The 57,671-nt window shown below is 41.1% G+C and carries 49 protein-coding genes (2 of these 49 cut by a window edge); 15 read left to right on the forward strand and 34 right to left on the reverse strand.

What is annotated here, in order from left to right:
• From JEY82_RS11910 to JEY82_RS11920, 3 genes are all read right to left on the reverse strand, one after another.
• Nucleotides 1-242, reverse strand: the 5' portion of a protein-coding gene (locus tag JEY82_RS11910; protein ID WP_304085701.1) for a sensor histidine kinase. It extends 1,384 nt beyond the left edge of the window; 242 of the gene's 1,626 nt are visible here — the first part of the coding sequence; the start codon lies at nucleotides 240-242; its stop codon lies off the left edge, out of view.
• A gap of 279 nt (nucleotides 243-521) precedes the next feature.
• Nucleotides 522-1,541: a class I SAM-dependent methyltransferase gene (locus tag JEY82_RS11915; RefSeq protein WP_304085703.1), complete on the reverse strand. Its 1,020-nt coding sequence runs from the start codon at nucleotides 1,539-1,541 to the stop codon at nucleotides 522-524.
• A gap of 49 nt (nucleotides 1,542-1,590) precedes the next feature.
• A complete protein-coding gene (locus JEY82_RS11920; RefSeq protein ID WP_304085705.1) occupies nucleotides 1,591-2,049 on the reverse strand; it encodes a MarR family winged helix-turn-helix transcriptional regulator in 459 nt (152 codons plus the stop codon).
• A 90-nt stretch (nucleotides 2,050-2,139) separates the two neighbouring features.
• Here JEY82_RS11920 and JEY82_RS11925 point away from each other — a divergent pair, with 90 nt between their 5' ends.
• Together JEY82_RS11925 and JEY82_RS11930 are read left to right on the forward strand one after the other, a co-directional pair.
• Nucleotides 2,140-3,441, forward strand: a complete 1,302-nt coding sequence (locus JEY82_RS11925; protein WP_304085707.1) for an alpha/beta hydrolase — start codon at nucleotides 2,140-2,142, stop codon at nucleotides 3,439-3,441.
• Nucleotides 3,438-4,247 (forward strand): VacJ family lipoprotein, encoded by an 810-nt coding sequence (locus JEY82_RS11930; protein ID WP_304085709.1) that lies wholly within the window; start codon nucleotides 3,438-3,440, stop codon nucleotides 4,245-4,247. The genes JEY82_RS11925 and JEY82_RS11930 overlap by 4 nt, the downstream gene beginning before the upstream one ends.
• 92 nt (nucleotides 4,248-4,339) lie before the next feature.
• On the opposite strand, the gene JEY82_RS11935 is transcribed toward JEY82_RS11930, so the two are convergent.
• From JEY82_RS11935 to JEY82_RS11985, 11 genes are all read right to left on the reverse strand, one after another.
• The gene (locus JEY82_RS11935) at nucleotides 4,340-5,272 is read right to left on the reverse strand and encodes a multidrug resistance efflux transporter family protein (RefSeq protein WP_304085711.1); all 933 of its coding nucleotides are present in this window, start codon (nucleotides 5,270-5,272) and stop codon (nucleotides 4,340-4,342) included.
• Nucleotides 5,273-5,437: 165 nt separating this feature from the next.
• Nucleotides 5,438-6,583, reverse strand: coding sequence for an amidohydrolase (locus JEY82_RS11940; protein ID WP_304085713.1), 1,146 nt, complete (start codon nucleotides 6,581-6,583; stop codon nucleotides 5,438-5,440).
• Nucleotides 6,584-7,042, reverse strand: coding sequence for a hypothetical protein (locus tag JEY82_RS11945; RefSeq protein ID WP_304085715.1), 459 nt, complete (start codon nucleotides 7,040-7,042; stop codon nucleotides 6,584-6,586).
• A complete protein-coding gene (locus JEY82_RS11950; RefSeq protein WP_304085717.1) occupies nucleotides 7,042-7,842 on the reverse strand; it encodes a DUF3100 domain-containing protein in 801 nt (266 codons plus the stop codon). The genes JEY82_RS11945 and JEY82_RS11950 overlap by 1 nt, the downstream gene beginning before the upstream one ends.
• 191 nt (nucleotides 7,843-8,033) lie before the next feature.
• Entirely contained in the window at nucleotides 8,034-9,317 is a 1,284-nt protein-coding gene (locus tag JEY82_RS11955; RefSeq protein WP_304085719.1) for a hypothetical protein, read from the reverse strand.
• Between the two features lie 231 nt (nucleotides 9,318-9,548).
• Nucleotides 9,549-10,373: a glycosyltransferase family A protein gene (locus JEY82_RS11960; RefSeq protein WP_304085721.1), complete on the reverse strand. Its 825-nt coding sequence runs from the start codon at nucleotides 10,371-10,373 to the stop codon at nucleotides 9,549-9,551.
• 226 nt (nucleotides 10,374-10,599) lie between these two features.
• Entirely contained in the window at nucleotides 10,600-11,574 is a 975-nt protein-coding gene (gene msrB / locus JEY82_RS11965) for a peptide-methionine (R)-S-oxide reductase MsrB (protein WP_304085845.1), read from the reverse strand.
• A 192-nt stretch (nucleotides 11,575-11,766) separates the two neighbouring features.
• Nucleotides 11,767-13,794, reverse strand: a complete 2,028-nt coding sequence (locus tag JEY82_RS11970; protein ID WP_304085722.1) for a sensor domain-containing diguanylate cyclase — start codon at nucleotides 13,792-13,794, stop codon at nucleotides 11,767-11,769.
• 131 nt (nucleotides 13,795-13,925) lie between these two features.
• Complete coding sequence (locus JEY82_RS11975; RefSeq protein ID WP_304085723.1) at nucleotides 13,926-14,180, reverse strand: hypothetical protein; 255 nt, start codon at nucleotides 14,178-14,180, stop codon at nucleotides 13,926-13,928.
• Nucleotides 14,181-14,379: 199 nt separating this feature from the next.
• Nucleotides 14,380-14,844, reverse strand: coding sequence for an EVE domain-containing protein (locus JEY82_RS11980; RefSeq protein WP_304085724.1), 465 nt, complete (start codon nucleotides 14,842-14,844; stop codon nucleotides 14,380-14,382).
• A gap of 54 nt (nucleotides 14,845-14,898) precedes the next feature.
• Nucleotides 14,899-15,603 (reverse strand): M15 family metallopeptidase, encoded by a 705-nt coding sequence (locus tag JEY82_RS11985; protein ID WP_304085726.1) that lies wholly within the window; start codon nucleotides 15,601-15,603, stop codon nucleotides 14,899-14,901.
• A 122-nt stretch (nucleotides 15,604-15,725) separates the two neighbouring features.
• Between JEY82_RS11985 and JEY82_RS11990 the strand changes: the two genes are divergently transcribed.
• Both JEY82_RS11990 and hpnA read left to right on the forward strand, forming a co-directional pair.
• On the forward strand, nucleotides 15,726-18,665 hold the full coding sequence (locus tag JEY82_RS11990; RefSeq protein ID WP_304085728.1) for a PAS domain S-box protein: 2,940 nt from the start codon (nucleotides 15,726-15,728) through the stop codon (nucleotides 18,663-18,665).
• Between the two features lie 247 nt (nucleotides 18,666-18,912).
• Entirely contained in the window at nucleotides 18,913-19,905 is a 993-nt protein-coding gene (hpnA, locus tag JEY82_RS11995; RefSeq protein ID WP_304085730.1) for a hopanoid-associated sugar epimerase, read from the forward strand.
• 8 nt (nucleotides 19,906-19,913) lie between these two features.
• Here hpnA and JEY82_RS12000 read toward each other — a convergent pair whose 3' ends face one another.
• Nucleotides 19,914-20,282, reverse strand: a complete 369-nt coding sequence (locus JEY82_RS12000; protein WP_304085732.1) for a response regulator — start codon at nucleotides 20,280-20,282, stop codon at nucleotides 19,914-19,916.
• A gap of 72 nt (nucleotides 20,283-20,354) precedes the next feature.
• On the reverse strand, nucleotides 20,355-20,777 hold the full coding sequence (locus JEY82_RS12005) for an STAS domain-containing protein (RefSeq protein WP_304085734.1): 423 nt from the start codon (nucleotides 20,775-20,777) through the stop codon (nucleotides 20,355-20,357).
• Nucleotides 20,778-21,016: 239 nt separating this feature from the next.
• Between JEY82_RS12005 and JEY82_RS12010 the strand changes: the two genes are divergently transcribed.
• Together JEY82_RS12010 and JEY82_RS12015 are read left to right on the forward strand one after the other, a co-directional pair.
• Nucleotides 21,017-21,316: a putative quinol monooxygenase gene (locus JEY82_RS12010; RefSeq protein ID WP_304085735.1), complete on the forward strand. Its 300-nt coding sequence runs from the start codon at nucleotides 21,017-21,019 to the stop codon at nucleotides 21,314-21,316.
• Between the two features lie 47 nt (nucleotides 21,317-21,363).
• A complete protein-coding gene (locus JEY82_RS12015) occupies nucleotides 21,364-21,993 on the forward strand; it encodes a BON domain-containing protein (RefSeq protein ID WP_304085736.1) in 630 nt (209 codons plus the stop codon).
• Between the two features lie 76 nt (nucleotides 21,994-22,069).
• On the opposite strand, the gene JEY82_RS12020 is transcribed toward JEY82_RS12015, so the two are convergent.
• Nucleotides 22,070-22,972 carry a mechanosensitive ion channel family protein gene (locus JEY82_RS12020; RefSeq protein WP_304085738.1) on the reverse strand — a complete coding sequence of 301 codons (903 nt, stop codon included), beginning with the start codon at nucleotides 22,970-22,972 and terminating at the stop codon, nucleotides 22,070-22,072.
• A gap of 220 nt (nucleotides 22,973-23,192) precedes the next feature.
• Here JEY82_RS12020 and JEY82_RS12025 point away from each other — a divergent pair, with 220 nt between their 5' ends.
• Nucleotides 23,193-26,153 carry a PAS domain S-box protein gene (locus JEY82_RS12025; RefSeq protein ID WP_304085739.1) on the forward strand — a complete coding sequence of 987 codons (2,961 nt, stop codon included), beginning with the start codon at nucleotides 23,193-23,195 and terminating at the stop codon, nucleotides 26,151-26,153.
• A 17-nt stretch (nucleotides 26,154-26,170) separates the two neighbouring features.
• Here the strand turns inward: JEY82_RS12025 and JEY82_RS12030 are convergent, their stop codons facing one another.
• From JEY82_RS12030 to JEY82_RS12050, 5 genes are all read right to left on the reverse strand, one after another.
• The gene (locus JEY82_RS12030) at nucleotides 26,171-27,187 is read right to left on the reverse strand and encodes an HD domain-containing phosphohydrolase (protein ID WP_304085741.1); all 1,017 of its coding nucleotides are present in this window, start codon (nucleotides 27,185-27,187) and stop codon (nucleotides 26,171-26,173) included.
• A 9-nt stretch (nucleotides 27,188-27,196) separates the two neighbouring features.
• Nucleotides 27,197-28,336: an HD domain-containing phosphohydrolase gene (locus JEY82_RS12035; protein ID WP_304085743.1), complete on the reverse strand. Its 1,140-nt coding sequence runs from the start codon at nucleotides 28,334-28,336 to the stop codon at nucleotides 27,197-27,199.
• A 9-nt stretch (nucleotides 28,337-28,345) separates the two neighbouring features.
• The gene (locus tag JEY82_RS12040) at nucleotides 28,346-29,203 is read right to left on the reverse strand and encodes an HDOD domain-containing protein (RefSeq protein WP_304085745.1); all 858 of its coding nucleotides are present in this window, start codon (nucleotides 29,201-29,203) and stop codon (nucleotides 28,346-28,348) included.
• A gap of 101 nt (nucleotides 29,204-29,304) precedes the next feature.
• Nucleotides 29,305-29,598, reverse strand: a complete 294-nt coding sequence (locus JEY82_RS12045) for a response regulator (protein WP_304085746.1) — start codon at nucleotides 29,596-29,598, stop codon at nucleotides 29,305-29,307.
• Entirely contained in the window at nucleotides 29,585-33,409 is a 3,825-nt protein-coding gene (locus JEY82_RS12050) for a PAS domain S-box protein (RefSeq protein WP_304085747.1), read from the reverse strand. Before JEY82_RS12050 ends, JEY82_RS12045 begins: the two co-directional genes overlap by 14 nt.
• A gap of 302 nt (nucleotides 33,410-33,711) precedes the next feature.
• On the opposite strand from JEY82_RS12050, the gene JEY82_RS12055 reads away from it, so the two are divergent.
• Complete coding sequence (locus JEY82_RS12055; protein WP_304085748.1) at nucleotides 33,712-35,610, forward strand: heme lyase CcmF/NrfE family subunit; 1,899 nt, start codon at nucleotides 33,712-33,714, stop codon at nucleotides 35,608-35,610.
• A 14-nt stretch (nucleotides 35,611-35,624) separates the two neighbouring features.
• On the forward strand, nucleotides 35,625-36,203 hold the full coding sequence (locus tag JEY82_RS12060; protein WP_304085750.1) for a tetratricopeptide repeat protein: 579 nt from the start codon (nucleotides 35,625-35,627) through the stop codon (nucleotides 36,201-36,203).
• A gap of 49 nt (nucleotides 36,204-36,252) precedes the next feature.
• Here the strand turns inward: JEY82_RS12060 and JEY82_RS12065 are convergent, their stop codons facing one another.
• The 4 genes from JEY82_RS12065 to JEY82_RS12080 all read right to left on the reverse strand — a co-directional run bounded on the left by JEY82_RS12065 (nucleotide 36,253) and on the right by JEY82_RS12080 (nucleotide 40,674).
• Nucleotides 36,253-36,615 carry a hypothetical protein gene (locus JEY82_RS12065; RefSeq protein ID WP_092160083.1) on the reverse strand — a complete coding sequence of 121 codons (363 nt, stop codon included), beginning with the start codon at nucleotides 36,613-36,615 and terminating at the stop codon, nucleotides 36,253-36,255.
• A gap of 123 nt (nucleotides 36,616-36,738) precedes the next feature.
• Entirely contained in the window at nucleotides 36,739-38,097 is a 1,359-nt protein-coding gene (gene phrB, locus JEY82_RS12070; RefSeq protein ID WP_304085751.1) for a deoxyribodipyrimidine photo-lyase, read from the reverse strand.
• Nucleotides 38,098-38,120: 23 nt separating this feature from the next.
• Nucleotides 38,121-39,710 (reverse strand): SDR family oxidoreductase, encoded by a 1,590-nt coding sequence (locus JEY82_RS12075; RefSeq protein WP_304085752.1) that lies wholly within the window; start codon nucleotides 39,708-39,710, stop codon nucleotides 38,121-38,123.
• Nucleotides 39,703-40,674, reverse strand: a complete 972-nt coding sequence (locus tag JEY82_RS12080) for a DUF523 and DUF1722 domain-containing protein (RefSeq protein WP_304085754.1) — start codon at nucleotides 40,672-40,674, stop codon at nucleotides 39,703-39,705. The genes JEY82_RS12075 and JEY82_RS12080 overlap by 8 nt, the downstream gene beginning before the upstream one ends.
• A gap of 187 nt (nucleotides 40,675-40,861) precedes the next feature.
• On the opposite strand from JEY82_RS12080, the gene JEY82_RS12085 reads away from it, so the two are divergent.
• Nucleotides 40,862-42,508, forward strand: coding sequence for a bifunctional diguanylate cyclase/phosphodiesterase (locus tag JEY82_RS12085; protein ID WP_304085756.1), 1,647 nt, complete (start codon nucleotides 40,862-40,864; stop codon nucleotides 42,506-42,508).
• Between the two features lie 5 nt (nucleotides 42,509-42,513).
• Here the strand turns inward: JEY82_RS12085 and JEY82_RS12090 are convergent, their stop codons facing one another.
• From JEY82_RS12090 to JEY82_RS12100, 3 genes are all read right to left on the reverse strand, one after another.
• Nucleotides 42,514-44,682, reverse strand: coding sequence for a transporter substrate-binding domain-containing protein (locus JEY82_RS12090; protein ID WP_304085757.1), 2,169 nt, complete (start codon nucleotides 44,680-44,682; stop codon nucleotides 42,514-42,516).
• A gap of 339 nt (nucleotides 44,683-45,021) precedes the next feature.
• The gene (locus JEY82_RS12095) at nucleotides 45,022-46,617 is read right to left on the reverse strand and encodes a SulP family inorganic anion transporter (RefSeq protein ID WP_304085758.1); all 1,596 of its coding nucleotides are present in this window, start codon (nucleotides 46,615-46,617) and stop codon (nucleotides 45,022-45,024) included.
• 462 nt (nucleotides 46,618-47,079) lie between these two features.
• Nucleotides 47,080-49,269 carry a methyl-accepting chemotaxis protein gene (locus JEY82_RS12100; RefSeq protein WP_304085760.1) on the reverse strand — a complete coding sequence of 730 codons (2,190 nt, stop codon included), beginning with the start codon at nucleotides 49,267-49,269 and terminating at the stop codon, nucleotides 47,080-47,082.
• Between the two features lie 237 nt (nucleotides 49,270-49,506).
• Here JEY82_RS12100 and JEY82_RS12105 point away from each other — a divergent pair, with 237 nt between their 5' ends.
• From JEY82_RS12105 to JEY82_RS12120, 4 genes are all read left to right on the forward strand, one after another.
• Nucleotides 49,507-50,061, forward strand: a complete 555-nt coding sequence (locus tag JEY82_RS12105) for a peroxiredoxin (RefSeq protein ID WP_304085762.1) — start codon at nucleotides 49,507-49,509, stop codon at nucleotides 50,059-50,061.
• Between the two features lie 27 nt (nucleotides 50,062-50,088).
• A complete protein-coding gene (locus tag JEY82_RS12110; protein WP_304085765.1) occupies nucleotides 50,089-50,691 on the forward strand; it encodes a peroxiredoxin in 603 nt (200 codons plus the stop codon).
• Nucleotides 50,692-50,776: 85 nt separating this feature from the next.
• On the forward strand, nucleotides 50,777-51,247 hold the full coding sequence (locus JEY82_RS12115; protein WP_304085767.1) for a YhcH/YjgK/YiaL family protein: 471 nt from the start codon (nucleotides 50,777-50,779) through the stop codon (nucleotides 51,245-51,247).
• A gap of 50 nt (nucleotides 51,248-51,297) precedes the next feature.
• A complete protein-coding gene (locus tag JEY82_RS12120) occupies nucleotides 51,298-51,771 on the forward strand; it encodes a transporter suffix domain-containing protein (protein ID WP_304085769.1) in 474 nt (157 codons plus the stop codon).
• 21 nt (nucleotides 51,772-51,792) lie between these two features.
• On the opposite strand, the gene JEY82_RS12125 is transcribed toward JEY82_RS12120, so the two are convergent.
• The 3 genes from JEY82_RS12125 to JEY82_RS12135 are packed head-to-tail and all read right to left on the reverse strand — an operon-like array spanning nucleotide 51,793 to nucleotide 54,525.
• Nucleotides 51,793-52,515 carry a glycosyltransferase gene (locus JEY82_RS12125; RefSeq protein ID WP_304085771.1) on the reverse strand — a complete coding sequence of 241 codons (723 nt, stop codon included), beginning with the start codon at nucleotides 52,513-52,515 and terminating at the stop codon, nucleotides 51,793-51,795.
• 45 nt (nucleotides 52,516-52,560) lie between these two features.
• Complete coding sequence (locus tag JEY82_RS12130; protein WP_304085773.1) at nucleotides 52,561-53,211, reverse strand: carbonic anhydrase; 651 nt, start codon at nucleotides 53,209-53,211, stop codon at nucleotides 52,561-52,563.
• A 39-nt stretch (nucleotides 53,212-53,250) separates the two neighbouring features.
• The gene (locus JEY82_RS12135) at nucleotides 53,251-54,525 is read right to left on the reverse strand and encodes a diguanylate cyclase (RefSeq protein ID WP_304085775.1); all 1,275 of its coding nucleotides are present in this window, start codon (nucleotides 54,523-54,525) and stop codon (nucleotides 53,251-53,253) included.
• A 325-nt stretch (nucleotides 54,526-54,850) separates the two neighbouring features.
• On the opposite strand from JEY82_RS12135, the gene JEY82_RS12140 reads away from it, so the two are divergent.
• Nucleotides 54,851-56,578 (forward strand): hypothetical protein, encoded by a 1,728-nt coding sequence (locus JEY82_RS12140; protein WP_304085777.1) that lies wholly within the window; start codon nucleotides 54,851-54,853, stop codon nucleotides 56,576-56,578.
• Between the two features lie 69 nt (nucleotides 56,579-56,647).
• On the opposite strand, the gene fetB is transcribed toward JEY82_RS12140, so the two are convergent.
• Both fetB and JEY82_RS12150 read right to left on the reverse strand, forming a co-directional pair.
• Nucleotides 56,648-57,433, reverse strand: a complete 786-nt coding sequence (fetB, locus tag JEY82_RS12145; RefSeq protein WP_304085779.1) for an iron export ABC transporter permease subunit FetB — start codon at nucleotides 57,431-57,433, stop codon at nucleotides 56,648-56,650.
• Nucleotides 57,433-57,671, reverse strand: the 3' portion of a protein-coding gene (locus tag JEY82_RS12150; protein WP_304085781.1) for an ABC transporter ATP-binding protein. It continues 451 nt past the right edge of the window; 239 of the gene's 690 nt are visible here — the last part of the coding sequence; the start codon falls outside the window, past its right edge — the gene reads right to left on this strand; the stop codon is at nucleotides 57,433-57,435. The genes fetB and JEY82_RS12150 overlap by 1 nt, the downstream gene beginning before the upstream one ends.

The following is a 57,671-nucleotide window of genomic DNA, read 5'->3' on the forward strand; positions in this document are numbered from 1 at the left end:
TGAATTTGACCTTCAGGATCTTTCTTAAGCAAAACTTCGCGAATCATTGGCACCTCGGCTACAGCTTGTGAGGTCTGCAAAGCTCGAAGTCCAATCTGTTCCTTAAGGATATTGGAAGTAAGATCGGACACCAGAAACCATGTGATGCCGATCTGAACCAAAACCATTCCCGTTACCATGTAAACAAGATATAACTGGATTGTTTTCGGCTTTATAAAATCAAGAAATTTAAATTTTTTCATAAGAACTCCGTTGATGAATCAACCGGACATTAAGAATTAATAATTTTCAATAGCCAGAATTATCTTTTAAATAACCTAATTTAAAAAAACGGGCACAACAACTTAATTTTAGAAAAGACCATAAAACAAGAATGTTATGATTAAATGGACTTTATTAACGCAAAAAAGCTGACCGGATGTATTCCCCGGTGACAGGAACATCTGATCAGCTTTCAATCAATATATATAAGCCGCTTAAATTCGCTTACAGCAACAACATAGAGCAATAAGTATATTCAGTTATTTTTCCTTTTGAGCTGCAAAGAGCAACAACCCATTATCATTATCAGTCCATTTTTGCTGAAAATTTCCAAAACCACTGGCTGCCAATTTTGTTTCCAAAACATCGGCCTCAATAAAATGCGAAAAATATCCACAAAGTCTCGTCATCATTTCTAACGCAACAACTGTTTCTCTGGACATCTCACTGCCCCGATCAGCATGATGATGGGCTACGAACCAGCCGCCCGGAAGCAATGCCTGATTTATTTTTTCAAACAGCGGTTCTAGATTGTCCTGACAAGAATACAAAAAATGAGATGTTAAAATAAGGTCAAACTTTTCATCCGGCAGTGCGCCTGTCCGCAAATCCACACCATATCCTGTGATTCTTCCGGCATATCCCATCTGTGCACATCTTTTTTCGGCCACATCGGCAACCTGAGGTAAATCACAAATAATCCCCGATAAGTCTGGGTTTTTATCAAGTATCGACATTGTATATGTCCCGTGATTACCACCAAGATCTGCCATCAACCTAAAAGAATTAAAATCGGGCAATTCGCTTATGATTTCCACAGCTTTTTGTAATCCACCGGAAACCGCATTCTGGGCTGTTCCTTCCATAGCTTGTTCTGTTGACCACTTTTTATCAGTATCTTTACGCTCTTGTTTATCTTTTTTTAACATTTCTCCCAGTGAACTATTCACTGTCTCACAAAACCCCATGGACACTATGGCTGCCAACCCCTGATAAAGTGGTGCTGTGCTTACTAAAAATTCTGATGCTATTTTTGAATTTGAATATTTCTCATCTCTTTTTTCGACAAGCCCACGAACTTCAAGCAAGCTCAATACTGTCTCTAATTTATAAGGGATAAATCCAAACTCCCGAGCCAGATCATCCAACGATTTCTCTTGGTTTTCCAAGACGTCGAACATCTTTATTTTTATGACTTCAATTATTGCCGGAGCAGTAACACTTTGAAGAATAATATCATTGATCGGTGTAAAACTTTCTTTAGGGAACGGAATATTCATAACTACTCCTGAATAGAGTTTAGCAGCTAAACCCTATGGTTAAAAAAAATTACTTCAAATAATTATCCATCCACTTATTCATATTACGACAGATATCATCAAATACCCGAATTTTTTCGTCATCCATCGATCTCAAATATTCCAAAAAAACACGATCATGCTCAAGGTGAAAATTATAATGATTGTCTACAGCCACTTTGCCGAGAGCGGTCAGTTTGACAACCACACGCGCCCCGTTTTCGGGATCTTTCTCCTTCACGCAAAGTTCTTTCTTCACAAGTTTAGATATTAACTGAGAAACAGCCCCTTTAGTAACGCCGGATTCATGAGCAATCTCGGTGACTCCGCCCCCGCCAAGCCTTTCTATAGTTGAAAGTGTGTGGATTTCGGCAGGATACAACTGCATGCCTATCCCGAAATCAAAAGATTTCTGTGCAACCATTGTATATTTGGACAGAACTTTACCCAGTGAACACATATTCGGAAGTACATCTTTAACTTTACGCATGAAAACTGTTTAGCAACTAAACCCTTTTCGTGTCAACCACACATTTTGCATCTTATTTACAAATACCCTGCTCACTGCTATCCAGTTAGGATGGACAAAAGTAAATATAATCAATTAAAATCAACCGTAGCAACATGTGCTGCAATACTCTTTATAGCCCTGTTTTTTTGCACTTCCACTTTTGCCTCTAATCCTGAACCCGAATTCCCGATAGCCGATCCTTTCAAGGCTACTATTTTCGGAACACCCCGTGAGCTTGTACAGACATTCCCTGAACCTGTTAAAACTGAAGAATGTGAAATTGTAATAGAAGACCGTAGAATTCCAGATATTTTCTGGTATGATGAAGACTTCTACTACACTACCGCCATGCAGAAAGAAGAAGCTCCGCTCCTTTTTATCATCGCAGGAACAGGCTCAGAGCATGACTCAACGAAAATGAAATTTTTGACTCAGCTTTTTTATCAAGCCGGATTTCATGTCGTTGCCCTTTCATCTCCCACGCATATGAATTTTATCATCAGTGCATCGCGATATGCCGCGCCGGGCTATGCTCCCAATGATGTTGAAGATTTATACAGGGTCATGAAATGGATAAAAAGCAATCTTGAAGACGATCACAAAATCAGCGGTTACAATGTTACAGGGTACAGCCTTGGAGCTATGCACTCGGCATTTATTGCTAATCTGGACGAAACCCGCAAAGATTTTTCATTCGACAAAGTACTGATGATCAACCCGCCTGTAAGCCTCTACACCTCGGCATTGCGCTTTGATTCATGGCTGAGTCCTGAAAACCTCGGTGACAAAAAACCACGCGAAGTAATAGACGAGCTTATTCATGCTTTTTCAGAAATGTATCTGCATACTGACATAACCGACTTCGATGATAACTTTCTATATGGACTTTCGCAGCATACTAATTTCTCAGAAATGGACCTTCGAGCTATCATTGCCGCGTCATTCAGACTTAGTTCTGCCAACATGCTTTTCACCTCGGATGTATGTATAAATGCTGGATATATTGTCCCTGTCAGCAAGACATTATCTACCGGTGACAACCTGCTGCCCTACACTCGAGTAGCTACCGCCATCACTTTTGAAACCTATATAAATGAGTACCTGCTGCCGTATCAGCAATTCATTACTCCTGGCATAACAAAAGAAGAGCTTATCCGCCGTTGCAGCCTGAAAAGCATTGAAGAGTATCTTGCAACCTCCCAAAAGATTTTTGTGCTCGGTAATTCGGACGATATCATTCTTGATGAAAGTGAAGTAAATTTCCTGCGTAAAACATTCGGAGAACGGGCTGTATTTTTCCCGCGCGGCGGACACTGCGGTAACATCATGTTTAAACCTTTTGCGGCTAAAGCGCAGGAGATGCTTAAATGATGAATACTACTATAAAATATTTGATGGTCCTTTGCCTGTTCCTGCTTATTCCGTCCTGCGCCACCATAAAAAAAGAAGCCCCGGATATGACACTGCCCCCCACTGGTTTTATGACCCCAGTGTCGCACGCTCCGACACCGACCAACATCATGCGCAAGGAAGCGGATTTAGAATTTCTTGATGTCTACGATCCGTGGGGCGCAATGAACCGCAATATTTATTCTTTCAACGCTCAATTTGACCGGGCGATATATCTCCCTGCGGTCAATCTATACACAACCGTTCTGCCTAAACCGGTTCGCAAAGGTGTAACCAACGCCGTAAATAATCTGAATGAAGTAAATGCAATCCTCAACAGCTCATTGCAAGGGCGGGGTGAAAAAGTTTTAAGATCTTTTTACCGCTTGCTCCTCAACTCAACATTCGGAATTCTCGGGATTATGGATGTAGCTGAGGACTGGGGAATCAAAAGAGTCAGAACAAGCACAGCAGACACTCTGGGAGTGTGGGGAATGGGTCCGGGCCCATATGTAGTCCTGCCGCTCTTCGGCCCCTCCAGTGTGCGTGATTCCGCCGGACTTGCCGGAGACTCTGCCCTGCTGTGGGTACAGATGAATTATGTTTATGACTTTCTGGGCGTAAAAGAAGGCCGGACACTCATAGGAGCAGGAGAAGCCACAATCCGCGGACTCAACCTGCGCGCCAATGTCCCCTTCCGTTACTATCAGACAGGTTCGCCCTTCGAATATGACCTAGTGCGTTTTCTCTATTCTACAAAGCGTGAGCTTGATATTGAAAAACAATGAAGTTCAAGATCCAGCTTAAGTCAGTCTATTAAATTTATTCCGGAATTCAATCCAATTAGTTAAGAATATTAATTGGGAACAAGCTAGAATAGTTATCTGACATTTTGAACTCGAATATAAAGAGCTAATCCCAACATAGTGAGCGCAATACCCGCCCAGCCTAAAGCTCCGGGTAACGCTCCGCCAAGCAGCAGGACTTCTCCGAGCAATGAAAAAACCACTTCCATAGACTGAGTACAATCTGCCGCTGCCAGTTCTGCCGCAGAACGGGCTTTGTGGCGGATATAAAGAAACAAACTTGTTGCTGCAACGCCGGAAAAAACAGCGACCAGAGCAGTGTTAACAATCTGATTCATTGCCGGTGCAGGCGGAGAGAAAACAGCTATCAGCACTCCCCATAATGGAAGAGAACCGAGCGTTAAAAGCAGTACCCGGCAAAAGGGATCATCCATGGCGGGACTATCAAGGCGCGGTATAAAACGCACACCACCTTGCCGCGCTTCCCACACTAGTTGATTACCAAACGGGTAAGCAAAAGCAGCGATAAAAACTGGAATTGCGCCCAGTAAGATTTCATTTAACGGATTCACTCCTGCCCTTTCTAGATTTACGAGCAACACCCCCGCAAAAATTATCAAGGTCAAAAACATGGCCCGCAGCGGAATTTTTTTACCGAAAAGAAGTAATACTATCGGCGTGGCAAGAATAGTTGTCTGCCATGTTGCGGCGACCACCCATCCGGGAGCATAAGAGGCGCTGAAGGATAACAAAGCGTAAAACAACCCGAAACCAATTCCGCCGGCAACGGTCCAAAACACCCAGTGGCGGATATACAGTTTCAGAGATTCAATGAACAATTCCCTGCGTAAAGCAAAAAGCCCCACTGACAAAAAACCGAGCATCCAGAAATAGCGCAGACTTGCAGACCAGACCCAATGCCCGCCCTCAAGACTCATCGCCCGGTTCAGAACAAAAGTTGTACTGAAAAAAAATGCAGCTAAAATTCCTATCATTATAATTTTCATGCTGCACTCCATGCTTTGCCGAGGATTATTTATTAAGGACTTTGAATTGATAAACATTGTGTAAATATTTGTCTATGCCGATTCAATTTTAACTAAAAAAGTCCCGACTCTCGTTAAAGAATCGGGACTTTCGATAATCCATCTAAGTTTATTTCAGAACGGAACTTATAAAAGTTCCTCAATAACTTCGATGAAAAAGCTTGCCGCAACGGCTAGAATTTCATCGTTGAAATCAAACTTACTGTTGTGCAGAGGTGGCGAATCTACGCCGTTTCCGATCCACACATAGCAACCTTTGGTATGTTTCATGTAGAAAGCATAATCCTCAGCAGCCATTGATGATTCCATATCTGTTACGACATTTTCTGCGCCCACGGCTTTTTGAGCCGCTTTTATTGCAATTTCAGGAGTAGAATTTACAAGGACCGGATGTTTGCGAACATAATCCAGTTCCGCTTTCACTCCATAAATTGTGGCTACGCCTGCAACGGTCTGTGCGATTGATTCTTCAATTAAATCCTGCACACTTTCATTACAGGTGCGTACGTTCCCCTGAACCATTACGTTGTCAGGAATTCCGTTACGCAGACTGCCCCCGTGAACCTGAGTTATGCTGACAACTCCGCGCTCATGTGACGGAATTTTGCGTCCGACAATTGTCTGCAAACCTTTAATAATATCCGCGACTGCGGCAAAAGGCTCGTTGCAGACATGAGGCATTGAAGCGTGACCGCTTTTTCCTGTCACCATAATTTCAAAACGATCTTCGGAAGCCATACACGCGCCCTTATGGACCGCGATTTTACCGGAAGCAAGGCCCGGCCACGCATGATAACCGAACAGATAATCAATTTTATATTTGTCGAAGAATGAATCCTCGATGACCCGTAATGCGCCTTCATAGCCCTCTTCGCCGGACTGAAAAAGAAGCAGGACAGTACCGTTGAAATCTCTATTTTTCGAGAGATAAGCGGCAAGAGCGAGAAGAGAAGTACAATGCCCGTCATGTCCGCATGCGTGCATACGTCCTTCAACTTGAGATTTATAAGCGAAGTTGTTTTCTTCACTCATCTCAAGCCCGTCCATATCAACCCTGAAAGCTACAGTTGTATCGCCTTCTCTACCGTCGATTTTAGCGACAAGAGAATTAACACCGATATTTTCATACGAAATACCGTATTCATCCAGCTTTGATTTTACCAAAGCTAAAGTTTCAACTGTTTCAAGCCCTATTTCAGGGTTTTTATGAATCTGATGACGTATCGCTTTAAACTCATCAAGCAGTGCTGTCACATCCGGATTCAATCCCATTTAGATATCTCCCATATACTTCAAGACAGCCTGAGCAATTGCAGCAGAACCGATATAGGTGGAAACCATGACAAACAAACTTACTACCACAATACGCCAGCCACTCTTCTTGAATGCAGCCAGATCCTTACCGATAGCAACACCTGCGTAAGCAAGAATAGGAGTGGTAAGCGCCAGAAAGTGAACTTTTGCAACATATGCGTTAGTCACTGCGGAATAAGGGAAAGTAGGCAGCGTAATAATTACACCATATGTGATGACAAAAAGTACGGAAGGTATTTTTTTAAGCAAAAACATATTGGTTGCAACGCCTGAAATGCAAAGCAACAACAATATTCCCATACCTGGAAGAGCATCAATAATATTATTATTAAAGCCGGCATGATTACCTACGAGAGTCATAGCACTCACGATAAGAAGCACGACAAATGATTCAAAAATAGTTTGTTGTTTAGTCATTATACATTCTCCGAACAAGTTTTGTACTTAAGCTTGTAAAGATAGTTATAGAGCTTATTGGACATAGGAAGAGCCAGAATGAGAGACATGTATACCCCGTCAATTCCGGAAAGGGTGTTACTTGCTACACCGAAAGCCTGAATCTGTTCAGCCATTGCAGGGTAACTTGCACTGAGGCTACCAACCGCAGCAGTCATCATACTTGCACTACCTACACCGGAAGCCATCGCCAGCGCGTAAGGATGGAAGATTTCAAATGCGGCAAGGAAGGAAGCCATCAAACCGAAGAAGATTGTACCGAATACAGTTCCGCAGATGTAAACGCCCATTACGCCGCGTCCCTCAGCTGAATCAAGACCATAAATATCCCCGATAAGCGCAACGTTAGGCTCGCGGGCGATTGAATGAGCCGCCCCGACAGCTTCACGCTTAAGGCCAAGATACATGGCAAGAGGAATACCGATGATCAAAGTTGCAATATTACCGAACTCCTGAAGAACAAGAGCTGGTCCGGCTTTAAGGATTTCGTAGAATTTAGGACCGACAAGAGTTCCGTATCTTGCCATGAGCAGAAGCAGAGTCAGACCGACAAGAGTACTTGCCTGAATCATATCTTTTTCTTTTACGACCTTAAGAAATTTCGGGCCCATAAAGATACCCATAAACATTGCGTACAACATAGGCAGAAGAACGAGTTTCCCCGGTCCAACCTTGAATGTAACGATTCCGATTAACTCCGAAACTACAACCAGCGCCAACACGAGCAGGTGCAGTTTCACATTTTTCACAGCATCATTCATAACTCACTCCAATTAAGGCAAAATGCTTAATAAAATTAAACAATTTGCAAAACTTAAACTCCATCCGTCAAAATAACGGTTCCTCACCACACCATAAAACTGCCTTAAACGAAAAAACATAACTTCAACCAAAAGGAATTACGGACACGACATAATCATGTCCGAAACTCAGCCGAAATAAAAAATATATCCTAGATCAAAATACGCACCATTTTTTTAGGTCTTCCCACCTGAGCAGAAACCTCTGTTCCGTTAAGCTCCGCATAGCCGCTGTCTAAAAACTTTTTTAAAACACGCCGAGCGCTTCTTTCACCGATTCCAAGACAAGCCGCGAGGTCAGTGGAATCAAACGTATCCTTATGAGATTTAGTCATAAGTGCTTTAATTTTATCCAAGTAGCTCGGGCTGATACCTATCTCACTGGACATCTTAAGGAACTTTGAATCAACAATATGAGTCTTGTATTTAAGCTCATCCTGCTCACCGATAGGACCGCGAATATGCTGCCCTTCCACAATATAAAAACCGCCCTTGGGAAGTTTTATGGCATTATCTAAAGCTTTACGGGCTGACTTTTCAGCTTCAAAAGCCGTAGACCCGATACCTATGCCAGATGAAAAAATGATATTGCGATCCCTTCCCCATGCCAGCAAGCTCCTGAAATGATCCCTATGAAGCGGACTTTCAATTATACCGCGAGTAGAAAATATAACGTATTCTTCGGTGCCGAAATTAAAAAGACTGCCCTGAATAGCGCGTACATATTCAAGAAGTTCCAGATAAAATATCCCGCCGTTTTTCATATCATCATACTGATTAATAGAATTGCGGGTGATGGATTTAAGTTTGACGAGCTGAATAGCTATGCCGGCAGAACGTAGATTGCGGGAATTAATTTTATCAACAAGTTTTTCGAGAGAATCACGAATCTGAAGAGTGCTGGCATAAAGCCTGAAAACAGGCAGTCCCTTCTCTTTCAATTCCTTATAAATATACCCGAACCCGGTGACTATGGCATCAGTCTGTCCGTTTTCATAAAGCGCTATATGACGATCAAGATAATCCTGTTCGCCGTGATGAATTGCGAAAGGCATAGAATGGATATTTTCAAATTCAACACCGAACTCTTTGACAACCTCGGTAAGAATATCATCGCTGACAACATCAATGCTGACCTTGCCGGACTTTATTCCCCGACGGAGCATTTCGGAAAGAACACGCAGCAGACTATAGCCGCCGCGCGGAATATGCCTATAAGGACGGGTAACCTCTCCGCGGGCTTTTGCGGCTTCCTGAACGCCTATCCCCGTAAAAAGTATCCCTTTTGTTTCCCGCTGGCATTCTTCAAGAACTTCCCATGAATCGGCGACGCGCTCTCTGACATATGTAAGCAGAGTGATTTCAGGGCAGCAGCGACCGACAACTTCTTTGATAAGTTCAACTGAGTCGGAAGGGCCGATGCATCCTATTTTCATATGAGTCGCCTGCACTTTTAATCGTAATTTCGGTTATGTCACTAATGTGACCAAAATTTGGAGAATACTGCACTGTCAAAATTATTGTGTCAAGGGAGTTGGCGGGATTAAGCTGAAAGGATCATTTTACACTTCATTTTACTTGTTTTGCTTAATATTTTTATAACATATTAAGTTTATCGTAAATTATGCTTTGTTTTTTCATATATTCGTTAACGACAAGACAAACAATCACTTCATACCTGTTTCAATCTTAATCAAAAGAGCTTTAATATCCTCAGGTCTGGGAATATAGCCCCTTTGAAAGGCTGAGGCATGTATCCTTCCACGCATATGGTCACTTGCCCAGTGCTGTACCATCGGGTGAAAAAAATCAGGGTTATTCAATACTATCTGAGCCTTGGCTACGCCGTCATCTTTAACAGCCTGAATAGAATAATTCGTTTCGTGGATTTCATAATTATACAAAACATGTGGAATCAGTCGGAATTTTGCACCGGCCATAAGGCATTGCACCCAGTAATCCCAATCCTCATAAAGGCTATTATCCTTATATCTTATTCCGCTGTCCCAGAATTTACGCCGATACATCGCGGCGGGTGATATTGTATTTTGAGTCCTCAAATGAGCCTGATTGAATTTAGGAAGACGCACTTCCCGTGAGCCGTCCAAACGATTTTCCAAGTAATCTGTATATACGAGGTCTATTTCAGGATTATGGTCAAGAATTTCGATACATGAGGGGATAAAATCAGGATGGAGAATGTCGTCAGGATCAAGACAGATTAAATATTTACCTTTCGCGCGCTCGAGACCGAAATTACGGACAAAACCGGGTTTTCCAGTTCTAACCGGTGTCAAAATTTCAAATTTTTCACACTCAATCTTATCTGCCCATTTCTGCGCCTGCTCAATGGAATCATCGCTACTGCCGTCATCAACAAATAGAATTTCAACATCATCAAACGACATGGACTGCGCTATCAGAGAACTAAAGAACCTGTCTGCGAACCGTCCGTAATTATAATTCGGTATGATAATTGAGAGTAGCGTCATAGGTAGATCGTCCGGTACAGATACTAATATTGTTACTGCTGAATACGCGCGATTGACACCAGAGACTTACTTTCTAATAGACATTTTTGATTATCGCAATGAACAGAATAAAAAAACATTCTGCAAAAATAATCTCAAACAAGCTGACAACAAACTAATACCGATATTCCCCTATGTACAAACAAAAAAGCCGCCCGAAGGCGGCTTTTAGAATTCAATATTATAATTACTTAAAAAGGTTCAAATACTTTCCGTATCCCTTCTCTTCTAGTTCTTCCTTCGGGATAAATCTCAATGAAGCGGAGTTAATACAATAACGAAGTCCAGTTGGCTGTGGACCGTCCGGGAACACATGTCCCAAATGCGAATCAGCCACTTTTGAACGCACTTCTGTACGCTTTGTGAATAAGGTATTGTCTACCCGTTCAACTACATTTTCCTTTTCAAGAGGGCGCGTAAAACTAGGCCAGCCTGTGCCGGACTCGAATTTATCAGTTGAACTGAACAAAGGTTCTCCTGATACCACATCAACATAAATTCCAGATTTATGGTTATCCCAGTATTCATTGGTAAAAGCCGGTTCTGTTCCATCTTCGCGCGCAACCTTAAACTGAATAGGAGTAAGAGTCTTCTCAAGTTCATCATCACTTGGGCGTGTATAAATTTCATCTCCCCAATGGTCCTTGATAAAAGTATCACGCCCTGAAAGAAATCTATACCAATTGTAACGCACCGGATTCTTCTTATAGTAATCCTGATGATATTCTTCTGCTTCAAAAAAGGCGGTAAACGGGATCAACTTTGTTGCTACAGGATTCGCAAATCGTCCTGAACCCTCCAGCTCTACCAGCATCTTCCCAGCAACTTCCTTCTGATTTTCATCATGGTAGAAAATTGCTGAAGAGTACTGCTTTCCCCGATCATTAAAGGAACCTCCAGGGTCAGTCGGGTCATGATGTTTCAGGAATATATCCAGAATTTTCTCATAACTCACCTGCTGCGGATCAAAATAAATCTGAACAGCTTCAAGATGGCCCGTTGTACCGGAACTGACTTGTTCATAAGATGGATTTTTTACATCTCCTCCGGCGTATCCCGATATTACCTTTTCAACTCCCGCTACTTTTTCCAGATCAGATTCCACGCACCAAAAACATCCGCCGGCAACTGTCGCTATGACGAGCTCAGATTCATTATTCATTTTGGCCTCCACATCAATTACAGACCAGACAAAAAAGAAACATAGGATGGATATTACTAGAAAATAAATTCTGACGATGCTTAGTTTTTTAGTATCCATAACCCGCCCCTTATTAGTAAACATTCCTAACAAAGAAATAATGTGGTTACAGCGGATGTCAATGGAGAGATAAAAAAACTAAGATAAATTAACTTAATCCCCCTCAATCATGCTCTGACTAAAAAGAACGGTCTTATTACGACCTGTTTTTTTAGCTTCATAAAGAGCTTTGTCAGCCAGATTAATAACAACACTAATATCGCTGTTATCATCAGGGAAAAATGAAATACCGATAGACACGGTAATATTCTCATGAAGCGATGATCCAAAGTGCATTTCCACATTCTCAAAAGCCTGCCGTATACTCTCAGCCCGCTTCACAACAACATCTCGACTTACGCGGGACATTACCACCAGAAACTCTTCTCCACCCATACGGCAGAGAATATCTTCATCGCGCACATGACGGAGCAGAATTTCTGAGACTCGCTTCAACACATCATCTCCGGCCTCATGACCATAGGTGTCGTTAAAGCGCTTAAAGAAATCGATATCAATCATAACTATGGCTAAATGTTCATTACGGCGTACAACCCTCGAGACTTCCCGGTCCAGACTTTCAAGCATATAACGCCTGTTATGAAGGCCGGTGAGGGAATCGCGCACGGACTGCTCCCGCAGATTCTCGCGTAGCTGAATATTGGATAAAGCCAATGAAAAATGTTCAGCAATAGTCACAACTAAACGTTGCCGCTGTCTCACGGTGCAATCCTTCATTTTATCATCAGCTAAACATTCACCCTGATTACAAACAACAAGCATCAATCCTATCAATTCTTCTTGATAACGCATTGGAACGCAAAGATAACAAGTTTCAACCGCACCAATAAAATGATCGCAATGAAGTCCATGTTCTTCCCGGTTTACATAATGAAATTTAGCCATACGAATCCCCCAGCACTCATCCGGTCGGAAAGCCTCTTTAAAAAGATCTTGCCTGCCTCCCCAGTTAGTCTTGAGGATCAAGGAATTTCTATCCTCACTAAGAAGGTAAAGAGCTCCCACATCAGTGGGAAATAATCGATTTGCATAATCCCGGATAATAAGCAGTGCTTCATCAGAAGAACTACAACGTTGCAGGTAGTCGCTGAACTCATTTAAGGTCGAAATTTCTTTATTTATTTTTTCTTGATCCTTAACCTGACTGGCTATTTTCATCGTACGATTCTGAACAGTTCTTTCCAGATTGGTGTTTACTTCAGCAAGTTCCTCTTCAACAACCTTTCTCTTGTGAATCTCACTGACAAGACGCAGGTTGAATCTGATCAGGCGCACTCCTAAAAATAATACCATCAAGATAAGTAAAGATGAAATACACAGAACCAAATAAATAGTCCTTGTTGTTTTACCTAATCGGTTAAGAACCGTATTCTGAATATCGAGAACTTGATTATTGATAGCAAGCAAAGCATTCTTAAGGTTGCCGCTGATTCCTTCTGAATTATTGAGGCCAACCTCTTTTATATGCTCTACCAGTATACTGAAATCAGATTTATATTGCTTAATCTGAGCCAGAATTTCACCTTTAATTTGCAAATCAAGACCACTTCTCTGTACAGATTCTTTTAAAATATCATAATTTTCATTGAACTTATCAACAAACAACATCTCTTTATGAATAATAAATTTATTTTCATTGCTCCGGCAGGAAAGCAACACGGAAAGCAAATAATATTCCTTAAGACTCTCAAGAGTTTCTTCCGCCGAAACAATGTCTCGATATAACGCCCCGCGTTCTCCACTCTCATCTGTCAAACCGATAACTATATACTTTTCTTTGTAAGCAACAAAAAGATCGCGATATTCCCGGATCTTGTTTTCCGCAGATTCAATTTCGCCTTTAGTGAGCACATCGCTTTCCCCGGAAAGAAGCTCCAAATTATGAACAAGGTCTTCATAACTACGCATAAAACCCTGCACGTGATCAATCTTCTTGGTATGCACAAAGGCATCCTGATAAGCCTGACAACGCACTGCGGCATTACTGATCTGGGAACTGTAGAATTGAGCTTTTGCGTAGGATGCGTTTAGATAAACGGCTAGAAAGAGAGCTCCGAGCAGTGCTATTGCCATGATCGAAGCAAACACAACAAGAACAACATTTTTATTAATATTTTTCATATAATGTTAAATCATTAAAATTTTGAAGTTCAGCGAACATGATGGTCAGCATTTCGCATTAGAATACTTTCTGTTAATATTAACATATAATATTTAAAAAAACTTAACTAATTATGCAGAAATCAAAGAACTCAATCATCATCGCGATTCCGGACATCATTTCTCCATAAAACAAGGGGCGCACAACAACCAAGCCCTTCAAAAAGTTGACGACGGGCATCGTCTCCCTCAACAGGGTCCCCCATAAGAAGACAGATATAGCGATTTAGATTTTCATCCCAGAAAAGATCAGGACAACGGGCCATATAGCCATATTTCCTGTGTGAAACTTCACATGGATCTGAGAGACAGCACCATCCGCAACCGACGCATGGTTTAGTAGACACGGTAAGCACCGCCCTGGCAGGCAATGCTTAACATATACTCTCCTGAGACAATTGCAGCCCCGGAGTATAAGTGGATATTCAAAATAGACCTTTGAAAAAAGGTGGGGCAGTATCACGGGTCGCTAAAATTGCTTATGATGCGAGTATAAATAGGAATTAATCATACTGTAAAGTATAAGCCTGATAAGACTGAATATGGCTACTCCTTTCCAATTCTGCGGATGGTTTTAAATTCTCCCTCAGACACAGGCATAACTGAAAGTCTTGAACCTTTTTTAAGAAGTTCCATCCCCTCAAGGCCGCTGACAGTTCGTAAAAATTTAAGAGGTAAAGGATTGGTAAACTTTTCCACAAATTTGATATCCACCATAAACCAACGTGGATTTTCCTCAGAAGATTTAGGATCGAAATGTGGATCATCAATGTTCCATGCCGTATGGTCAGGATAGCTTTCTCGAACCACTTCAGCAATTCCGACAACAGAAGGATTCGTAATACTATGATAAAAAAGAACCTTGTCACCCAGTTCCATATCATCCCGCATAAAATTGCGGGCTTGATAATTACGAACTCCGTCCCATGAAGTTATCTGATCTTCGGCAGCAGCCAGATCATCAATAGAGAAGCATCCCGGTTCAGATTTCATAAGCCAGTATTTAGTCATTAACATTCTCCTTTATTTTCAGACAGACCATGAACAAAAACTGACGTTCAATCTCTAATTTACCACAAAATTGAAATACTTATCAGGATAAGGTTCGTTGTCCAGAGTAAAATGCCACCATTCTTCTTTGAGTGGTTTAAAACCGTGGTTTATCATTAATTGGCGTAATAAAGCCCTATTAGCCCTAATCTGCGGATTAATACTATCATTCTCAGGCCAAGAGGCAGGACCAAAAAAATCAAATGTGGTTCCCATATCAAGCTCAGATCCGGTACTTTTATCTGCAATCGTCAAGTCAACAGTTGACCCTCGTGAATGACTGGACTTTTCGGCAATATAACCATCGCGAAATAGATTCTTCTTATCTACCGAGGGATAGAAAATAGATTTCATGCGGGTATCGGATACATTCCGCCCCCAGCGCACAAAGTGGTCCACCGCTCGCTGAGGACGATAACCATCAAAAATTTTGAGAATTAAACCGAAAGGAACCAGTTCAGCTTGAACTTCGGCTAAAGCTTTTGCTGCACGAACAGTCAAAACAATACGAGGAGATAAATAACCGTCAACCTGCTCACCTAAAAAATTATTTTCTGTAAAATAGCGGGCATCATACATAGCTTCAGGTATCATTTCGTCAACATAACAAAAACCTTCGGGAAGTTGCCCGGCCAAAACTGAACCGGATACCACCCCCACCAAAAGTACGGAAATAAAAATAAAAGCCAAAGATTCGATAAAGATGTTAACAACTTTCATATTGGTGAACCTCTTTCCTTTTTACGTCGCCAAACAGATTGTAGCGCAGAATTGTATACTGGTGTATTAAGTAAATATAAAGCCTTTCCGTGTAGCGCAAAAAAACTAAACAGTGGAATTCAATGACTGACGATTTAAACACCAATGAAAGAATTCATCAACTTGAAGCAGCTCTTGCTCAAAGTGAAAATCATTTCCGTCTACTTTTTGACACAATTGAAGATGCTGTTTTTATGTTTGAAATTCTTCCGAACGGCACGAGGGGACTCATTCGCGATGTAAATGAAGCCGCATGCAATCGTTTGGGATATACCAGAGATGAATTTCTGAAAATAACTGTTGAAGAGTTCAGTGTCACGGAGACAAACCAACCCAGTCCAAGTTTATTTGAAAATTTTGCTCAAGAACAAAAAAAACTGTTCGAATTAATTCATATTGCTAAAGACGGAAGAAAAATACCTGTTGAAATCAGCGCCAGAAGATTTGACTATGAAGGAACCCCCATGGTCCTCTCCATTGTGAGGGATATTTCAGTTAGAAAAGAGATTGAACAATCACAAAAATCATACTTGAAGCAACTTGAGTCAGAAGTTGCGGAAAGAACCGGAGAACTCGAGCGGATTAATGAGCAACTAAAAAAACAAGTGAAAGAACTTGAACACTCCCGTCACATCCAGACAGTTTTATATGAAATAATCAGTCATGCTCAGTACTCCGACAATCTAAATGAACTCTTGCAATCGATACACAAGATAATGATAAAGGAGCTTCACGCAGACAATTTTTTTGTAGCCTTAATTGATAATGATCAGGATTCTCTTAAATTTGAATACTGTGTTGATAAAACGACTCCGCACTGCTCCACCATTGAAAACATCAGTCGTCTGGGAGGCAAAAGGTTAAGTCTCTTACCAATTAGACGTAGTGAAACTGTTCATATGTCCAAAACACAAATTATGCGATTAATAAATAAAGGCATAATTGAAGTTTGCGGAGTTATACCGGAAGTATGGCTTGGTGTTCCTTTGCGTATCCGGGGTATTCCTATCGGAGTTTTGGTTATTCAGGATTATGATATGCCAAGTACTTATTCCAACGAAGATTTACAACTTTTTGCGGCCTGCTCTGACCAGATTGCCCTAGCAATTGAACGCAAGAATCATGCTGATTTATCTAAATCAGCACGCGATATTTTCCAGAACATTCCCTCTGGACTTTTCATCTATCAATATACAAAACCTGATTCGCTGAAACTGTTAGATGCAAATCCAGCAGCGGAAAACATTACCGGAATTACGTTAAAAGACTGGATCGGGCGTGAATTCTTAGACATCTGGCCCGGTTTTGACGCACAGCAAATTTTTAATAATTTCCTTTCCCCCTTAAAAACCGGCAAAGATTTTATCTCCAATGAAGTTCTCTATAAAGATAACAGGCTATCCGGAGCATATCGAGTACGCACCTTCCTACTCCAGAACGACAAGCTTGGTATTGCGTTTGAAGACACTACTGAACAAAAACGTGCTGAACTTACAATTCGTGAAAGTGAAGAACATTATCGAGCTTTCTTCGAAGATAACCACTCTGTCATGTATATTCTGGATACTGCTGACGGTAAAATTCTCGACACCAACAAGGCCGCCGAAGCTTATTACGGATACTCCCGCGAAGAACTTCTTACAATGAAGATTTCCGACATAAACAGCTTATCGGAAAGACAAGTTAAGAAGATTGTCAAAAAAGTAACAAAGAAAACGATCTCGAATATAATAGGAAGACATAGACTGGCTAACGGTGAATACCGAAACGTTGAAATTTTTTCCGGACCTTTTGAAGTCAGAGGTAAAACCAGATTAATCTCGATTATTCATGATATTACCGAAAGATTGAAAAATGAGGCTGAACTTTCAGAAGCAAAAGAAGCTGCTGAATCAGCCAACAAGGCGAAAGATGAATTTCTTGCAAACATAAGCCATGAAATAAGAACCCCACTCAATGGAGTCATGGGAATGTTGCAACTGCTACAGATTGCGCACCTAAATACAGAAGAGCAATCCTGTGTCGATACAGCCCTTCAATCTTCCAGAAACCTGCTCAGAGTATTGAACGATGTTCTTGATTTCACAAAAATTGAAGCTGGCAAAATGGATCTTTACGAAGAACCTTTCGAGCTGAAAGAACTTATCAAACAGTGTCTCGATTTATTTAAAATTCAAGCGGAAGAAAAAGAACTGCAGTTAATATCCAACATCGATTCGAGCACACAGAATTACTATGTAGGAGACGAAGGCAGAATCCGACAGATTTTATTTAATCTGGTAGGAAATTCAATAAAATTCACGGAATCAGGTTCAATAACAATAAGTGTTTTTTCACTTCCACACCCAACCCCCGGCAAGCATCGGCTATTTTTCTCAATTGAAGATACCGGGGTTGGAATACCAGACGACAAAATCGAACACATTTTTGATTCCTTCACACAAGTGGACGGCTCACTATCCAGGAAATATCAGGGGGCAGGTTTAGGGCTCTCCATAGTTAAAAGGTTGGTAAACCTGATAGGTGGTAACATTTCGCTTCAAAGCGAGGTAGGAGTGGGAACCACAATACTTTTCTGCGTGTATGTCGAAAAGCACGACCCTCCTGTTTCTTTACAAGCGGAAGTCACTAAAGAAATAGGTAAAAAAACTCCCTTGCAAATTCTTCTGGTTGAAGATGAAAAGGTTAACAGACTCATGGCTCTGAGATTTCTTGAAAAAATGGGGCACAATGTAGTTTGCGCCGAAAATGGAGAAATGTGCCTTGAAGAACTTCGCAAACAAACATTCGATGCAATTTTAATGGACATCCAGATGCCGGTAATGAACGGGCTTGAAGCCACTCATCTAATCAGAACATCTGAAGAATTTAATATGCATCGTTCCGTCCCGATAATAGCCCTGACAGCACATGCAACAAATAATGATAGAAATATCGCAATACAAACTGGAATGAATGAATATATAAGTAAACCTTTTGAATGGGAACTACTCAAAAAAACACTATATGAAGTCACAAGCTAGATTAGGAGAATCCGCTTTTCTTGACATATTCTCATCCTTAGACAACTAATTGCCGTGAAGTAAAATTAAGAATCATTGTCATATGTTGCTGTCGATAGTTTTAGTTAAGATCTTTATTTCAAATAATCATTTTCAAAAAGAGTTTAGAGTCGCATCATTTTTGACGTTTAGCATTCTGCTGAAAGCTGTTAAACTATTCTAAATATGCCCCTTTCATTATACTAAATATTTATAACGAGTTTCATTAATGCATGTACTTGTCACCGGCGCAACTGGACTTATCGGCTCCAACTTAATCCCTATCTTACTAGAACAGGGTTATAAGGTAAGTGTTCTCGTCCGCGATCCAGAAAAAGCAAAGCTATGTCTAAGCACCGGCATAAAAATATGCCCCGGACATTTAAATGATGAAAAAGCAATTGAAAAAGCGCTGAAAGGGTGCCGATTTCTTTTCCACCTCGCCGCAGACTATCGACTATGGGTCCCTGACCCGCAAGCAATGTACCTCACCAACGTGGACGGCACTCGCCTGCTCATGACAAAAGCTCTCGAAGCTGGAATTGAAAGAATTGTATATACCTCAAGTGTCTGCACGTTAGGCTACCACACAGATGGAAGACCCGCGAATGAAGACTTGAAATCCAGCTTAGAAAGCATGATCAGTCCTTATAAAAAATCAAAATTTTTAGCGGAAAAAGCCGTATCAAGAATGGTTAAGGAAAATGGTCTTCCTGCTGTTATTGTTAATCCGTCCACCCCGGTCGGCCCCGGAGACTCCCGTCCGACTCCCACAGGCGCCATGATACTTAACACCGCCCGAGACGGTGGAAGATTCTACGCTGAAACAGGGCTTAACATTGCCCACGTTGAAGATGTTGCCCGCGGTCATCTGCTGGCACTGGAAAAAGGAACTATCGGCCGCAGATACATTCTCGGCGGCGACAATCTATATTTGAAAGAACTTTTCGCTATGACCGCTAAAGCAGCCGGTAAACCCGGCCCCATGTGCAAGGTTCCCACTGCGGCCCTCTACCCCATTGCCATTATCAGTGAAATTCTTGCCCGCTTAAACCTGATAGATGAGCCTGTGGCCACCACGGACAGCATCCGTATGGCCAGCAAAATAATGTTTTATAGTTCTAAAAGAGCAGAAACAGAGCTTGGATATACTCACCGCCCGGCAATTCAAGCTGTTGAAGATGCCATCAAATGGTTCAGGGAAAACGGGATGCTTGTTTAAAAAACAAACTACCCAAGCATACGCCTGATTTCGTCAATTATTGATTTGGAGTCCATAAGGGGCTTAAGAAAAATTGTATTTGAAACATTTAATGCTGCCCCCTGCTCAGAAGTCATCTGGTACTCTGGAGATCCCGTGTACACGATGTATTTCAATTTCGGCCACAGCTTTATGGCCGCATCAATAAACTCAGTTCCATCCATACCCGGAAGACGCAAGTCAACAATAGCTAAATCAATTTGAACAGTATCAAGCACCCGAAAAGCAACTTCGGCGCTTTCAGCCTGATAAACAGTTAACCCCTCATCTTCCAAAGCAATCGCCATACTTTCTCTGACATGAGTATCATCATCAAGAACTAATATTGTATATGACATTTTGCTTCTCCTTAGCTATAAGAACACTCCCTTTATCTCCACACTTAAGTTTTATCATTAAAATATAAAATATTATACGGCTTGAGCCTTATCATTTAAAAAAACATCTGCAGCTTCAAGACTGGGCACAATATTTAAAATACGGTCCATCTTTACTGCACGAAAGACCTTCTGGATATGTTCGTTTCTATTAACAAATATGACACTGCCCCTCTTACGCCGAGCCGTCTTATGCGCCTTGAAAAATACGGCAAGACACGAAACATCTATAAACAAAGCCTTATTAAGGTCAACGATGGTTCTGCCATCCCATTCCTCGGACAATTCATATAAACGAGGCTTCAGATGCTTTACAGTTTGCGTATTATACACCCCATGGAGAGAAAGAACCGTCGAATCACCTCGAATTTCTTCTGATAAATCAAACGGCAAAGAAGCAGTGCGACCCTCCCCAGAGTCGAACTTATGTCCTGTGTCAATAATCTGATCAGACAAATTATCCGAAAAGACTCGATTATTCAGTAAATTAATACTGTTTGTTGTGTGCTTGTTTGTCATTAAACAAGTAATGCATTTTATATTCCAGAATTGAGTACAATAAAGCACACCAAAGTATTAAAAATGGAAAAATGAGCTAAGGGATTCAATACAGACTATACAGAGCTCATCAACATGAGCTAATATATTTAAATCATCATGCTACACATGATAAAAAACAGATACGGAGGTTCAAAATGATTATTCTAACCGCAGCCCTTCAGGCAAAAAAAGGCAAAGAAACAGAAGTTGAACAAATACTCGTTCATATGGTGTCAGAAACGGCACAGGAAAAAGGAGCATTAGAATACAGACTGCATAAATCAAAAAATAACGACGGCAGCTTTTTATTTTATGAAAAATACTCGGGACAAACAGCGTTTGAAAATCATGTCGCATCTGCTCACTACAAGCAGCTAGGCGAACAGCTCGGTGGTTTACTGGCGAAAGAACCCATCATAGATTTTTATGATTTTATTACTGGAATTACTGAATAAAAAAATACAGACAGCCTCAAAACAGAACTTCTGCCTAAAGTTGTTATATGAAAAAAAAATATATAATTCTAAGTCTTATGCTTTTGTCTGCACACCCTATCTCCGGCACGGTTGCCACTGAAACGGCCCATGCCGGGTTTCTTCCGTATGGCAGAATGTATAAAGCTGCAAAAGATGATCGTGCTTACACAACACAAGCTAGAGATGTTAGACTTCAGTTACAGCTTCATAAAGCCGTGCTGAAGGAAGCTCCCTCAAACGTCATAAATGTAAGCTCTTATGTTTATCTCGAACACGGATTCCTTGTGGGTGAGGTGGACAGTGAAAACCAGAGTAAAGCGCTGGTAAAAGCCGCCGGAAAACTGACAGGACTAAACGGTGTCAGCTACTATCTTCCCTTAAGGAAAACAGAGAATAAACCGGAAACATCCTCTGCACTTGAATTAAAACTGAAAAGTATGCTGGAGCCTGATTATCCTTCATCAAAACTTACGATTAAAGTAGTTCAGGATGTCGTTGTCGTCCTTGGAGTTTTAACTCATGAGGAAAAGAAAAAAGCACTGAATTCTCTTAAAGATTTAGCCGGTGTTGATAAAATAATAAACTTCATCCAAACTCCCTCCCCCCAAGAAGTAAAGCGAAGCCGCCCAAGACCTTTGCGCAACCTTTTTAATTAAAAGCTAAACTTCACAGCAACAAAAAAAAGGGAGCATTTGCTCCCTTTTTTATCTAAATCTATCTTTAAAGCTAAATCTAACTTTCTTTCTCTTCCGTATACAAATGCACATCTGTCTGCGGATAGGGGATTGAGATACCGGCTTTATCAAAAGTAATCTTTATACCTTCCAGCAAGTCCCATCGAACTGCCCAATAATCTGAAGTTCTTACCCACGGACGTACAAGCAGGTCCACGCTTGAACTGCCAAGGTCACCTACCACAATTGCAGGCTTTGGATCTTTGAGAAGTCGCTTATCACCAGCAAGAATTTCTGCAAGAATTGCTTTTGCTTTTGGAATATCGTCCTCATATCCGATGCCGATTACGAGATCGATACGCCTTGTCTTATTTGCGGTGGTATTAACAATTACCGCATTAAGAATTGAAGAATTAGGAACCACTACTTTCTGATTATCCGGAGTGGATAATTCTGTATAGAAGGCGGAAAGAGTCTGCACTGTCCCGGAAGTTCCGGCTATTGTAACGTAATCTCCCTTTTTAAAAAGACGCAGTACAATAAGCATAACCCCGGCGGCAAAATTTGACAGAGTATCCTTGAGAGCCAAGCCGACGGCAAGACCTGCGGCACCGAGTACAGCAAGAAAGGAAGTAATGTTAATTCCAGCCTGCCCGAGTGCCGCAACGACAAACGCCGCAAGCATTATGTAGTAAACAATATTCTGTATAAACGAGGTTAGAATATCATCAACCTTCGCTTTAAGCATAACCCGTTTAATCAAATTTGAAATCTGCCTTGAAGCAATTCTTCCTACAAAAAGGACTAAAAGAGCGACGATAAGCCTTACCCCGTAAAGGCTGACAAATCCAATGCCCTGCTCAAACAAATCTCTCAAAAAATCAGGATGTAAAAATCCCAACTGTGCATCCAGAGACGTATCTACCAACATTTTACCAACAATTCCGTCAGTCGCGTTCATATTTTTTCTTTTATTTTAAATTGTTAATTAATTTGTCAAAACTAGTTCATATAGAATAATTTCTAACATACATAATTCTGGTTTTCTTTAAAATATTTCAATTATAAATTTCCTCAATACAGCTATAAACGACCACACAATTATTCTCGAATAATTCTAACATGAAAGTGACAAAACCAACTTGATCAGTATATAAGATAAGTATCAAGAGAGGAACTACATGCTTGAACAAAAACGGCGTATTATATTACTGGCCATGATTATGGTCTTTCTTGTCGGTGCTGTCTCCATAATCAGCACATGGCTACTGTACCAAACTTCACTTAATGAACAAAAGGCCCGATTAAGTGAATTAGTCGAAAGTCAAGCCAGCCTTACTCGCGAATTAAGCTTTATAAGCACAGAGCTTAACTTAGCAAAAGATACAAATAATAATATGGAAACTTTTCTTTCCCATTTAGCACACGCACACAAAAGATTCAAAATTGGGAGCAGCAGTGGCGAGTTCACTGTAGGATTAAGATCTGACAAGAATGTCCAATTCCTTATTTTAAATGGTGAAAAAATTACAGCAGACCAAAAATTTGCTTTTATTCCGTTTGGAAGTTCACACGCCATCCCCATGCAGCTAGCCCTATCAGGAAAATCAGGCACACTAATCACTCTCGACTACAAAGGGCACGAAGTCCTAGCAGGATACACATCACTCGTTCTTGAAGGTCAACTTATCGGCCTTGTCGCTAAAATTGACATAAAAGAAATAAAAAATCCTTTTTTTAAAGCTAACTTTACAATATTTACTTCAGGAATTCTACTTACCCTTTTCGGACTATTCTTTTTCTTTAAGCTTAGTGAACCTATTCTTCATGACATCAAAAATAGTGAAAAAAATTATCGTAATCTGGTTGAAGGAGCCCACAGTCTTATTCTCAGCATTGACCAAAAAGGAATTATTAGTTTTGCCAATAGTTTCTCCAAAAAAATTTTTGAATCCAATGAACAAAAAATAGTTGGCCTTACTGCAGTGCAGGTGCTGACCGGACAATCCACTGATCAAAACAGTTCTGCCCCGCTTCGTGCTATTTTAACATTCTTCGGAGAGGGAGAAGGTCCCCACGAGAAACCCATTTCTATTAATAACGCCAGTACCACATGGATTTCCTGGAGAGTCAGAAAAATAGTAGATTCAAAAGGAGAAGTTGAAGAACTGCTTTGCATCGGTAATGATACAACTGCAAACCATATCGCAAGAGAGAATTTACTGGAAAGTGAGTCCCGACATAGAATTATATTCGAAAATTCACCTTTAGGCATGATCCGGCTTAATCAGGAAGGAATTATCCTTGATTGTAACAACCAATTAATCAAAATACTAGGATCAACGCGAGAAAAAATAATCGGCTACAATGCAGTCCAAGACAGCCCTCTCAAAATGCAAAAGACTATAAAAATAGCTCTCAATGGGAAATCAAGCATCTATGAAGATCTTTTTACTTCATCAACCGGAAACAAAACCAGCTATATCAGAGCAATCTTTAATCCTGTATCGCCCGGTAAATCATCCACCGAAGTAATCGGCACACTCGAAGATATCTCTGAACGCATGAAAGTTGAAAAAAAACTTGCTGAAAGTGAAGAGAGATTCAAAGGAATAGCAATAGCTTCTCCGGTTGGCATCATCATCACAGATATTGAAGGGCAGTTGCTTTACGCCAATGAGAGAATGAACGAACTTACCGGAATGAGCTATACAGATCAGACAGGATATGCATGGATGAACAGTGTCCAGCAAGAAGACAAATCAAATATAAAAACAAATTGGTACGGAGCTGACTTCATAGCTAAAAACCGTATAGAATTCCGCCTTATTCACCAGAAGGGACATACCTTATGGATTTTGGGACAAATCGTAGAGCTGAAAAACAGTGATGACCAAATGATCGGATACGTTGTTACAATGACTGATATAACTCAAATTAAAACGGCAGAACAGGAACATAAAAGACTCTCGGCTGCTGTTGATCAGGCTGCGGAAGCAATTATGATAACCAGCATCGAGGGGATAATAACTTATGTAAATCCGGCTTTCCAAGAAATTTCAGGCTATTCACCTCAAGAAGCAATAGGCCAAAATCCCCGTTTTCTTAAAAGTGGAGAGCAAGATATACTTTTCTACGACAACATGTGGGATACAATTTTAGGCGGGAAAAGATGGAAGGGAAGAGTAGTTAATATTAGAAAAGATGGAAAACATTATACACAAGACGCCACCATCGGACCGGTCCGGGATGAGTCCGGTAAAATCATAAATTTTGTATGTGTCGCACGTGATATCAGCCAACAATTAATAGTTGAAGCTCAACTAAGGCAAGCTCAAAAACTAGAGTCTATCGGAGAACTGGCGGCCGGAATAGCTCATGAAATAAACACTCCGACACAATATGTCAGTACCAATACTCAATTTATGGTAGAATCCTTCGCAACACTGCTAGGAATGATCAAGAATAGCCAAAACCTAATCAAAGCTATCCGGTCAGATAGCACACACAATGAGTTAGTAGATATGGCCGAAACGGTTCTTGATGAAGAGGAGCTTGCATACTTAGAAGAAGACGTCCCTAAAGCTATTGCCGAATCTGTAACCGGACTGAAACGGATCTCTGAAATAGTCCAGTCAGTCAAACAACTGGCTCATCCCGGAGAAGTACAAAAAGGACTCCATCATCTAAACGAAATAGTTCGCAACGCTGTTACTGTTTCTTCAAATGAATGGAAATATATTTCAGAGGTAGAATTGAATCTCGACGATAATTTACCTGAAATTTATTGTCTAAAGGGTGAAATAGGACAGGTGGTACTAAACCTTATTATCAACGGAGCACATGCTATTGAATCTAAAATAGGCACAGACTCCGAGGAAAAGGGGTGCATAACCATAACTACTTACAAAGAAAATGAATGGGCGGTTCTGGAGGTTTCCGACACAGGGACAGGTATGCCCCAAAATATTGTCGACCGGGCTTTCGATCCGTTCTTCACAACTAAAGAAGTAGGCAAAGGAACCGGACAAGGTTTAGCTATTACCCATAATGTCGTTGTGAATATGCACAATGGTTTTATTAATGTAGACACAGAAGAAGGCAAAGGGACAACATTTACAGTTAAGTTGCCTTTAAAGTAGACTGAATTACCAAGTGCTCAGAATGGCAGATCTTTGAAAATAAGACCTTCTTTGAGCAGAGCAATGCCGGCTTCGACGCAGTCACTGTCGAGCTTGATCCCTTTATCTTCCTCCAGAAGCCTTATACAATCCTTCTTACCCGAGGCTTGACGATATGGGCGTGTAGTCAGGATAGCGTCGATAGAGTCAGCTACCGCGATTATTTTTGATTCCAACAAAATTTCGTTCTCTTTTAATCCGTTAGGATACCCTGAACCATCTATCCGTTCATGATGCTCAAGCACAATTCGTTGAATCGGCCAATCAGTTTCCAGTGTTGCGAATATTTCCGCCCCAACCAGTGAATGAGTTTTAATAATGGCAAATTCGGCCTTGCTTAACTTTTCAGGCTTATTAAGCACGCCTGACGGAACAGTTATTTTACCGATATCATGAACCAGAGCAGCAAGATGCAGCCCTTGTATGACATCCGGATTTAAACCGAGTCTGGTTGCGATAAGCGCTGAAATCTCAGCTGTCCGGCCCATATGCCCCGCAGTGTAGGGATCACGAAATTCAACCAACCGGGTAAAGGCGCGCAAAGTCCCTTCCAAAGCATCTTTCATACGTCTGACTACAGCCAACTCCCTAGAGGATTGAATCATTTTGAACTGATTAATCCCTGAAATTATAGCTTTGATTAAATCATCAGGATGACACGGTTTAGTCAAAAAACGAAAAATATCACCCTGATTCACTGCGCTCATTGCAATATTAAGATCAGCATATCCGGTCAAAACCATTCTGACAGTATCGGGATACAGTTCACGCACTCTGGATAAAAATTTTATTCCATCCATTACAGGCATTTTTATATCGGAGACAACAACCGTAAAAGGGGGAGAAGAATCTAACAATTCAAGAGCAACTTTGCCACCAAGAGCTGTACTGACTGCGAATGTCGACCGAAAACTCCTGCGGTAACTTTCGAGGATATTCGGTTCATCATCTACAAAAAGAATGCGTTCTTTTGTGTAGTTTATATCTTTTGGCATAACAATCCCCTACTCCGAAACAAGAACTAAAAGCGGAAGTTTTATTCCTATTTTCTCATCGAACATATGAATGCGATCAATTTTATCTTTATCTAACTCCAAACTCTTCCTAAGCAGCATAGCTCCATGCTTGGATGTGACATCCTCATACAAAATCATACCTGAATATAAATGTTTAAGACCAACTTCTTTGATAATATACCGAGCCTCTACACCGAGCATTCCCTCTAAATAATAAAGCAACTCAGGGTCATAGACTTCAGCAACTTTTTCAAGTTTGGCAAATGCTTTTTTGGGATTTTCAAAGTGCTGCAAATGCAGGTCATAATCCAAAGCGACCCTGAGAATTCGCCCACCGAGAGGAATCTTTTCCCCTTTCACCGCATCACGCGGAGTTCCTGATCCGTCAAACCCTTTCAGTTGATACGCTATCATTTCAGCAAGAGCTTCAAGACGAGGTAACTTGGACACAAGACTTTTAGCTATAACCGGATGCATCTCAAATATCTGGAGCTGTTCAGGATTAAGTTCTTTGCCTTCGAGCAACACATCAAGGGTTCCGGGAGGAAGGATGAGCGTCCCCAACTGCGAAAGCATGGTAGCCATATCATATCGCCACAGATCTTTTACACCTTTCTTTTTTGCAAGATAACGAACATAACGACGCACTCTGTTTATACGTGCTCCGGCTTCCGGCTTTACCAATGAAGTAATTTCACCGAGCAACTCAACACTGCCTTTGAGTGTTTTTTCAAGTAAAATACGTTTGCCGGTTACCAAGTCATATTGATTGACTGCCTCTTTGAGGTTTTCAAGCAAAACTTCCTTTTCACACGGCTTTGTTAAAAAACGGAACACATGACCATCGTTCACAGCACGTATTGCATTATCAAGGTCAGCATAACCGGTAAGCATAATTCTTGTTGTTTCAGAGCTGCGTTTTCTTACTTCCCGTAAAAATTCTATGCCGTTCATTTTAGGCATACGATAGTCAGAAACAACGGCAGCAAATGGATTTTTATTATTCAAAGAAAGCAGTGCTATGGTCGGATCTTCTTCCGTTTCCACATCATAAATCCCGCGAAGCTGTCTTTTCAACGCGGAAAGGACATTCGGTTCATCATCAACCAATAAAATTCTAGACTTCATTTATGCTCCTTAACTTCTCAATTGTGTGAGCATATCTGCATCCAGAACCTGAAATTCATCCATACCTTCCCAATGATCGTTAATGTAATTGATCCATTTTTCAAGTGGTAAACCATGCTGTCCATCAGAAAATATATTTCTATCCAGCTTAATCCTGACATAGTCAGGATTAATAATAACACACTGATGATCGATAGCATCGGCGATTCTCAACAACATTGAGACACTCATATCAAAACCCTCATATTGATGGTGAGTCCCAATCGCATGAACAATATCACCCGGCATTCCCCATAACCCCATAAGATATGCACCGATATGGGCATGAGTTGTACCAAGTACTTCCATTTCACAGTCACATATCGGCAAATGAATTTCAGCAACTTTTTTTATAACCTTTCCATATTGAGCAGGAAAAGAATTTGCCAAAACAAGTTTACCTATATCATGCAGAAGACCTGCCATCCGCGCCTGCACTGCCAATGTCTTGTCAATTTTTTCGCACTCACAGATAAGCCTTACAATATTAGACACACGAAAACTATGCTCCCATAACAAGTTCAACGAAAAATTAGGGAGTTTTTTTTGATCATACATAGAAAACAAATGAGTGGATAAAATTAGAGCTTTGACACTTTCCAGACCAAGCATTGTTATAGTCTGCAATATAGAATCTATCTGCGTAGGAAGACCAAAATAAGGTGAATTAACAAGTTTAAGAATCTTTGCAACCAAACCGACATCCATCGAAATATATTCAGCGACTTTTTTAATGGACGGATCAGCGTTTTTTAGTTCTCTTTCAATGGATTCGAACACGTTCGGAGTAACCGGTAAAGACTCTATTTCAGCCACTAACTTTTGCATTTCAGGATCAATCAATATTTCGCGGGATTTAATTGCTCCCTCAATTTTATCTATCAGTTCCTCCGCCTTACACGGTTTTGATATATATTGATGAACAGCCCTTATACTTTGATAACTTCATTCAAGCCAACCTGTCCGGAAAGAGCCATTCTGATAATGCCAGGATACTTATCTTTAACTTTATTCAGAAGTTCAGCTCCATCCATTCCCGGCATCTTGATATCGGAAACAACAATATCAAATCTCGAACCTTCTAACAAAGCAAGAGCGGCAAGTCCTGAATCAGTAAACTCCATTGTCCACTCGTTACGTTTAGTACGAAGCATACGCTTCAACGCAGCTAGAACATTGGGTTCGTCATCCACAAACAGCACGCGGATATTATGAATTGTCATTTTCTTTATCTTCCTCAAGTGGCAATTTAATTATACATTTGGTTCCAACGCCCAGCTTGCTGCTAAATTCTATTATTCCACCATGTTTTTCATTAATTATTGAGTAGCATAACGTTAAACCCTGTCCTGTGCCAAGCCCGACGTCTTTGGTTGTAAAAAACGGATCAAAAATTTTCGGTAATATTTCTTCCGGGATTCCCTCTCCGGTATCTTCTATCTCAACAACAACCCATGGCGGATCAAGGCGCGTTCGAATGAGGATCGTTCCCTTTTCGCCATTTCCACTCACTTTTGCACTGATAGAATGAGCCGCATTAATCACAATATTTAAAAAAGCCTGATTAAGGTCATTAATAAAACAGGGAATCAATGGAAGATCAGGTTTCAACTCAAAAACAACATCAGCACTATATTTCCATTCATTTCTACAAACCGTAACGGTATTATCAAGAGCTAAATTAATATCACCCATCTGCCTGAATTCCAATCCGGGATGAGAAAATCTTTTCATAGCGTGCACAATCCTGGTTATACGCTCAACACCATCCTGCGATTGAGCAAGAGCTGCGGGTATTTCCTCTAAAAGATAATCCATATCCTCATTATACCAACGGGTAAAAGCTTCTTCACATACTGGATCTTTTTGTAATTGGCAGATCGCTTTATGCCGCTTAATAACTCCGCTCATTTCTTCAAATGCTCCAGACAAAAATATAATATTATCACCTAAATATTGTGCCGGAGTATTAATTTCATGCGCTATGCCTGCCGAAAGATGCCCTATAGATTCTAACTTCTGCGCAAGACTAAGACGTCGCTCAAGCTCTTTTCTTTCAGTAATATCAAAAACAATTTCAATAAACTTATCTTCTCCGTTAACTTTACTTTTAAGAACCGTTTTTGAAACCGGAAGACCCGTTCCATCCATACGATGCATCCTGAATTCCCGTTCCCGTATCTCTTTTATTGCAGCAGGACAATTTTCAATAACATTCCCGTCAGTTGCCCGCCAGCATATAACATCGCACCGTTGACCGATAATCTGTTCTTTGCTTGCTCGCAGCATTTTTGATGCGGCACTATTTATAGAGTCTATAGCACAAGTAACAGGATCAACAATAATAATACCTGCTTGAATACCATCCAGAATGTTTTCCATTAACTCCTTACTGGCGGCAATCTCCTGCTTAGAGTTCACCCTTTGAATAGCAAGTGCGTAATATGCCGCAATGCGTATTGTGGCAGCAACATCGCGCTGAGTATACCCGCCCGGCTTATTGGCCAGTGCAATTTGTCCCACAAGTTCTCCCCTGAGAAGAACAGGAACTGACAACAAACAAGTTAAAGGAATATGGCCTTTGGGAAGTCCTTTAAATTTTGGATGTGTCTCAGGAGCATTCGTAAAAAATGATTCTTTAGTATTTAATGAATGTCCCCAAAGTAAAGGGTATGTGCCATCAAAATTCTTAGGGAAAATAATATAATCATGATCTCCTGCAACAAAACAATTATTTCTCATGTGACTATAGGCCTGAATCAACAAACCTTTTTCGCCAATAGTGCTGGTATACCCATAAAGACTTCCTGTAATTTTTAATAACTCTTTGAGCACGGCCTCAGATGTATTTTTAAGATTGGCTTCGGGAGCTACAAGTGGAGTGTATAATCTTGCAAGAGCAGAATTCAAATTTAGATTCCAATCAGCTTCCTTCTCCGCTTTGACTCGCTCGGTTATGTCCATGATATGGGCCATCTGGTAATCAACCGACCCGTCACTTTTTCTGACGCAGCTAGTTAACAATGCTACATAAACAATTTCACCATTCTTTTTAATATAACGTTTTTCCATGGTGTAACTATCAATTTCACCGGCAATCATCTGATCAAAAAGATGTTTATTTTTATCAATATCATCAGGATGAGTAAAATCAGGCCAACATAATTTCTCTAACTCTTCCCTGCTGTAGCCTAAAATTTCACAAAATTTATTATTAAAATCTATCCACTTTTTATCAACTCCGACAATAGCCATTCCAATGAGTCCTAATTCAAAATAACTTCTGAATTTACGTTCACTGAGACTCAACTGTTTTTCGATTTTTTTACGATCGGTTATGTCCTGATTAACTCCATAGACTCGTTGCAGTTTACCTTCATCATCAAACTCAGGGGCAGCCACACAATGAAATAAATGCTCAGTACCATCCTTGAGAATAGCCCGATATTCATCAAAAACAGTCTCTGTGTTTTTAAATAAGCTCTTATATATGCTGAAGATCCTTTCTCGATCGTCAGGATGAATTATGTTCTCAAAGAAAAACGGGTCAATATCCTTAAATTCTTTGGGCTTATATCCATAAAGTTGATAATGGTTATCCGTCCAGCAAATCTCTCCTGTGGAATTATCAACCTCCCACCCTCCAATACGGCCTATCTTCTGAACCTCCTCCAAAAGTTTTTTCGCCTGCATTAAATCAATGTCTGATTTTTTGCGTTCAATAATATCCCACGCAAAATCAGAAAAACTAGAAGCAATTTCAATATCTGCATCTGTATAATTTAAAGGCTTATTGCCAACGCCTAAAATAGATACGACCTTATCGTTTCGAATTATTGGAACCACAAGTTCGCGAATTACAGGGATGTGCCCGGGGAGTAATCCTTTTTTATTGGAAAGAGACATATAGTCATTATGAATAACCGCACTTTTTGTATGTATGCAGTCTGCCCAGACGCCCGCATCAGCAACCGGATAAAGCTTCCCCTTTTCTTCAGAAATACACATTTCAATAGATGCGCGCGTTGACCATGATTGCAGCGTAAGTATTTTTTGATCCGATGAAAGGTAATGATGAAAACCCATCTGACTGGAAGTTAAAGTCTCAACAACATCAACAACTTCAACCATTAACTCATCTAAAGAATGATCAAAAGAAAAAGTCATCAACTCCAGGCGTGCTTTCATAACCGTTTCGGCATGTTTCCGCTCCGAGATGTCCTCTACCGATACCGCTATTATAAAATAATGAGGTTTTTTTGACTCATCCACAACAATTGAAAAAGACAGATCACCCCATACAGTTTTCCCGGATTTAGTTAACAGCCTTTGGGTAAGTTTAACATGCCCTCCCCCCAACACATTATCTTTAGAAATAATATAATCTTTCTGATCAGCTGGATGAATCATGGACATAAAGTCTATACCAAACAATTCTTGCTGAGAATATTCCAAAAGCTTGCTAAACACGGGGTTCACCATGAACAATTTCCCGTCTAGATCCATGTTAACCATACCTATCGGCGCATTATCGAAAATCTCCTGTAGCTGTTTCTGAGCTTGATGAAGATCACTGAGATCTGTAACACTGGCGATTGCTCCGGCATAACTTCCGCTTTCATCTAAAATAAGTGAAGTGGCAATACGAGTGTATACAGATCCTCCTGATTTCTTCTGAAATTCAAAATTATAAATTTCTTCGACACCTTTCTTCCACTTTAAAATATGATTCTCACACTCTTTCTTACGATCTTCGGACATAAAATCCATCAAATTTAGACCGATCATTTCTTCCGGTGTATATCCAAGCATTGAAGCAATTGAGTTGTTCGCAAAAATAGTATTAGCGTCTTTATCTATGATCCATATACCTTCAACCAGTCGCTCGAAGCCTACTGCGGATAAAGGAACAGACAAACTTGAAAGGTAATCAAGTGAAGCTCCGTGTCCCCGCTCAAAACGCTGCACTTCTGCACGAACTTTTTTCAGTTCCGCTATTAATTCTTTTTTAGTCATAAATTCGAGATTGCTCATATTCTCTCCCCAAACAGATAAACTTCATTCTAGCCTCTATTAATAAAGGATTTTTAGAATAATTAGTACTCTTTTTATTAAAATAGCGACTACAAACTCTTTTTACCCCCTCTGTTCATATTTGCACAACTATTTGTGCAAATAGTGTTATATTCTGCACAAATAGAACGCATATTCTCAATCTTAGCCAATCATTTCATACCATTATAGAATGGAATACTTATTGCTTGTCACTGGCTTTGTGCAAGACGAAATTTAAATTGCCTGCATCTATAAATCTAGCTGATCTTTTTGGAGGGTTAATGCATTTTTTAATGGAAATGGCTCTAGTGATATCCATGTTTGTATCATTACTGGCTGCAGCATGGGGATGCCTTAACATATGGAAAGGACAGACCGACTCGATAAAATGGCTGGAAAGGGGACAATTACTTGTTATTTCATTAGTTGTTTTCTCCAGCATAATTCTATTATGCGCATTAATAACCCGTGATTTTTCATTTAAATATGTTGCAGACTATACAAGTCTTGGACTTTCAAATTTCTACGCGGTTACTGCTTTCTGGGCCGGAAGACCGGGATCTTTGCTATTCTGGCTACTGGTTATCACTGTCGGCGGAACCATTTTTCTCGGCACTAAAAAATACTCCGATTTGCCCGAAGAAACAAAAGTCGCTTACTGGATGCTTTACTTTGCGATTCAAGCCTTTTTCCTATTCATCCTGACAAGTGCAAGCCCGCCGTTTACACAACTTGCCAACATCCCCGCAGATGGAACCGGACTCAATCCGTTATTACAAAACCCCGGTATGGCTTTTCATCCACCACTTCTCTTTTTCGGTTACGGGCTGTTTACTGTTCCCGCCTGCTTATCGATCGCAATGGCTATCACAAGGGGTGAAGATTCATGGATGAAACTGACTCGCGGCTGGGTGCTTCCGGCATGGTCATTCCTTAGTGCCGGAATAGTGCTCGGCGCATGGTGGGCTTATATGGAACTGGGCTGGGGCGGCTACTGGGCATGGGATCCGGTTGAAAATGCTTCTATCATTCCATGGTTCGTAGCTACAGCATACCTGCACACTTCAATTTTAGGTCAGCGCTACGGAGTGTTCAAACGAATCAATATTATATTGGTTAACCTGACATTTCTGATGTGTGTTGTCGGTACATATATTGTGCGAAGCGGTATCATTGCATCCGTACACGCCTTTGGCGGCGGCGGAGTCGGCGGTTTACTGCTCGCCTTTATTCTATTCTATCTATTTTTAACTCTATCAGCCTCATTCTTCGCCAACGTAAAAAAATCCAAACTGGAGGCCAATGCTTTCAGCCGCCAAGGACTTCTAGTCATAACAGTATGGACTTTTATTGCCTTGGGTACTGTGATTTTTCTAGGCACCATGTGGCCTGTTATAAGTCTGGGATGGGAAACAAATCCCGTCGGTGTTAACGCAGGCTTTTATAACACAGTAACAATGCCGTTATTTACCCTCATAGGTTTACTGCTTCTGATTTGCCCGTGGTTTTCATGGAACGAAGGCATTCAGGATAAGACCGGCCTCGCTGTTTCCATTTTTACGGCTTTGTGCCTTAGCGGAGCGGCATGGTTCGGTGGAATACGCATGATCCTTCCACTTATAGCCTTCGGCTCCGGAGCGGGAATAATAGCGTCCACCATAATGCTTGCCCTGCGAAACAAAACTCTATCCAGCAAACGATTCTGGATTGCCCACGGGACTCATCTCGGAGTGGCATTAATGATCATCGGAGTGGCTATCTCCGGTCCATACGCAACAACTCAGCAAGTTGCGATATCCGAAGGACAGACCTTTTCGTTTTCAGGATATGAATTCACCTACAAAGAGCTGACCGCTTCTAAACGTCACGGCATTGCATCTAAAATGGCTAATATTGTTGTCAGTAAAAATGGGCAGGAAGTCGGAATTCTAAAACCGGAACAATTAACATTCCCCGGCAACAATCACCCGCACTCTGAAGTATCCACAATATTCAGCTTCGGCAGGGAACTTTACGCGACAATACACGACATAAAAAATGGCCGGCTTGAACCTCTGACGGTAAGTGTTCATCCGCTGGTCAACTGGATATGGGTCGGTGGAACGCTCGTCACCCTCTTCCCGTTTGTCGTATTCTTTCCGGCAAGAAAGAAAAAATTGCACAGTCCAGACGCGCAGTAATCAGGAGTAATTAAATGCAAACCAAGACATCCCCTAAAGGGAAACAAGTTGTTGTCATAACTGTGGCTGCCGGACTGGTTTTAATGCTGATGTTCTCGTTCATGTCCAAATCACATCAACCTGTTCAACGCGCACAGTCACGACCTGTGGGATCACAGAGTGCAGGCCCATCAATGAATGCTGAACAAAGTTCCAAAATACAAACTTACATGGAACAGTTGAAAAACAATCCAGATAATACAGAAGCCTTAAACGGATTAGGTGAATTATTCATGAGTATGGGCTCATTAGAGAAGTCGGCATTCTTCTGGAATAGACTGCTGAAAATTACACCGGAAGATGAAAGCGCGCTTTACCACTACGGCATAGTTTTGCTTAAGCTGGATAAGACCATGCAGTCTGTGGATCAATTTGAAAAGATAGTAAAATTGAATCCTGAAAACTACCACGCATGTTACTACCTTGGTATGATTCTTAGAAATGACTTGAACCAAAAAGAAAGGGGCGCAAAATACCTGCGAAAAATCTTAGAGATTAACCCTGACCACAAAGAACTCATTGATATTGTCCGAAAGGAACTGGCCAAAGGTTAACAAATAAAGCCCATGCTAATTTTAATCAGCATGGGCTTTTTAATTCTAATCAGCCACCGAACCAACCGGGAGAAATAACTTCTAATGCTTTAGTGTAATGAACCCGCAAGTCTTCAAGCTTACCGGTAATTACCTTTTCCTGCTCACCAAGACTTGTCGGGCAGATTTCTTTCATTTGATCGACAACGGCTTCAAGTTCTTTCATCGTTGATTTAATCATAATAATCTGATCACCGAGATCTGAAGATTTCTCGTCAGCCAGAACATCATATAAGCGAGCTTTCCACGAATTAAGTTCCATTTCAAGACCGCTGCAATAATTCTTTACAGCCTTTTTCTTTCCGGCTTCAGTGCTGCAGCCGTCAATACCTTCACAACTCGGGCATGGTCCGGGATAATCCATATTCGCCATAACTAGCCTCCAAACGGTTTAAAGTTATTAACGTTTTAAGACTAGCATAGACACTTTCTTTTGTGCACATCTTTTTTCAAAAACTTTTCTAGCACAACAGACCGTTTTTATAGAATAAAATCATTATTCTCCGTTCCAGCGTAAAATATATTCATCAACATTAAACTTCCGACGACACCCCCGTTCATTCATATATCGTATTGAGCCATACACTTGGCGCTTTTTCCAGGCACGATCATGCAACCCTGCAATAGACCAAAGTGCTCCGACATATCCATTAGGAGATCTTCCATCCAGCTGATACTTATCATTGAGAGCCATTGCGATTTTAACGGCCTGCTCTGGCGAAGAGGACCATTCAAGAATTTTCTTAGCCCAGTACATACGCATATATCCGTGCATATATCCTGTACGCCGCATCTGATTTTGAGCCGCATTCCAAAGAAAAGAATGAGTCTCCGCTTTATCAAATTCATCGCGCGTATAAGTATATAAACGCTGATCATTCCGATGTTCATCGAGCGTGGCGACGGCCCACTCAGGCGCTCCGCTAAACGAATCATAATCGGCATTATGCAGACAGAAATTTTCAGATAACTCCCGCCGCACAATCAGCTCCTCAAGAAACATATCCTGACTATCTCCAGCTCCTGTCGCTGCCACATCAAGTGCGGCCCGCTGCGGCGCAAGCTGCCCGAACTGAATATAAGCTGACAAGCGCGAAGTAGCTCCGGCATTAGGATCATTACGCTTTTCAGCATAATTTATCAGCCGGGTCTTAATAAAAGAAACAAGAGCAATACGTGCTGCTTTTTCGCCTGAAGGAAAATCCACGGGAAAAATAGATCTATCCACATTAATGGCGCGGTAAGCTGCGTTCCAGTCCGGCTCGGGGATGTCCGGCGGCGAGACGTGCTGCGGAATAAGTTCAGGGAAATCTTCAAGATATTCAAAAAGAAGCCGATGTATTTTAGGACGTATCGTGCGGGCAGCGTATTCCTGTTTATCTGAAACGACCCGTGCAGGAACAATGTTGCGCCCATCTACCTCAATAAACGGCACCTTAAGTTCACGAGCTGCCTTTTTCTGCCACAACTGACTGGCTCGCAGCGGATCAAAATCAGTAACAACTGCCCCTGCCCCTATGTCATTTGCCAAACTTACAATTTCAGCATCAGGACCACCTATCCGCAACGCAAAAGGGATACCCATTTCAGCCAACTTATCCGCAACATCCTTAAGACCTCTGAGCATGAAATCATACTGACGAAAAGTTGCACACATAAAACTTGGAGACATTACAAAACAGACAACAAGCGGGCGAATCTCACCTGCAAGTTCCCGAGCGTAAAGCAATCCCCAATTATCGTTAACACGCTGCTCGCGGCTCATCCAGTAGAGCACCGGACCTCGGCCTTCCCCTGCATCTTTGGAACTTTGCTTATCATTCAAAGCATAAATACGTTTATCATGAACCCGCATAAACTTCCTGCTGAATTAGAATGTTAAGCTTTAGGTAAATGACATTTAGGAGCGGCCCCCTTTACAAGGGTCGGACCTTCCAAAATTTTACACGCGGTCTTCTCAGCCAAAGCTTTAGCCATGCCCTTAAAAACCACACTGTGAAATGGATATACCGACCACCAGTAAAGCAATCCAGCCACACCCCGCGGCAAAAATCGAGCCGTCATTGTCAGTACGGTATCACCCGTTTTTTCCTCTTCCAGAGTAAATTCCAGCAAAGCCTCACCGGGAAGTTTCATCTCTGCAATGAGTAATAAGCGCTTACCAGCCTGAACATCAAGAACACGCCAGAAATCAAGTGCGTCTCCAACTGCAATCAGCGTTGGATGCCTTCGGCCGCGCCGCAGTCCTACCCCGCCGATAAACTTATCAAGCCAGCCACGCACGCTCCATAAAGCATCCCATCCATACCACCCGTTATCGCCGCCTATCGCTAAAATATTCGACCATAACTTTTCACTGCATACTTGCAATTTGATACGATAACCTGTGTGAAAAACAGTTCCTCCGGTATACCCGGCATCACCGCATATAGCCCATTCGGGCATATTTATTGAGCCTGCGTCCGACCAGCAACTATCAACCAGTTGTTGCGCGACCTTATCTAAAGCCCGGCTGATAGCTAAGCGACAACTGCTTAACTTATGCGGCATAATCTCCCTGATACGATAATCTTTGCAAACCACCCGGTTACGCAACCCCATAACCAATGGTCGAGCCAAGGCAACAGGTATGGGAGAAACAAAACCGAGCCAATAAGAAGAAAGTTTTGGAGTGAGAAAAGGAACGGGAATAATAAGTCGTCTGTGGAGTCCTGCTTCTTCCTGATAAACACGAAAAAGACGCTCATATGTTTCAATATAAGGTCCACCGATATCAAAAGCATCCCCTGCGGTTTCGGAATGTTCCAGACACCCTGAAAGGTAAAACACCACATCGCGAATACTTATAGGCTGAGTTTCAGTCTGCACCCACTTAGGCGTTATCATAACGGGCAAACGGTCCACCAAGTAACGTATCATTTCAAAAGAAGCACTACCCGAACCGATAATGACTCCCGCCCGAAACGTGGTGCAGGGAACAGTACCGCCGGATAAAATTTCTCCAACCTCAGCCCGAGACTTTAAATGATGGCTGATATTCGGATCATCAGGAATCAATCCGCCCAGATAAATAATTCGCGCAAGCCCCGTGCCCTGTGCGGCACGGACTGTGTTCTGCGCGGCGGTGCGATCTTTTGCCGCAAAATCTCCGCTGCCGGACTGCATGGAATGAACAAGATAATACGCGGCGTAACAACCATTAAGAGCCATTAATAACGAGGCGTAATCAAATAAATCCGCTGCAACGACCTCACAACGTTCGTGCATAGCAAAAGGACGACATTTAAGCTTGGAAAGAGAACGCCCGACAGCACGTACCCGCCACCCATTTTCAAGAAGTTGCGGAACAAGCCTCCCGCCGACATAACCAGTCGCACCGAGAACACAAATAGTATATCGATGCCGATCTTCTTCTGATATGTTTTCGGGAAACTCTGTAACTATTCTTTCCGATTTTGATTCAGACATGATTCCTCAACATAAGTTCTGCGGGATAAGGATTCAAATAATATTGCTTTGCTAAATAGTCTTTTGAATACTTTCTGACATAATGATTAAGTAATATGATCGGCGCAATCAATGGAATCAACCCTTTGCTGAATTGATCCAGCAATTCAAGCATTTCCTGTTTTTCATCTGCACTTAAATCCTTTTTAAAATATCCAAAAGCGTGCATCAAAACATTTATATGTTTTTTGACTGTCAGTTTATAAGTCAAAGCCTTGAAAAGCATTTCAAAATACTCAGCAAAAAGAAGCTCAGGTTCTTCAATTCCAGCTTTTGCAACAATCTTTCCCATGGCCCGATATAGCTGTACATTATGAGCCATTATCAACAGTTTATGACGAGTGTGAAATTCAACCAAAGCTCCAGCCGTAAATCCATCAGACATCGCATCCCGCCAGCGTTTCAATGTAAAAAACCGCGAAATAAAATTTTCCCGTAATGCAGGATCATGCAGTCTTCCGTCATCTTCAAACGGTAAACCTGGAAATCTTTCCATTACCATGCGTGCCCACATTCCAATACCATCATGACGTACTCTATTGCCGTCATTATAAACTTTAACTCTGTTCATACCGTTTGAAGGAGATCCAAACCTGAAAACATAACCGCATATACCTTCACGCTCCAATTGATCCAATCTCTTTTGTCCCCAATCATACATCTGAGCAGTCCAGTCTTTACCGGAACTGCGCCCGACCAGTCTGGGAGAGTCCAAATCGCCCACAAGACGAACGGCTTCACGAGGGATGGACATACCGCACTCGACCTCAGGACAAACAGGAACCCATTCTACATATTGCCCGAGAATATCCCGTAAATAACGATCCAGCTTTTGAGATCCATCATACCTGACACTTTCTCCCAAAAGACACCTTGCAATACCCAGTTTAACCTTGTTGCAAGATTCCCGCTCTTCATAATTCATATGCTATTTACCTCCACCTAATAAGGATTCTTCTAATAACACATACCCGAGTTATAAATTGAAAGCTACAATCACTATAAAACTCTTCAGCACTTTTCATATTAATAATTTGTTGAGTTGAGTCTATCGTATTATAAGATTGTTCACTTTTGTTGACAGTACACATGCAGCGGGATATTTATTGATAATGCACATTTTAAAAGACACCGGAAACACTATTTTTTTTACAGAAATAGGCATTGGACTGATTATTTTAATAGCCGGAGCCGCTTGCTATCTGGCTTTGATCAAACACATCCGCACTAATGAAGAGAATCTGTATAAAGTAACCAAAACAGGCTTCGCAATTCTCATTTCATTCATTTTTGCCTTTATGATCGGCTATTCCGTTGTCATCTTTTCTGTAATATTCCACTATCATTTTGATTTTAATGCTATATTCGGCCCCATTCTTTTTTTGGGATCTATTTTTGTTCTTGCTACGGCCTACTTCAATGTCGGGTTATTTAAAAAATTACTGAATTCTAATATAGAACTAAAAAAACAGGCACTTCACGACTATATGACGGGACTGCCGAACAGACGACTGCTCATGCGTAAGATCAGTCAAGCACTGGTCAATAAACATAATAACAATAACAAAGGATTCGCTGTTGCATTTATAGACATATTAAATTTCAAACGGGTAAATGACAGTTTCGGACATTTTGTCGGAGACGAGATTCTTATTCAGACAGCTGATCGGATAACGAAAACAGTAAGAAACATTGATACTGTGGCCAGATTAGGTGGAGATGACTTCGTCATCCTTATTGAAAATGTGAACCCGCGGCAAACCGTCTGGTTCATGAGAAACATTAAAAAAGCACTGCAAGCGCCCTATACCATTAACGGGGTGGAGTTTAGTCTAGACATAAGCTATGGGATTTGCACCGATAAGCATGGGGACAATCATCCCGAAGATCTCATCAACAAAGCAAACATGGCAATGCGAAGTTCAAAAAAACGCGGAAAAAATTATTTCTCTTTCTTTGTCGAATCCATGCTGAACTCCGCTCAGGATCTTCTTAAATTTGAAAATGATTTTCATAATGGCTTGCTCAACAACGAATTTTATCTAGTCTTTCAACCCCAATATGCACTTAAACCCGAACTGGCACTGAAAGGTTTCGAAGCTCTTATCCGTTGGAATCACCCGGAAAAAGGCTTAATCAGCCCCATACAATTTATTCCGCTTGCCGAAGAAACCGGATTAATTCTTAAGCTGGACCGCTATGTACTCGATAATGCCTGTAGAATATGGGCTGATTGGCTGAAAAAGAACCCGTCATGCTCATCCTTACAGATATCGGTTAACATCAGTGCATACCATATGAAAATTCCGTCATTTGTCCATTTCGCAGAGCAAACCACTACTAAATACAACATTCCTACAGATTCACTGGTAATTGAACTGACTGAATCAGCTATTATTGCAGACCCTGATCTCGCTTCTCAGAAACTTGATGCTTTGCATGTGTTAGGCATTCAATGTGCTATTGACGACTTTGGAACAGGTTACTCGTCACTGACCTATCTGACCAAATTCCCGACTGACATCCTTAAAATTGATAAGAGCTTCATTAAAGGAATTGAATCAAGCGCAAGTGCAAAACAGATTGTTAAATCAGTCATAGATCTTGCTCATGGTTTGAATATGGTAGTAGTTGCCGAAGGAGTTGAAATGAAATCGCAACTTAAAATTCTTGAAGAACTAGAGTGCGATGTGGTGCAAGGCTTCTACCTGTCTATGCCGCTTTCTGAGCAAGATGCGTTTGATATCTCTACCAAATAGACATCTTAAAGAGTGATTTTTGCAACGATAACACAATTTCGAGAACCATCTTTTGCTTTGTAAAGGGCCGCGTCAGCTCGTTTAATAAGGGCTTCACCTGTTTCCCCCTTTACATAAGCCGCCACACCTAAACTTGCTGTGACGTTTTCTTTCATCACCGGAAAATGCAACTCTTCAATTTTTCCGCGCAGTTTCTCTGCAAGCAGTGTTGCACCGTCAAGCTTAGTTTCCGGACAGATAATCAAAAACTCTTCGCCTCCCCAACGACCAAGAACATCCGTCTCTCTTACGCTGATTGAAAGCAATGATGAAATTGCCACGAGAACGGCATCCCCTGCGTGATGGCCATATATGTCATTAACTCTTTTAAAATAATCTATATCCAACAAAATCACGGAAAAAGGCGTATCATAACGGACGGACCGTGCAAGTTCCCTTTCCATTTCACTATCAAGCATATATCTATTAAAAACTTGCGTTAACCTGTCAGTTTTATAGAGAGAATCCAGTTTTGAATTCATTAACAAAAGCTTCTTGTTATACCTTGAAATAATATTATATCGGTACAGCAGCAGCAAAATAAAAGAAGTCACCACGGCTAAAACCTTCCAAAGCAGCGAATAATCCACTCCCTTATCATAACGAACAGATATCCAGCGATTAAGAATATTCTGTCGCTCTTCATGTGAAATAGAAGCAATAGCCTTGTTCAAAATTGATAACAATTGAGGCCTGTCATTTCTGACCCCGACAGACAGGTCATAGTTCAATCCCACCTGCCCGGAAATTTTAACATCAAACATACCGTTTTTTTGAATTTGATAGCTGATTGCAGGGACAGTATCAATATATCCCGAAACCCCTTCTTCATGGATTTTTTCAAGCCCACTAAGTGCGTCTTCAACCTCGACAATTTTTATATTCGGATACTTATTACGTAACAATTCAATTGCGGCGTATCCTTTGGTAACGGCAAAAGTTTGATCAGCAACGCTCTCAAAATCATCTATGAACATTTTGTCAAGAGCAGTCGCCACAACCAACGGAAAAGATATATATGAAGAACTGAAATTTAAATATTCCCGACGCGTCGGGGTAGAAATAGCAGATGGAAGAATGTCACACTTACGCTCACGAGCGAAGAATAAAGTCTGTTCCCATGAATCAGTAGGGATAAGCCTAAATTCCTTACCTATCCTCTGCGATAAAATATTCATAAAATCTACAGTGATTCCTGTACTCTGATCTTTTCTATCTATTTGTTCATAAGGCATCCAGCTAGGATCAATACTCATGGAAATATAATCAATTTCTGACAGATAAACTCTTTCATCAGCATCAAATCTAAGAGAATCAATATATGGATCGTGATTTACATCACCCACAAGCCACTTGCGGCGTAGTTGATTCTTTTCATATTCTGGAATTGCAGCAAGTCCCTTATTAAGAATTCCGATTGCTTCGGGCCAGTCGTTACGAACTCCGAAAACAAATTTAAGATCTTCGCCCAAAGGATATGCTATCTGCAAATATGGAAGACCAAGTTTGTTTGCAGAAAACAGTGTTCCACCGTTTCCAAATGTAACATCGGCTTTGTTGTTAACAACAGTTTTAATCATTTCTTCTATAGTCGCACATTCTAAGACACTGGAATTCTTAAACGAACGGGCTAATTTTTCATCAGCCATATTACCTTTATGGACAGCAATAATTTTGCCATCTAAATCTCTATCAGACTTAATATTTTTAGGATTTCCCAGCGGAACTAGTACCATCTTTTGTATAGTTGAATAAGCATCTGAAAAATTGAGATATGCTTTACGCTCCTTATGAACGACTCCCGTACTCAATCCGTCAATCTGACGCAATTTAGCCTTTTCCTGCATTTCGACCCATTTTCCGGGCAACAATTGAAAATTAGATCCAGTCAGTTCATTTATTTTATCGAGCACTCCCTTATCAAACCCAGAAATAGAACCATCCTCGTTAACAACGATATACGGCTCCCAGTCTTTCTCTGTCCCCAGAGTAATCACAGGATGAGCTTTGATAAAGGCTTTCTCTTTTTCTGAAAGTTCGACACGAGACGAGGGTTTATTAGCACAAACCGGGGTGGTGGATAAAAAACAAGAAATAAAAAATAAAATCAATATAAACACAACAAAATTTTTCATATATTCCCGATTTTTAATAATGAAGTCTTTCCTCTGAATACTATGCTTTTACGTTAAGAACAATAATTATGATCATTGACCACACAAAAAAGCTATTACTCTCATCTATTACTGCTATCTGGTAACAGTTTAATTTTCGAAAACTTTTATTTTTTACGCATTAAGTTTTGCATATAATTACATATAAAATATATTTGATGCAACACAGTTTCATCAAATTGAGTATTTTAACATAAATATATTTTAGGACGAGACACACAAACAAAATAAAAAGGCTTAGAAGATTAATCTTCTAAGCCTTTTTTGAATTGATAATTGCTAGTAAAATGATCAGGAATACTATGCCTTTAACTCATCCTGAAGTTTATTATAATTATCTACGCTGACGAAGTAGTCAGGATCGGACAGCACGTTGACAACACATATCTTCTCCGCCTTCTTAATCAAGCGGACACAATCCTTGCTAAGATGCCACAGATGAACAGTCTTGCCTGACCGCAAATACAGCTCGGTAACTTTATTGACCATTTCAATTGCAGATTGATCCATTATACGTGATTCCTGAAAGTCGATAATAACATTATCAGGATCATCTTTCACATCAAACTTACTTAGAAATAATGTTGTGGAACCAAAAAATAACGGCCCGTATATCTGATAATGTTTGATTCCATGCTCATCAACAATCTTTCTTGCACGAATTCTAAGTGCATTTTCCCATGCAAAAATCATAGCGGAAATAATAACACCGCAGATTACAGCAATAGCCAAATCATATTTGACGGTGAGAAAAGTTACCAGAACGATAACGGCAACATCCCATTTAGGAACTTTATTCACTATATTGAATGTGCTCCATGCAAAAGTCTTAATGACAACGATAAACATAACACCGACCAGCGCGGCAATAGGGACCATTTCAATATAAGTTGAAGTGAACAAAATAAAGAACAACAAGGCAACAGCGGCGGTGATACCGGACAGACGACCGCGACCACCGGAAGTAATATTGATGATACTCTGCCCGATCATTGCACATCCGCCCATTCCGCCGAACAACCCGTTGGTGAAATTAGCAACACCCTGAGCTATACATTCACGGTTTCCGCTCCCGTGAGTGTCAGTCAATTCATCAATAAGAGTTAATGTCATTAAAGATTCAATCAGCCCGATGGCAGCTAGAATCAAGGCGTAAGGAGTAACAAATGTGAGAGTTTCCCAAGTGAAAGGAATCTGAGGGATTGCAAAAGTAGGAAGCCCCGCTTTTATTCCTGTGCCTCCATTAACCTTAATAAAGGAAAGAACTGTTGCCGTATCAATCTGAGCAAAAATAACCAGAAGAGAAACAGCGATTATGGCTATGAGTGCGCCCGGAGCTTTTTTATAAACCATAGGAACTGTGAACAAAATTCCCATTGTCAAAGCTACCAATCCTATCATTATCCAGAGAGGTTCTCCCTGAATCCATGTGCCCTCAGCTTGAAACATATTTAACTGGGATAGAAAAATTACAATTGCCAGCCCATTGACGAATCCCATCATAACGGACCTTGGAACCATTCTTATAAACTTTCCTAAACGGAATATTCCAGCCAGACTTTGGAAAATACCTACCAGCAGCAAAGTAAAAAACAGATATTGAAGTCCGGCATGTGAACCGGCTCCGCCCAAAGCATTTCCTTCTAGGACCAGATTAACCATAACAACGGCCATTGCTCCTGTAGCTCCTGAAATCATGCCGGGTCGTCCACCTAAAATGGAAGTCATAATGCACATCATGAATGCACCGTATAGGCCTACAATCGGAGAAACTCCTGCGACAAAAGAAAATGCTACTGCTTCCGGCACTAATGCCAATGCCACCGTAAGCCCTGAAAAAATATCACTTTGAATACTGCCCTTTGAATTCGATACTAAAGTATGACTGGCTTCCATCAATAATTCCTTAATTCCTTTTTATTTATTAACAAAAAAAGACGAGACACACAGGCCCAGCCTAACACAATACGGCGCAATATGGAGCGATAAAAAATCGCCCCTATGACCTTCAATCAAATATTTAAAATCCAAGCCGAAAAGATCACGTAGAAAAACAACCCCGGCAATCCGGAACAGAACGCTATTATATCTTAATTACTACAATAGTAATTAAAGCCCCTGACAAGGCTCTTTATTTAAAATGATTGCTATTACTTATGAAACGGAAAGAAGTACGGAAGAGGGGTACATCGAAACGGTGTGCATAAATATAAGACTTATCCTCAAGCAGGCAGTAATTATATGGCTTTAAAGCTTTAGTCAATATTCCACGTCGCAATTCAAAATTGCATAATTTATTCAACAAAAACACCAGCCGTCAACACGAGACGGCTGGTGCAACTCATTTAATAACCGAGCTTAAAACCGTTTAAATTCAGAACTGAGATCATCACTCAAATCAAGAGAAGCACCGTCTAACTTTTCTGGAGTTGAACGCTTTTGCCCCAAAGCCCGCATGGGTGGAGAATCTCCGAACTCATCATCTGTCTTGAAAAAACTCATTAACGACTGCATCTGCTGCGCCTGGCTCGCCAGCTCTTCAGAAGTCGAAGCCATCTCTTCAGAAACTGATGCATTCTGTTGAACGACCATGTCCAGCTGTTCAACAGCCTTTGAAATCTGCTGAGTTCCTGAATTCTGTTCTTCCGAGGCAGCTGATATTTCCTGAACAAGATCAGCGGTCTTCTTGATGTTAGGAACCAGCTTCTCAAGCATACGTCCGGCCGCCTCTGCGGTGGCAACAGAAGAACTCGACAACTCACTTATTTCGGCAGCGGATTGCCCGCTTCTTTCTGCAAGTTTTCTCACCTCTGCGGCAACTACAGCAAAACCTTTTCCGTGCTCTCCGGCACGGGCTGCTTCAATAGCGGCATTAAGAGCAAGAAGATTTGTCTGCCGTGAAATCTCCTCAATAATTGAAATTTTCTCTGCAATATTCTTCATAGCTTCAACAGTTTGAGCTACAGCTACCCCGCTTTCTTCACCGTCTTTAGAGGATTCAACTGCAATCCTTTCAGTCTCTTTTGCATTATCAGCGGTTTTCCTTATCGTCGCCCCCATCTCTTCCATTGATGCCGCAATTTCCTCAATTGAAGAAGCTTGTTCTGTAGAGCCTTGAGCCATCACAGAGGACGAAGATGACAATTCTTCACTTCCCGCTGTGACATTCTGAGATGCGCCGGTAATATCAGATACTATATCCGCCAGCTTCCCACCCATCTGCCTTAATGCATCAGCAAGCATTCCAATTTCATCCTTCTGATGAATATCAACCGTTGCAGTAAGATTTCCTCTTCTAATTTCCTGAGCAAACGTTACAGCCTTGATAATAGGCCCGGTAATTATTTTTACGATACACCATGCAAACAAAATTCCTGCAACAATGGCCAAAATTCCTATGGTTATACTTATAGTTCCAAGCATATCAACATGCTCAGCAGTTCTTTTCGCAGTTTCATCAGCAAGCGCCATTGCTTTTTTTGAAATACTGTCAACAGCAGGTTCAATTTTATGAACTTCCGCACGCATCGCAGATGTCAATTCAGTGATAATTATGTCTTCTTCAACGAGAGAATTAAAAGCCTTCTCATATTTTGCAACATAAGCTTTAGATTCATTCTTATCTGCATCCGAGATTTCAGAAAGATTCACAGATTCAGTCAAACGCTCTAATCCGGCTTCTACATTTGATGCGTACTTTTTAGCACCTCTTAGAATATAGTCTTTTTCCTCTTTGCGGATCGAAAGTATAAGAGCATTACCATTGGGAATGTATATGGAACCAAGAGCCTGCTCCATAATGCGAGCGGCAGAACGCATAGTTTCCGTATAACTGGCTTCAGGATTTCTCAAATAATCATTCAGTGCGTCAGAATATTCTTTGAGCCCCTTCTGCTGTTCGACTTTAGCAGAATCAGAACACTTACTAACGTTAAGCTGCTCTTCATATATAGTGATAGCGCTCAACCATTTATCTTTATACTTAGGAGAACCGGTGCGGATATAGTCCTTTTCATAACGGCGAATCTGCAAAAGAGAAATGTACAATTCGTCTACATTCCTTTCTCCGAAAAAATTCTGCAATGCATGAGCCGCGCCTCTGAACTCCCCCTGTAAACCGGATTTAGGGTCCAACCCTTTTGTCTCATAAGCCTCAACCAGCTTCCGAAATGAACTTTTATAACTGGATGCAAAACCAATTACACCGGAAGCTAATCCTTCAATCTCTGTATTTCCATTCTCACCGGCTAACCTGACAATTGATTTTGCCTGGTCAGTCAATTGCGCGATGTTTTCATCAAGTCTCGCCAGATATTTTTTATCCATCCGAAGCATAAAATCTTTTTCGTTTCGACGGCTTTGAAGCATCAAAGACTCAATACGACCCGCGTGAAGACCAATAGCCATGTCCACTTCCATATGCTTTTTAAATCCCGAAGACATAGAATTAGCGGCATAGCGATCAACAGAAATCACAACAACCAGAAGTGTAATAATTAGGCCGAAAGCGAGCCCCAATTTAACTCCAAGCTTAGCATTCTTCAACATTTGTTCACTCCTGAGTTATGATTCCCATGAAACCAACCTACATAAAAAACAATGCAGACTATATACAATATACCTCTTTTTTATATCAGTTCAATAAAAACATTCGATTTGATTATTATATATCCTGCCCTGATTGAAAAACTTCAACCGGTGCCAGACCGAATCTAATATTTTAACACTGGACTATTCTCTATTCTTGCGGTCATTATTTGAGATTAAAAACTAAGAGGTGCAACCATGTTTCGATATTTATCAGCCGCAATAGTAACTGTCTTTCTGTTTGCCGGAGCCGCCTTTGCTGAACCTATGCAGAAGGGAGAAGACTTCCCCGACATTACCCTGACTGGCAACCAGACCGCAGCTCAGCTTTCCTACCTTGGATTATCCGACAATGGCCCGTGGCAGATTAAAGATATTGATGCCGACTTTGTTATTATTGAAATTTTCAGCATGTACTGCCCACACTGTCAGGCGGAAGCTCCAAGCGTTAACAAATTGTTTACGGCCCTCAAAAAGTCCAAATCAAATGCCCGCATAAAGCTTATAGGTGTTGGCGTTGGAAATTCTGACTTTGAAGTAAATTTTTTCAGAAAAAAATACCAAGTAGAATTTCCACTTTTTGATGATCTTGATTTTGAAATACATGAAGAAGTCGGAAAGCCCGGAACTCCGCATTTTTTTATGGTTGACCTAAGTGAAGAAAATATACTTAAAACTGTTTCATCTTTTGCGGGAAGAATGAAAGATCCCAAGCAGTTTCTGATAAGTCTGCAAAAAGCCGCAAGACATTAGAAAATCTAAAAAAATAGAGGAACAAGCATGACTAAATACATACGTCTTTATAGTTTACTTGCCGCACTTCTGATATGTGTATGCGCCGCACCTTCATGGGCGAAAGTTCCTGCCGAACTTGTTTATCAAACCGGCAAACTTAAACCTGTGGACAGCGTTCTTAATATTACTGTCGGTGAAACCGCACCAGACTTTGCTCTGCCATCTCTTGCTGGTAAAGCTGTGCAACTTTCATCCTTTCATGGTAAAAAAAATGTTGTAATATCCTTTGTCCCCGCGGCATTCACTCCAATATGCTCGGATCAATGGCCCGGATACAATATTGCACAGGATCTTTTTGAACAGAATGATGCAATCCTACTAGGTATTACAGCAGACAATATTCCGACCCAATATGCATGGACACGCCAGATGAATGAAGGCGGAGTATGGTTCCCCGTACTCTCTGATTTTTGGCCTCACGGCAAAGTTGCACAATTATATGGAGTTCTTAGAACTGACGGAACCACTGAGCGTGCAATTTTCATAATAGATAAAAAAGGAATCATCCGCTACATTGATGTTCACGACATAAATACCCGTCCTGATTTAGGCGAAATTATCCGTTCACTCAGAAAAATTAATAAATAAAAAGTCTTGATAAAATCACGATGCAAACTATTAATTGATTTAAACTAGCCGGACTAAAGATGGTAAAAACAGGCAGAAAAACATCATGATTTTAGACAATCTGAAACAGTTTTCAATATATAACTTCGGACCTGCATGGGAAAAAGCTTTTGAGTTTCTCCGTGAGCTCGATATTTCTATTGAACCGGGCAGATGTGTGATCGACGGAGAGAAAGTCTTTGCACAGGTAAGTGAATACCATACCAAGCTTCAAGACGAAGGACGCTTTGAGGCTCACCGCAAATATGTGGATATTCAATTTCTGCTTTCCGGACGGGAAATCCTTGGCTGGGCCGACTTACCAAGTCTGGAGACGGAAATTATTTATGATCCTGAGCGTGACGTGGAATTTTTGAAACCGCTCCCCGTAACACCTAGCCTGTCCAGGCTTGTTCCGGGAATGTTCATGGCCTTTTTCCCGGAAGACGGACATATGCCGGGACTCGCCGTTGGCAATAAACCGGAAGCTGTGAAAAAAGTTGTCGTTAAAATAGCTGTGAGTGCGCTTGTATCTTAGGTTATTAATAAACATTCAAATAACCACTTTTACTATTTAAGGTGAGCACGATGAACAAAGACTGGAAATATTATCTGGGAATTATTCTTATCAGTTACAGCTTTCTGCCGTTCTTTGTCTTTGCAATGCTCCCGTTTATTGATGTCGACATCGCCAAATCAGGAACTTTTGCCGTAATATTTCTAGCAACGGGAGAAGTTGCATTTCTCGGTGCGGCGGCTCTTTTAGGCAAAGAATTCATCTTACTTATGAAGACCCGTTTTATGAGTATATTCAAAAGAACACCCAGCCTTAAACACATAAGCAGAATCAGACACCGCATAGGGGTAGGGTTAATGATAGCGAGCTTGCTACCATATTACTACGTTCTGTTTAGTGAAATATTCTTCTTGCCCTTGGACCACGGGATTCTTACCGGGGCGTTGATATTGAGTGAACTTCTCTTTATGACTTCAATGGTAACTCTGGGCAGTCAATTCTGGGATAGGTTGAAGCATCTTTTTGACTGGCCCGGCGCTGAGTAAATCCAAGCCGACTAAACCCTTTTAGTTATCATCAAAACTGCATTTAAAATCTTTTGAAAAATCAGGGCGTTCAAGAAGTTTTCCGCGAACGTAATTATACACATTAGTCTCGTGAACATTTTGCAGCCACAAAGGTCGAGTTTGAACCTGCATCACTGGAGAAACATCATAAATTGCGGGATGGTCAACCCAGAAAACAGTATGCGGGTCGGCAGGGCGTTCGATCAGACTTACAAAGGCATTAGTAATGTCTTCAAAGTCGTAAAAATTCCCTTCAAAATACTGCAGTCCCTTAGGGAAATTAATATAAAGCGTCTCGGACTCACCCAGATGACTCTCATTCAAAGACCCTGCAATATTATGAAGAGCCTTAAAAAATCCGGTTGCAAGAGCATCATCACTATCAAGCCGGGTTGTGAGAAGCCAGTTTGCATCAGGAGCCATATCCTGCATACATGCTTTTACTTGAGATAAAATAGTGGAGTACTCTCCACAAAATAAGGGAATAAAATTTGGATACTTACTGTAAGCCTGAATAAGCTTTCTATAAAGCTGAGGAGTCTTTTCATCGAAAAGTACCAGCCATTTAAAATCCTGATTCTCTTGCGCACAAATAGAGGGAAAACAAAACCTCTGAAAATAATCAAGACGCAGAGAAAGCCAAGTCTCCTCCAGACGTGCAGAAAAATCTTTAGGATAGATATTTACATTAAAACGCGTGATTACAAAATGACTGAATTCCAAACCATTTCTCCCAAGCTAACCCTATTGTTCAATCAGGCTGACAACCTAACCTTTCACATTCAAATAGGATAAAGTTAATGGTTCGAACAGATGACTTTCATCATTATAGCTTAGAAGCTGACCGTCTTTAAGATCAAAGTACCAGCCATGAATTTCCAGATTGCCATTCTTAACCTGCTCCGCAACCCACGGGAAACTCAGAAGATTATTCATGGAATGCAGAATTCCTGCCATCTCGCAGGCTGTACACGCTTCAACACTTAAAGTCGGATACTGAGCAAAAACTTTATCCCGTACAGAACTTAAAATGGAAAGCCACATGCTGATAAATTCATCTTCGTCCGAAATTTTATTTTCCATCAGAGATTTAATACCACCACAGGAACTATGCCCAAGAATCATTATATTTTGAACTTTAAGAAACTTCACAGCATATTCAAGCGCAGAAGAAACCCCGTGATGCTTACTGTCAGGTTCATAGGGGGGAACAATGTTCGCAATATTCCGTACAACAAATATTTCACCCGGTTCACATTGCAGAATCAGGGAAGGATCTGTTCGTGAATCACTACACGCTATAACCATCGTCGAGGGATTCTGATGCTTTTGCAATTCAATAAAAGGGGAATCTTCACGAAAATAATATTCATCACGAAAATTCTTGAACCCATTGATAAATTTACGAATCTCTTTCATATTTTTTAATACTTATTATATAAACGGTTACAGTTAATTTCAATCCGCAGAATCATCAGAATTTTCTCCCAGCAAAAGAACCACCCGGTTACGCCCCTGATCTTTAGCTTGATACAATGCAAGATCAGCGCGAAGAATAATATCATCAATTGACTGATCCGCCGAAGTTGCCAACGTGGCACCTATACTGACTGTCACAGGGACAGACAGATCAGACTGCTTTCCTAATTTTTCCTCAATCATCGCCCTGACGCGTTCGGCCACAAAAGCTAAACTGTCCGCATCGGCCCCATCCAGCACGAGAAGAAACTCTTCTCCGCCGTAACGCCCAAAAGAGTCATACGGACGCAGGGAGTCGGAGACTAAACTGGCAAGTTCCTTCAGAACAGTATCTCCCTTCTGATGACCAAAGTTATCATTAACCGACTTGAAAAAATCCACGTCAATCATAAGGCAGCCAAGTGAAACAAGCTTTCTCCGATGACGGGCAAACCCTTCGGTAAGACGGTTCAGAATAGATGCACGGTTAGCTACATTTGTAAGGGCGTCAATTGTTGCCATCCTCTTTAACAAGGCCTGAGTCTTGTCCAGACGCTGCTGCATATTGCGAAAGAAAAGCCACAGAATGAGCAGCAAAACACCGACAGTGACAAGCCCAAGAGCTACAATAACAATATAATTATGATGCAAAGACTTATTTATTTCATCAAGCTTAAAGGAAATACTGATGCCGCCACGCACCTGCCCAACTGAATATCCCTGCTTGCCATGACAGACCAGGCAGGACTTATCTACCATCAGAGGAGCCATATAACGCAAGCGCCCCCCGTTTACATCATCTTCAACGAGAAAAGTCTCTTTCTTTCCGGCTTTAAAGGACTGCAAAGACTGAGATTCAAAAGAATCGGGAGCGTTATCAGGGTTCAAAGGATTCAGGCTGGTGATATGAAACACGAAGAGATCATCTTTACCCGCAAGCTCGGAAATCTCACGAGTCATGAGAGCAGGATTCTTCAAAGTAAGCATACGCCCGTCAGCGGCAAGAAGATCTGGATGTTCTAAATAAAGGTTAGACTCCACACCGGGTCTCTTGAGTACATAGACACCACCGTGCCGAGCTATCCACTGACGCGTAAGTACAATGTTTCTAAAATTTGCACGCGCTTGCACTATCAACTGATCTTGCAGAAGAATCTTATTACGCAAAGCCAAAGCAAGGAAAAGCCCCGCCATGCAAAGCCCGACGACTAAACAGACAAATAAAAGATACCTTTTAAGTATATTTTTATCATTCAACATAGGCAGCCTAGTCATTAAACGTTTCTAACAATCTGCAAAAAAAGCAGACTTAGTACTAATTAATAACAAAGAAAGTTAAATCCTGCCACTTTTTTACAAAACCATAACAAAGTTGCCTGATTATAATTTTAGTTGAACGACAAAATAACGTAACACAGAGTTTTATTTTTTAGAGCCTAACTCAGTTTATATATAAAACAAGGTGCCTCCCCCTATCTGTTATTTTTTATATCAGCACCATTAAGTTATATTAAGAGCCTCCGATATTGTTACCACTATCACAGTATTATACAAATCAATCAAAACAAGAACTATACTGTAAAATAAGGATAATTTTATTATGACAGACTCGATAAATTATATCACAGCGAACATTCAGCCTTTTTCTGTATATTCTCCTGATAAAGACAACAACCAAATTACGCTCGAAACGGCCCTAAAAAAAAATCAGGGAATAGATAAAGTTACAATATCCTCGGAGGCTATAGAGAAATACAATACATCTTCCAAAACTGAATCCACTCCGGCAGATTCATGGAAAATGCTTTCCGGCTTAGATTCAGGGACCACACTTCTAAAAAACGGTAATAAACAGGTCGTAACAATAGACGGGACGAAACTGGAAATTCTCGAATATGACGGCGACAAACTCATCCGCTCTGTAAAAGGAGATATCACAGCCGAAGGAGCTGTTCTGGAAACAGAAATTTATGATGATAACGGCAAATTAACTCAAACAATAAATACGTCCTTGAAAACAATGGATGGCGGCAAAAAAGGAACATCCGCCAAAATAAGCCGAGATATTAAATGGTTTGAAAACGGCGAAATGACCAGACAGATGAGTGATCATATGCGCCTCCACAGTGAATATATCGACCCTGCCGAAAAAGGTTCCACAGAAAAGCCCCTCTCCCGGATGATTACAGATTTAACTAAAGCTCAATCTTCCGATCTAAATAAAATTACCGAAAGGGCAACTAAAGATACTCACACAACTAAATATTTTGCATCCATTCAAGAATTTGCAAACGGTAATATTTCCAGAAGTGTTGTAATCAACAATAATGCAGACTTTGTGAATATAACCAACCGTTCAAGTAAACGTGTTAATGGAAGAGAAAAATGGACAACCGGAGAACTCAGTCATTCAAATGGACTTTCAGTCACAATGCAGAACTATGATTCAAACGGAGACCTTCTACGCGAATCATCTTTTAATGCAAGCAACGTGAATGACAAAGATACAACTGATGGCAAGATTGAACAAAAAATGTCCGTGTCCTGGTATAATAAGGGAGATCTGGTCAAAAAAAGTTCCGGTTCACTTTCTATGGAAGAAACCCCTCATAAAGGGCTGCCATCCAGTGCAACATTACTGAAAACTCTTGGCCTAGAAGAAAAAGAATATGCCACACCCAAAACAAAAACAGCGATAGAATTACTTGCCGTACCTCTAATGGAAAGTTCATCCAAAGCAGAATTTTACAACAATTCAATTGCAGATCAAATAAACTCAGGATCATTTAACAGTTCGGAAAACATATCAAAATACGGAGAAGACGACCGACCATACAGTATCTCATGGGAAAATGAAATTTATAAAAACGGAGAACTGGCTGCACGGCAGGAAGACAAAGAATCAGCGATAGAAAACTTCGGACAAAAAGATATTGCCTTTCGCACCGGGGGAGCTCTCAGCGAAGACTATAGCGGCCCCATCATGCATAGAACCAGCCATGTCGACGAAAGTTATGAAAACGGATCCCTCAAAAAACAAGCCAGCATTGAATCTTATGAATATATTCAAGAAGTAAAAAAAGGTTCGGATAAACTTCTTACCCGAACCAATGCAACACAGGGGACAGGCTACGACAAACAGCACGTCAGTGAACTTTACGAAGGAGGAGTTACCGAGCACGATGTTCAGGCAAACGCCGCATCCAAAGCGATGAGCGGTGAAGTAGGCCTAACACTCGAAGACAGCCGATCTATACTCAGATCTTTAAGCGATAAAAACTCAGGCCCTAAAAATCATGAGTATAAAGTTAAATTTGATCCGGCATAAGCTCCATATGATTAATTCCTGAAAAGACTAAGCTAAATTAGCTGGAGCTAGGATTCTTGTGCCCATAATCTATTTTTTAAGAACCAAGGTCATAGCAGAAGAAAAACAACGTCTCCGTACCAGCAGAAGCACAATAATCGATGAAAGCGCAGTCGAAGCAACAAGCATAAACATGACGACAATCTGATAGCGCACAGCCTCTTCAGGATTTGCTCCTGCCAGAATCTGACCTGTCATCATACCGGGAATTGAAACCAGCCCTACACCCATCATAGCGTTAATCGACGGAATCATGCCCGCGCGCAAAGCTTTACGAAAAATATCGACCGTGGCTTCCTTAAAATCCGCTCCGTGACAAAGCATCATTTCCACTTCATCGCGACGATTTCTAAGTTCAGAAAACAACCGCTCGAGCGAGATAGCAAGAGCATTCATAGAATTTCCCGCCACCATGCCGCCAATCGGAATAAAATATTGAGGAGTCCACCACGGATCAGCGCCGATAACTACTTTTGTCACCAACGCGGTAATAAGAGTGCAGCTGAAAAGAACTGCCACCGTTGTAGGAAACAGATAAGATACACTTTTTTCCTTTACCCGCCCGTGAACAATACGCACGGAAAAGAAAGCCATTACAGCGTACAACCCCATCACCAGCAAGGCATTATTAAGCCCGAAAAGAGCGTTCAGCAGATAGCCCATTGCAAACAGCTGCAAGAAAGTACGAACGGCACCTATGGCAAGATCTTTCTCCAGTTTCAATTGATAAAATACTGAAACTGCGCCCGAAATAGTCACAAGACTAAGCGCAATCATTAATTGCGGCCATGAAATAGATATAAAAGAAGTTGTCATCAGAGCACCTCAACTTTGCCGTCTGCCACGGTAATATGCATATGCGGACATGTCGGGTGATAGCTGGTGTGACTTACCATTAATATGGCAATCTCCTGCTTTGCCAGATCTTCCGCAACTTCCTCAACCCGTTCCCGGCTTTCGCGGTCAAGCGAGCTTGTAGGCTCATCAAAACAAATAGCATCCGGCTTACTCAAAACAGACCTGATAAGACATATTCTCTGCCGTTGCCCCACCG

Source organism: Maridesulfovibrio ferrireducens, from assembly GCF_016342405.1.
GTDB lineage: Bacteria > Desulfobacterota > Desulfovibrionia > Desulfovibrionales > Desulfovibrionaceae > Maridesulfovibrio > Maridesulfovibrio ferrireducens_A.

Bases quoted from the DNA above. Each gene is read 5' to 3' on its own strand.
- JEY82_RS12085 (WP_304085756.1), top strand. From the start codon at position 40,862: ATGCACATTTTAAAAGACACCGGAAACACTATTTTTTTTACAGAAATA.
- JEY82_RS11960 (WP_304085721.1), bottom strand. From the start codon at position 10,373: ATGACGCTACTCTCAATTATCATACCGAATTATAATTACGGACGGTTC.
- JEY82_RS12045 (WP_304085746.1), bottom strand. From the start codon at position 29,598: ATGACAATTCATAATATCCGCGTGCTGTTTGTGGATGACGAACCCAAT.
- JEY82_RS11980 (WP_304085724.1), bottom strand. From the start codon at position 14,844: ATGACTAAATACTGGCTTATGAAATCTGAACCGGGATGCTTCTCTATT.
- JEY82_RS12120 (WP_304085769.1), top strand. From the start codon at position 51,298: ATGAACAAAGACTGGAAATATTATCTGGGAATTATTCTTATCAGTTAC.
- fetB (WP_304085779.1), bottom strand. From the start codon at position 57,433: ATGACAACTTCTTTTATATCTATTTCATGGCCGCAATTAATGATTGCG.
- JEY82_RS12040 (WP_304085745.1), bottom strand. From the start codon at position 29,203: ATGCAAAAGTTAGTGGCTGAAATAGAGTCTTTACCGGTTACTCCGAAC.
- JEY82_RS12060 (WP_304085750.1), top strand. From the start codon at position 35,625: ATGCAAACCAAGACATCCCCTAAAGGGAAACAAGTTGTTGTCATAACT.
- JEY82_RS12055 (WP_304085748.1), top strand. From the start codon at position 33,712: ATGCATTTTTTAATGGAAATGGCTCTAGTGATATCCATGTTTGTATCA.
- JEY82_RS12025 (WP_304085739.1), top strand. From the start codon at position 23,193: ATGCTTGAACAAAAACGGCGTATTATATTACTGGCCATGATTATGGTC.
- JEY82_RS12100 (WP_304085760.1), bottom strand. From the start codon at position 49,269: ATGTTGAAGAATGCTAAGCTTGGAGTTAAATTGGGGCTCGCTTTCGGC.
- JEY82_RS12075 (WP_304085752.1), bottom strand. From the start codon at position 39,710: ATGTCTGAATCAAAATCGGAAAGAATAGTTACAGAGTTTCCCGAAAAC.
- JEY82_RS11985 (WP_304085726.1), bottom strand. From the start codon at position 15,603: ATGAAAGTTGTTAACATCTTTATCGAATCTTTGGCTTTTATTTTTATT.
- JEY82_RS12035 (WP_304085743.1), bottom strand. From the start codon at position 28,336: ATGAAGTCTAGAATTTTATTGGTTGATGATGAACCGAATGTCCTTTCC.
- hpnA (WP_304085730.1), top strand. From the start codon at position 18,913: ATGCATGTACTTGTCACCGGCGCAACTGGACTTATCGGCTCCAACTTA.
- JEY82_RS12080 (WP_304085754.1), bottom strand. From the start codon at position 40,674: ATGAATTATGAAGAGCGGGAATCTTGCAACAAGGTTAAACTGGGTATT.
- JEY82_RS11925 (WP_304085707.1), top strand. From the start codon at position 2,140: ATGGACAAAAGTAAATATAATCAATTAAAATCAACCGTAGCAACATGT.
- JEY82_RS11930 (WP_304085709.1), top strand. From the start codon at position 3,438: ATGATGAATACTACTATAAAATATTTGATGGTCCTTTGCCTGTTCCTG.
- JEY82_RS12105 (WP_304085762.1), top strand. From the start codon at position 49,507: ATGTTTCGATATTTATCAGCCGCAATAGTAACTGTCTTTCTGTTTGCC.
- JEY82_RS12050 (WP_304085747.1), bottom strand. From the start codon at position 33,409: ATGAGCAATCTCGAATTTATGACTAAAAAAGAATTAATAGCGGAACTG.
- JEY82_RS12130 (WP_304085773.1), bottom strand. From the start codon at position 53,211: ATGAAAGAGATTCGTAAATTTATCAATGGGTTCAAGAATTTTCGTGAT.
- JEY82_RS12010 (WP_304085735.1), top strand. From the start codon at position 21,017: ATGATTATTCTAACCGCAGCCCTTCAGGCAAAAAAAGGCAAAGAAACA.
- JEY82_RS11915 (WP_304085703.1), bottom strand. From the start codon at position 1,541: ATGAATATTCCGTTCCCTAAAGAAAGTTTTACACCGATCAATGATATT.
- JEY82_RS11935 (WP_304085711.1), bottom strand. From the start codon at position 5,272: ATGAAAATTATAATGATAGGAATTTTAGCTGCATTTTTTTTCAGTACA.
- JEY82_RS11940 (WP_304085713.1), bottom strand. From the start codon at position 6,583: ATGGGATTGAATCCGGATGTGACAGCACTGCTTGATGAGTTTAAAGCG.
- JEY82_RS12030 (WP_304085741.1), bottom strand. From the start codon at position 27,187: ATGCCAAAAGATATAAACTACACAAAAGAACGCATTCTTTTTGTAGAT.
- JEY82_RS12000 (WP_304085732.1), bottom strand. From the start codon at position 20,282: ATGTCATATACAATATTAGTTCTTGATGATGATACTCATGTCAGAGAA.
- phrB (WP_304085751.1), bottom strand. From the start codon at position 38,097: ATGCGGGTTCATGATAAACGTATTTATGCTTTGAATGATAAGCAAAGT.
- JEY82_RS11955 (WP_304085719.1), bottom strand. From the start codon at position 9,317: ATGAAAATAGGATGCATCGGCCCTTCCGACTCAGTTGAACTTATCAAA.
- JEY82_RS12115 (WP_304085767.1), top strand. From the start codon at position 50,777: ATGATTTTAGACAATCTGAAACAGTTTTCAATATATAACTTCGGACCT.
- msrB (WP_304085845.1), bottom strand. From the start codon at position 11,574: ATGAATAATGAATCTGAGCTCGTCATAGCGACAGTTGCCGGCGGATGT.
- JEY82_RS11920 (WP_304085705.1), bottom strand. From the start codon at position 2,049: ATGCGTAAAGTTAAAGATGTACTTCCGAATATGTGTTCACTGGGTAAA.
- JEY82_RS11950 (WP_304085717.1), bottom strand. From the start codon at position 7,842: ATGAATGATGCTGTGAAAAATGTGAAACTGCACCTGCTCGTGTTGGCG.
- JEY82_RS11970 (WP_304085722.1), bottom strand. From the start codon at position 13,794: ATGAAAAATATTAATAAAAATGTTGTTCTTGTTGTGTTTGCTTCGATC.
- JEY82_RS12065 (WP_092160083.1), bottom strand. From the start codon at position 36,615: ATGGCGAATATGGATTATCCCGGACCATGCCCGAGTTGTGAAGGTATT.
- JEY82_RS12110 (WP_304085765.1), top strand. From the start codon at position 50,089: ATGACTAAATACATACGTCTTTATAGTTTACTTGCCGCACTTCTGATA.
- JEY82_RS11945 (WP_304085715.1), bottom strand. From the start codon at position 7,042: ATGACTAAACAACAAACTATTTTTGAATCATTTGTCGTGCTTCTTATC.
- JEY82_RS12020 (WP_304085738.1), bottom strand. From the start codon at position 22,972: ATGAACGCGACTGACGGAATTGTTGGTAAAATGTTGGTAGATACGTCT.
- JEY82_RS12135 (WP_304085775.1), bottom strand. From the start codon at position 54,525: ATGACTAGGCTGCCTATGTTGAATGATAAAAATATACTTAAAAGGTAT.
- JEY82_RS12095 (WP_304085758.1), bottom strand. From the start codon at position 46,617: ATGGAAGCCAGTCATACTTTAGTATCGAATTCAAAGGGCAGTATTCAA.
- JEY82_RS11990 (WP_304085728.1), top strand. From the start codon at position 15,726: ATGACTGACGATTTAAACACCAATGAAAGAATTCATCAACTTGAAGCA.
- JEY82_RS12140 (WP_304085777.1), top strand. From the start codon at position 54,851: ATGACAGACTCGATAAATTATATCACAGCGAACATTCAGCCTTTTTCT.
- JEY82_RS12090 (WP_304085757.1), bottom strand. From the start codon at position 44,682: ATGAAAAATTTTGTTGTGTTTATATTGATTTTATTTTTTATTTCTTGT.
- JEY82_RS12015 (WP_304085736.1), top strand. From the start codon at position 21,364: ATGAAAAAAAAATATATAATTCTAAGTCTTATGCTTTTGTCTGCACAC.